Genomic DNA, 55,902 nt, shown 5'->3' with positions numbered 1-55,902 from the left:
GAGATAGCATGCCCCCATGGTGAAACGTGACGACGGCCAAGACCTTGCGCCGATCTCCGAGCTGCTGTCCTACCGGCTCACGCGGACCTCGTCGGCCCTGTCACGCAGCGCGGCACTCCGATACCGTCGCGAGTTCGACGTGAGCCTCGGCGAGTGGCGGTCCCTCGCGCTCATCGCGGCCGATCCGACGCTGACGCTCAACCGGCTGGCCCGACGGGCCGGCCTGGACAAGGCCCAGATGAGCCGTGTCGTGCGGGGCCTCGTGGAACGCGGCCTGGTGACTCGCACCGAGAGCACGGGCCGCAGTCGCCAGCTGGCCCTGACCGACTCCGGGATCGAGGTGTACCGGGGACTCATCCGTGCCGCGAACGAACGGGACGCGGCCTTCGCCGCGGCCCTCTCCGAGGACGAGGCCCTCGCCCTGGGCCGCGCCCTGGAGAAGCTGGCCGAGCTGGCGCTGTCCCTGGAGCGACAGGAACGGGAGCACCTCGACGACAACTGACTGTTGACTTTATCAACAGCGGGCGGGTAAGTGTTGTCGAGTCATCCCAAGGAGGTGGCTCGATGACCGACACGGTCACCGTCTGCGAATGCTTTGCCCGGGACGGGCTGCAGCACGAACCCACGTTCGTGCCTACCGCTACCAAGATCGATCTGCTGGAGACCTTTGCCTCTGCTGGCTTCCGCCGCATCGAGGCGACCAGTTACAGCCATCCGAAGTGGGTGCCCGCCTTCGCCGATGCCAGTGAGGTGCTGGGCGGTGTCACCCGCAGACCCGGGGTGGCGTTCAAGGCGACGTGCCCCAACCCACGCGCTGTCGAGCGGGCCCTGGCGGACCTCGACCGCGGTGTGGGGGCCGAGGAGCTGAGCCTGCTGGTGTCGGCCAGTGAGAGCCACACGGAGAAGAACCTGCGCACCACCCGGGCTCGACAGTGGCAGCGCGTCGAGGAGATGGTCGCCTCGGCGAACGGCCGGTTCCGGCTGGTGGGCGTGGTGTCCGTGGCCTTCGGCTGTCCCTTCGAGGGGCACGTCGACCCGGGACGCGTCGCCGAGGACGTCGCCCGGTTCGTCGACCTGGGCGCGGACGCCGTCACGCTAGGAGACACCACGGGCGTCGCCACTCCCCCGACCGTCACCGCCCTCTTCAGGCGTCTGGAGCGGGCGCACCCCGGCCTCGCGCTCATCTCGCACTTCCACAACACGCGTGGGACAGCTGTCGCGAACGCGGTAGCCGCTCTGGAGGCCGGCTGCCGCCACTTCGACAGTGCCATCGGAGGTGTCGGTGGCCACCCTTCGAAGATCGGCTACGGGGCGGGCCTGACCGGAAACGTCTGCACCGAGGACCTGGTGAGCCTGTTCGGCGCGATGGGGGTGGAGACCGGCATCGACCTGGACGCGCTCGCCTCCGCCTCCCGGGCCTGCGAGGAGGCTCTGGGCCGTCCGTTGCACAGCATGGTGGCCCGCGCCGGATTCCACCGCTCCGCCGCCGTCGTACGCCCCCTCCCCCACCGTTCGAGCGAGGAGAACCTTCCGTGACCGTCACGACCAGTGGGCAGCCGGCCGATGCGGGCGCCACCGCCACCGACGTACTGCTCGTCGAGGACCGCGGCCCCGTCCGCGTCCTCACGCTCCACCGCCCCGACAGACTGAACGCCCTGGACACGGCCCTCACCCGGGCGCTGAGCACCGCGCTGACCGCGGCCGAGGACGACGGCGGGGTGCGTGCGGTCGTCCTCACCGGCGCCGGCCGCGCCTTCTGCTCGGGCGCCGACCTGTCGGAGTTCTCAGCTCTCACCCCCGACCAGCCGGACGCCGTGCTGGAGCGGGCGGCGCTCACCGCACGTGTACAGACCCAGATGCAGCAGATGGGCACGCCCGTCGTCTCCGCCGTGCGGGGCGCCGCCGTGGGCGGAGGCGCCGGTCTCGCCGTCGGAGCCGATATGACGGTCGTGGCCACGGACCTGAAGTTCGGCTATCCCGAGCTGCGGCACTCCATCGTTCCGGCTCTGGTGGTGACCGGGCTCCAGCGGCACCTGAACCGCAAACTCGCTTTCGAGCTGATCAGCACGGGACGGCTGCTGACCGCCGCCGAGGCTCTGGAACACGGCTTGGCCAACCGCGTCGTGGAGCCGGACCAGGTGCTCGACTCCGCGCTGGAGACGGCGGAGCGGTGGGCCGCCGTGGAACCCCGTGCCCTCCGTGCGGCGAAGGACCTGTTCTACCGTGTGGCGGATCTGCCGACCGAAGCGGCGATGCGGGCGGGCCAGGACGTGAACGCGCTCATGCGGGGGTTCCGCCGGTGACGGACACGACCACGCCCGGCCCGCTCGACGGGGTCACCGTCCTCGACTTCTCCCGGGTCCTCGCGGCCCCCATGGCCACGCAGATCCTCGCCGAACAGGGGGCCACCGTCATCAAGGTGGAGCGGCCCGGTGGCGGCGACGAGACCCGCGGCTTCGAACCCCGCCTGCCGCACGGCGAGAGCGCCTACTTCTTCGCCTTCAACCGCGGCAAGCGCTCGATCACCCTGGATCTGAAGGACCCACGCGGCCAGGAGGTCGCCCGCCGGCTGGCCGCCCGGGCCGACGTACTCGTGGAGAACTTCCTGCCCGGTGCCATGGAGCGGCTGGGGCTGGGATACGAAGAGCTCTCCGCCGACAACCCCGCACTGGTGTACATCTCCGCCACCGGTTTCGGACAGAGCGGTCCCGACCGTCGGCGCAAGGGCTACGACACCGTCTTCCAGGCCCTGTCCGGGGTCATGGCGATGACCGGAGAACCCGAGGGCCCGCCCAGCAAGACGGGAATCCCGGTGGCGGACATGACCTCCGGTCTCTGGGTCGCCATCGCCGCCCTCACCGGCCTGGCCGGCCGGGGTGTCACCGGCCGCGGCCGGCACTTCGACGTCTCCATGATGGACGTCCAGCTGAGTCTGCACGCCCTCAACGCCGCCCGGCTGTTCGCCCTGGACGAGGACCCGGTCCGCACCGGCACCCAGCACCCCGGACGGGTCCCGTCCGCCGCCTTCCGGGCCGCCGACGGCGAGTGGCTGCACATCAGCGGAAGCGACCAGCACTGGGTGCCACTGTGTCGCGTGCTCGGTCTGTCCGGCCTCGGAGCGGACCCGGACCTGCAGCACAACGCCGGACGCGTCGCCCAGCGCGATCGCGTCATGACCGACCTGCGAGCGGCCGTCGCCGGACGGGAACGCGAGCCGCTCCTGAAGGAACTGCGGGCGGCCGACGTCCCGGCCGGGGAGGTCCGCGGGGTCCGTGAGGCGCTGAGCGACCCGCATGCCCGGGCGCGGGGCGTGGTCACCGATTTCCAGCACCCCACGGAGGGCACCTTCAAGGCCCTGCGTACGCCGCTGCGGGAGACCGGTGGCGAGCCGGCGCCGGCCGGGACCCCACCGCTGCTGGGCGCCGACACCGAGTCCGTACTCACCCAGTTCGCCGGGCTCGACGACCACGCGATCGAGGGCCTGCGGGCCGCAGGAGTGATCTAGATGACCGTGTCCACCGAGCCGCCCCTCCCCGACGCGCCCCGGGTGACCTGCGCGGTCACCGACGGCATCGCCCATGTCGAACTGGCCCGCCCGCACGCCCGTAACGCCGTCGACCTGCCGATGTGCGGGGAACTGCGGACCGTCTTCGAGGAGCTCGATGCCGCCGACGACGTCCGCGTGGTGCTCCTGTCCGCCCAGGGACCCGCCTTCTGCGCCGGAGCCGACCTCAAGGAGCGGGACGGCCGGGACAGCGGATGGGTCCGCCGGCGGCGCCTCGCCTCGTTCGCCGCCTACGAGGCGATCGAACAGTGCCGCCATCCGGTGATCGCCCTCGTCCACGGCGCGGTCGTGGGGTCCGGTGGTGAGATCGCCCTGGCCGCCGACTTCGCCGTCGCCGCCGAGAGCACCACTTTCCGCTTCCCCGAGCCGCACTGGGGCACGGTCGGCGCCACCCAGCGCCTGCAACGGGCCATCGGCAAGCGCCGCGCGAAGGAGCTCCTCTTCACGAACCGGCCCATGCCCGCTGCCGAGGCCCTCGATCTGGGTGTCGTCTCCCAGGTCGTACCGGACGACCTGCTGGCACAGACCGGCACGGAGGTGGCGGCCACCATCGCGAAGGCGCCGGCGCTGGCCATCGCGCTGACCAAGCGAGCCGTCGACCTCGGCAGCGAGACCGACCTCGACCGCGGCATCAGGATCGAGATGGCCGCCATCGAGCAGTGCCTGGCGGACGGCGGCTGGCGCGACGGCGTCGACCGGTTCGCCCGCCGCGGCACCGACCACTCCGTGACCACCGATGTGGAGCAGCGATGAATCTCAGGCATGTATGCCCGCTGACGGCCCACGAGGCGCTGGAGCGCGCCGCTCTGCTCGCTCCCGACGTCGAGGCCGTGGTCACCGCCGAGGAGCGGATCACCTATGCCGCGCTCGCTGCGGAGGTCGCCCGGATCCGGGCCGCGCTCTCCGCCGCCGGCATCGGCCGGGGCGACCGTGTCGGGCTGTGCCTGGGCAACGGGCCCCGCTGGGTCGCCCTGTTCGTGGCCCTGGGCTCGGTCGGCGCGGTCACGGTGCCCGTCAACACCCGGTACACCGCCGACGAGGTGGAGCACACCCTCGCACACGCGAAGGTCTCCACCCTGTTCGTCGCCGACCGGGTGCTGCGCGTCGACTTCCTGGCCGTCCTGGACGAACTCGGCCTCGGCAGGGACGGCAGCGCCACCAGTGCCCGTCTGCCGGACCTGCGGCGCGTCGTGGTGTGCGCGGAGGAAGCGCCCGGCTGGGCGATGTCCTGGTCGCAGTTCCTGTCCGAGGCCTCCCCCGGGGAGATCCCTGCCACCGGCGTTCCGGACGACATCCTGCTCGTCCAGTACACCTCCGGCACCACGTCCCGGCCCAAGGGCGTGCTGCTCACCCAGCGCAGCATGTGCGCCGACGCGTTCTTCTCCGGTGCGCGTCTCGGTCTGCGCCCCGGGGACCGCTTCCACAGTGCCCGGCCCTTCTTCCACGTAGCCGGCAGTACGCTCTCCGTCCTGGCGTCCATCCAGCAGGCCGCCACCCTCGTGACGATGCCGAAATTCGAACCGGCCGAGGCGCTGCGTCTCCTGGAGAGCGAGCGGTGCACGCACTTCTCCGGCAACGACACCATCGCCCTGATGCTGCTCAATCACCCCGACAGGGCGCTGCGCACGCTCCATCTGCGCGGCGCGTGGGTCGCGGCCTCGCCCACCGTCATCCGAAGGGTGATCGACGAGTTGGGCGCGGTCGAGTGCGTGGCCGGTTACGGACTGTCCGAAGCCTCACCGAACGTCGCCCAGTCCTGTTGGTGGGAGGAGGACACGGTCCGGGCGTCCGGCGCGATGCTGGTCGAACCCGGCGTCGAGGTCCGCATCCGCGCCGCGGACGGAACGAGGGACTGCGCACCGGACGAGCCCGGCTCCATTCTCGTGCGCGGCTGGAACGTCATGCAGGGCTACCTCGACGCACCCGAGGCGACCGCGGCCGCGATCGACTCCGAGGGCTGGCTGGCCACCGGTGACGTCGGCGTCCTCGACGCCGCCGGACGGCTGCACTTCATGGGCCGTACCAAGGACATCATCCGGGTCGGCGGCGAAAACGTCGCGCCGGCCGACGTGGAGGACACCCTCCACCGTCATCCGTACGTCCGCCAGGCCGTCGTGGTCGGGGTCCCGGACGAACGACTGGTGGAGGTGCCGTTCGCCTTCGTCGTCCTCACCGAAGCGGGCACCAGCGAGGACGATCTGATCGCCTGGGCACGCACCCGGATGGCGGGCTTCAAGGTGCCCCGTCATCTACGCATCGTCGACGGCTTCGAAGGCATCGGTATGACCGCCAGCTCCAAGGTGCAGAAGAACCGGCTCGCCGCCCACGCCCGTACTCTCCTCAGCCGGCAGGACGAGGAGGCCTCGGCGTGACCAGCATCCCCACTCCGGTGACCCGCCTGCTCGGGGTCCGCCTCCCGGTGATCCAGGCGGGCATGTCCTGGGCCTCGTCCAGTTCCGCGCTGCCCGTCGCGGTCAGCCGGGCCGGCGGGCTCGGAGTCGTCGCCGCGGGGCCCATGCGGCTGCGGGACCTCGCCCGGGTGCTCGACGAGACCGCTGACGGCACCGACCATCCCTGGGCGGTCAACCTGCCGCTGTACCGGGCGGGCGCCGACGACGTCATCGACCTGCTCCTCTCCAGGCGCCCACCGGTGCTGATCGCGTCCCAGGGGGGTCCGCGCCGTTACCTGGAGCGTTTCCACGACGTCGGCACCGTCTGCCTCCATGTGGTGGCCGGTGTCGAACACGCCCGGAAGGCGGCCGACGCGGGAGTCGACGGCCTGGTCGTCGTCGGTGCGGAGGCCGGCGGGCACCCGCCGCCCGCCATGGTGACCACACAAGTGCTCGTACGGGCCGTGGTGTCCGCTGTTCCGGAGCTCCCGGTGATCGCCTCCGGCGGCGTGGCGGACGGGGCCGGGCTGGCCGCGATGCTGGCCCTGGGCGCGGGCGCCGCCCAGTTCGGCACCCGCTTCCTCGCCAGCGAGGAGGCCACCGTGCACCCCGATTACAAGACTGCGGTCCTCGCCGCCGGTGTGGAGGACACGCGCACCGTCGGGCGTGGCCTCGGGCTCATCCGCGCCGTCGAAAACGACTTCACCAGGCGCATGCAGGACCTGGAGGAATTGGCCGCCGGACTCGACGTACGACGTGAGGAGTTCCAGGCCGCGAGTCTCAAGGACGCCGCGCTGCACGGCCGGGTGCGCGACGGCAAGGTGGAGGCGGGCCAGTCGGCGGGGCTCGTGGACGCGGTCCTCCCCGCCGCGGACATCGTCACGCGCATCGTCACCGAGTACCGGGCCGCGCTCACCCGCCTGCCCCTGCCCGTCGAGGTATCGCCGGCGGCAGCCTCAGGGGCCGGGCGGTGACCGACGAGCTGCCGCACGGTCCTCGAGGCTGTGGCCGTGTGCCGGACGACGCGTCGTTCCGGGGCGGGTGAGGATTGTTGCGACGGTCGACACCGTTGCACAGCAGTGCTGCTTCAATGCCCGGCCGGCAGCCGATGAGCACCGCCCATGCCTGCGTCGTCCGAACGGGAGCCGCCGGGGACCGAGGGCCTGCCGTCCAGATGAGCGTCGATACGCCTGAACGTCCGGGCGTTGTCCTCGAACAGGTGCGCCCGCATTCCCGCCGCCCGAGCCGCCTCGACGTTGACCGGGGCATCGTCGATGAACAGGCAGCTTTCCGGCCGTACGTCCAAGGCGGCGCATGCGGCCTCGAAGGCGCGCAGGTCAGGCTTCTCGATGCCGAGCTCATGTGAGTAGACGATCTGCTCCACCAGTTCGTCGAAGTGATACAGCGACGCCTCCCGCTCCCGGGCGCCGACGAAGCTGTTGCTCAGGATGCCCAGCCCGCAGGTCCCGTGCAGCCCTCGCACATAGGTGATGAGCTCCTCGTTCGGAGTTCCCAGATACTCCTCCCAGAGATCGCCCATGAAGGCTTCGACCTGCGGCGCGTCGAGACCCAAGCGGGCCGCCACCTGTGCGTTGACCTCGCGCTCGCTGATGCTTCCCACGCTTCCGGCCTGCCATACGTCGCGCATTCGCTCATGGACAGTGCCCGGTGGCAGTCCGAGCCGGTCCTCCCAGCGCCGCACCCATCCCGTTTGCGGCGTGAGCTCCAGCACGCCGCCGATATCGAGCATGACGCAGGTCGCCGTCATCCGAACTCCGTCTCCTCGTGGTGCCTTTGGCGAGCCGGCACAGACCGCCCGCTCATGTGATCGAGAGACAGCGTCTTCTCTCCCTCCCGGGCGAGGTCAAGGGCTCTCCGGAGCTTGTGACAGCTCTGTCGCACCCGCCGTCCCGGCTCGCCGCCGAGCCGCGCGGTCACCGTGGGCGGGGGCTGCGACACGCCGGGCCGCGTCCGGCGCGCAGGGCCTTGGGTCGCTCAAGGCTGTCGAAGGCAGCCGGGGGCCGCTCGTCATGGTTTACGAGCGGCCCCCGGCCGGTCCTGCTACGGATGTGCTCAGTTGGTGTTGAGCGTCAGCCCGTAGTAGCTGAGGGCGTCGTCGAGCGGCTGGAAGTACGAGGAGCCGCGGGAGTTGACGCCGCCGCACTGCTGGTCGATCGGGCCGCCGGAGGTCATTCCCTGGGCCTGGTTGCCGGAGATGTACGCGCCGCCGCTGTCGCCGCCCTCGACGCAGACGGTGGAGGTGGCCAGGCCGGTGATGACCGTGTCGGGGCCGCCGTTGCGGTCGACGTAGGTGACGGTGTTGTTGTAGGAGCCGACCGTGCCGCAGGTCCACCCCGTGGTGGCGCCGGACTTGCAGATCGCGGCGCCGGAAGCGGCGCGACTGCCGCCCTTGACCGCGACCGGGTTGCTGTTGCCCCAGGTGCCGACGCTGGTGGTGATCGTGTGGCCCGAGTTGATGGTCAGGATGCCCATGTCGACGCTGCGGGTGCCGAGCGCGTAGCGGGTCTTGTAGCCCTTGGCGAAGGCCGTCCCGTCGTAGCGCAGGGTGTTCGTGACGCAGTGTCCGGCGGTCACCAGGTACTGGTTGCCCGAGCGGTCACGGGCCCCGTACCCGACGGAACACCACTGGCTGGTGTCGTTGAACGTCATCTTGCTGCCGGGGTAGATCGCGGCCTTGGCCTCGAGCTTCTCCTCGCCCCGCACGATGCGGACGGCTGAGCCGTGCTCGGCGGCCTTGGCGAGGAACGCCTTGCCCGCTGCTCCGCGGTCGTTGTTGACCTTGACGGTCACCTTGTCGGCGGCCAGGTCCACGGACCAGGCGACCACTCCGGAGGGGGCCTTCTTCGCGGCGAGGGCGTCCAGTTCGGCCTTGACCTTGTCGAGTGCGGCCTGGCCGCGGGCGGGCACCCGGGCGTCGAGGCCGGCCTTCTCGATCCTGGCGGCCTCGGTGCTGTCGGCGGCGTTGACGGTCAGCTTGCCGGAGGTGTCGAAGAAGGCCCCGTCGCCGGATATCCCTCTCCTCACGAGCTCGGCGAGCTTGGCCTGCTGGGCGTCCTGCCGGTCCAGACGGTCGACCGCGGCGTCCTCGCTCACACCGAGCGAAGCGGCCAGCGCCCGGACCATTTCGGGCTGGTAGCGGGGGGTGGCGTCCGCGCCCTGTGCCTGTGCCACGGTCTGGGTTCCCAGCGCCGTGGATGCCGACAGCGTGACGGCTACCGCGGCCAGGCGGTACTTACGAGAGTTGCGCACGTTGATTCCTTCCGGGTGACAGACAGGAACCCGATGGGGGGTGGCGCCGGAGTGCAACTGCACCCCGGCCAGGGGTAGTTCCTGTCAGACGGAGGGTCAGCGACCCGCCGTGGACCCGAACTATTGCGCAGTGATTTCTCGAATTTCAAGATGTCGGCCGCAGGAAATTCATTCAACAGAAGTTGTGGCCCTTCCGTTGAACAGAAGGGAGCCCTCGGAGCGTTTCGGAACCCTAGAGGATTCAGGTTCGCCGGTGTATCAGGCGGGTGTTTTTACGGATACGCAGAAAACCGGGACCAGGTGCGGAGTCGCCCGATTTCGTTGCCCGCAGAGGCTTGGATACGTATAGGTAATCGACCGTCCACGGATATTCAGGACCCGAGCCCGTTCCTACATTGATGCGATCCGATGGAAATCGTGCGCAAAGCAGAGAAGAGGAGTCGGCGTGGTGCCCGAAATGTATTTCCAGGTCCATGTCCCGATCCGGAATTCCGTACGGCCCGGGCAGTGCGGACCGCACGTCTTCACCGGCGCTGCCGATACCCGGTGGGCGGCCCTCCGCATCGCGCGCGAGACCTGTGACATGGCGGCGGCAGCGCAGAAGGCAGGCCTTCCGGCACCCGGCCGGCGTCCGGACGGCTGGTCGGCTCGCGGTCTGCGCCCCGGCTGGGTCCTCGACTGGACAGCCGCCACCGTGGACGCCTGGGGGCAGGGCGGAAGGGTCCGGCTCAGCCGCTCTCACTTGACCTGATGCGTCGGCTGCTGCCGGGGGGCGAGAGGGTGCTCCCCGTTTCCGGGCCGCCACCGAGGCGACGGGCGAGATCGCGGCGGGAGAGCGCGCCGGTCTTGCGCATGGCGCGGGCGATGTGCTGCTCCACCGTCCGGGGAGACAGGTGCAGGGTCGCGGCGATCTCCCGGTTGGTCAGGCCGGAGACCGCGAGCTGCGCAACCTCCTCCTCCCGGGGAGACAACTCGTCGGCGTGCGAGGGGCGTCCGGGCGGGCGGTTCTTCCTGGCCGGCTGGCGCGTGCGAAGCAGGGCCCTGGTCCGGGCGGCGTCCCAGACGGCGCCCAGATCGGTGAAGCGCTGAGCGCAGGACTCCAGTTCGGCCACCGCTGCCAGGGCCGGGGCACAGTCGGCCGCCGATTCCTCCGACGCGGTGGGCCCGCCCTCCACGACCGCGCCGGGACCGGTTTCGGCGTACGCCGCGAGTACGCAGCGCCCGGCGCCCTCAGCCGTCACCGCCTGCGTATAGGGGCGGGGCAGCGCCCCGTAGGCGACAGCAGCTTCCCGGTACAGCGCCGCGGCCCGCAGCAGTCCGTCCCGCCCGTCCCCGGCGGGCGCTTCCGCTTCGGCGAGCACGGCCCGGCTCCAGATGAGCGCGGCCCGGGCGGCGGGCGCGTCACCCGGGCCGAGTCCCTGGGCGAAGTCCCGGACCATGGCCCGTGCCGTGACACCGTCGCCTGTGCGCGCCAGAGCTTCCACGGCCCACGGCGCGAGTTCCGCGGCCCACGGCCACACACCCTTCTCGGCCACGATCGACCAGGCGGCACGCGCCTGTCGCGCCGCGGTCTGCGGCTCCTGGCGGGCCAGCGCGAGACGGACCAGGGCACCGGCCGCCGTCGCGGCCAGGGCCACGGGAAGGTCTTCGCTGCCGAACGTCCCCCGCTGGGACAGCCAGGACACCGCCTCCCCCCAGTCGCCCTGGGCCAGGGCGAGCAGGCCGCGGACGATGTAGGCGTCGGAGGCGATGAGCGGCATGTCGGCGGTCGCGGCGACGAAGTCCTCGCACCGCTTGGCCAGGCCCGGCCACTTTCCGGTCCACCATTCCTGGAGCAGTTGTGCCCCCAGCGCGTTGTGCTCGAAGTACGGTGCACCGCTTCGTGCGGACAGCTCCCGCCCCTCTGCGAGCAGGTCGGCCGCCCGCTCGTGCAGGCCGAGCCACACGGCGGCGTCCGCCGCGTTGCACAGGCCGCGTGCCGCCTGCCCGGCGCGGGCGGGGTCGGCGGTGTCCTGGGGCAGCTCGCACACCAGCTCCCACGCGTCAGGTTCGGCGCAGGACGTCGCGAGGGCGATGCGGTTGGCCAGGACCGCCGTCCGCATCGCGTCGTCCCCGCTCGCGTCCGCGGCGGCCAAGGCCTTGATCAACCAACCCCGGTGGACGTCGATGGAGTTGCCCGGCCAGAACGGGCTGGAGAGGGCTCCCATGGCGCGTGCGGCCAGACCCGGACGGACCTCGCGCAGTTCGGCCGCGGCGGTCTCCAGGGCCCGCCAGCCCTCGGGGTACCGGCCCATCTGGTTGCACAGCATCAGGCCCAGATCGAGCCGCAGTTCTCCGCGTACAGCCGCGGGGAGGGACGCGTCCTGCACGATCTGTGCGAGGACCTCGACGGTCTGGTCGGAGCGCAGCCCGGTCACCGCGCTGCGGGCCAACAATGGGGCCAGCCTGGCGCGGACCTGGGGTGGGAGGCCCGGGGTGGCCAGCGTCCGTTCCAGGAGGTTGATGGCTTCCTGGTGCCGGCTGGCGGCCGCCGCCGACTCGGCGGCCTTCTCCACCGCGTTGATCCATCTGCGGCTGTCGCCGGCCGCCCTGTGGTGGTCGGCGACAGCGGCCCAGGGCACGGGCTGCCTGCGGGCCAGCGCCTTCGCCGCCCGACCGTGCAGGTCCTGGCGGACGGGTCCCGGCAGGGAAGCACGCACGGCCGGCGCCGACAGCTGGACGGCGAAGCCGTAGCGGTCTTCACCGAGCTCCGCGAGCGCCGCGCTCTCCAGTGCACGCAGCAGCGCGGTGTTCCCCGGCGCCACTCCGAGCCCCGACACCGCGATCAGTTCGTCGCGGCCCACGGGTCCGTCGAGGACGGCGGCCGCCCAGACAACCGGCCGGTCCTGGGGAGGCAGCGTGTGCGTACGGCCCAGCACCAGCTCCGTCAGCCGGGCCGGAGCGCCGACCGCTTCGACCTCGGCGGCCGTGCCGGCGAACGCCGGCCGCTGCTCGCGCAGTACGGCGAGGACGTCGACGACGACCCGGGGCACGCCACCGGTCCGCTCGTGCAGCCTGCGTACCGCCTCGGCCGAACAGCCTTCACCCAGCGCCTGTACGGCGGCCCGGCGGACGCGTTCCTCGCCCCAGGGCGCCAGCCGGTGCCGGAGCACGGTCATCCCGGACGGGTAAGTCATCGGCGGGGCGCCCAGAGGCAGCCCGGGTACGGGGAGTTCCTCGGGACGGTAGGTCACCGCGGCCCCCGAGCCCGGCGGCAGACCCTCCAGCATCCCGCGCAGCCGCCGGAGTTCGTCCCCGTCCGCCCGGTGGACGTCGTCCACGAGCCACAGGGCCGGTATGTGTTCGTCCTCGTCCTCGTGCTGCGGCCCGCCGTCGGTGCCGCACCGCCACCAGAGCCGGGCCGCGTCCGCCGCCTCGGGCAAGCCGGCCAGTTCCTGGAGCAGGTGGCTCTTTCCCTCGCCGGCGGCGCCTTCGACGAACAGCAGCGCCGGTCCTGCATGCTCGTCGGCGAGGACGCGGGCCAGGGGCCACCCGGCGGAACCACGCGTAGCGATCACGCCGTCATCCTCGCTCATCGCCGCACCGTACCAAGACGATCACATCATCGGACACACACCGGATCGGGCTGTCCACCGCCTCTCCTCGCACGGACCGCCGCATTACCCCTGGCTCGAATCGCCGATGGCGGGCAGCCCGCCTTTGCGAACGGCACGCGCGTACACCCCGGCCATGCGTACACCCCGGCCATTCGACGGGCGTGCGTGCCCGGGCGTGCGTGCCCCGGTGTGCGTGCCCCGATGCGTGCGTGCCCGGGCGTGTGGAAGAGCTCCCGGCGTCGAGGCGTGCCGCGGAGCACGCCCGGCCGACCGCTGGGAACGGCGCGCCGTGCCGTCCGGCTCGGGACAGCCGGGATCGGCGGCGCGGCTCGTTCCACACGCCCGTGCACGTGCGGCCGACCGAGGCTGAGCAGATTCCCCGCAGGTGCTGCGCGGTCCTGCGAGCCCGGTGGGCCGACACCTGAAACTACGCACCGCTCCGCGTCCCTGAACATCCGGAAGCCCGGATCCACGGATACTCAATCAACCTCCGGACAGCGGCCTGTGGGGCCCCGGGCCGCCCGTGCCGTCCAGTAACGAGGGGCAAGAATGCCCGTTTCTTCCTCAGGAAACATCCTTTCCACCACTTCGACCGTCACAACAGCTCGGGTGCCCTCTCCTGCGCGGGTCCCTCGGATGCCGGGTGGTCCGGCCCACCGGTCGGGACGGCGGCACGCAGCGCCGCCTCGACCCGCCGGTTGCTGGTCATGGACGCCGTGACGGCAGTCATCGCCAGGAGGAGGAAGGCGGCGGCGTAGAGCGGGGTGCGGATGTCGTAGGTGGTGGCCAGCCAGCCGCCGAGGAAGGCCCCGACGGGGGCGGCGCACATGGCCAGCATGCGGGAGGTGGAGGCGACCCGGCCCATGAGGGAGGCCGGAACGATCGCCTGCCGGAGGGAGGGCCCGAGCACCATCGTGGCGCCCATGCCGGCCCCGCAGGCGGCGAGCGCGCACCCGGCCACGTACGGGTTCGGGGCGGCGGCAAGGCCCAGGATGGCCAGCCCTTCGACGGCGGCGGTGCAGGTCAGTGCGGCGCCGGTTCCGAGTCGCCGACCGAGGGAGGAGGCGATGCCCGCACCGAGCAGGCCGCCGGTGGCCTCCGCCGTGAGGAGCAGGCCGAAGCCGTAGGTGTCGATGCCGAGGCGGTCGTGCGCGAAGAGGGCGAGGACGGTCTCCACAGCGAGGAAGGCGACGTTCCCGACCGCTGGGCGGAGTGCGAGCCCGAGCAGCAATCGGTCCCGGAAGACGTACGAAGCCCCGGCCCGCGCCTGGCGGAGCAGCGACTCGCGGCCCTCCGGCACGGGCCGGGGCATGGCAGGAAGGGACCGTACGAGCAGTGCGGAGAGCATGAACGACACCGCGTCGGTGAGCAGCGGAACCGCCCGCCCGAGGGCGAGCAGCGCACTGCCCGCGGGCGGCCCGGCGAAGCCGGACATGGCGGTCTGGGCTCCGCGTAAGCGGGAGTTGGCCCGCTCCAGGAGTGCGGGTTCGCGGCCGAGCAGATCGGGCAGGTAGGCCGTGGCGGCGGTGTCGAAGAAGAGTCCGCCGAGGCCGAGCAGGAAGGCGACGGCCGCGAGCAGCGGAATACTCAGCTCGTTGAGCGCGGCCGCTGCCGCCGGTATCGCGAGTAGCACCGCGCGCGCCGTGTCCGTCACCCACATCGTGCGCCGGCGGTCCCAGCGGTCCACCAGGGCGCCGCCGAGCACGCCGAAGAGCAGCCACGGCAGCGTTCCGGCGGCCGTGACGACGGCGAGCGCCATCGGATCCCGCGTCAACGTCAGCGCGAGCAGCGGCAGCGCGGCGTGCGACACCCCGTCACCGAGTGAGGACACCGTCTGCGCGGTCCACAGCCGTCCGAACCCGGTCGGCAACTTCCGAACATCTGGGTTCACTTGGCGCTCCTCTCCGTCTGCTCGTGCGGTGCCGGGTGGAACAGTGCGAAGACGAGTGACGCGTCCGGCAACGACGGATCGGACAGTTCCCGGTACTCGTCGGCCAGTGCCTGCAGCCGCTCCCCCAGCTCCGCGAACTGCTCCTCGGTGAGCCGCAGGTGCGCCATCCGTACGTGCCGATCGTCCACCGGTGACGACTCCAGGTCCGCCACCGCATGGCGCATCAGCACATCCGGCCCTCCCTTGCCCGGATCCGGCAGCTCGATCGATCGTGCGGCCATCGCGTAGTACCGCTCGGTGACACCCCGCACCTTTCGCGTCCGTACCACATTCACCAGGCCGGCCCGCTCCAGCAGCCGCACGTGATAGCTGGAACTCCCCTTCGCGAGGCCCATGCGCTCGGCGATCTGCGTGATCGTCGCGGGTTCGAAGCGGAGCACGGCCATGATCCGGTGGCGCGTGAGATTGGAGACGGCCCGCAGCTGCTCGTCCGTGGTGACGTGAAACGTCTCGGGAAGATCGTCGGTAGGCATACGCGCAATGGTCAACGATTCTTGACCATTGGGCAAGGGGGTTTCACGCGCGGACCTTCGGAATCTGCCGTCCGTCGCGCGAGATCTTCTACCGAAGCGCGCACACGCCCGCTGCCGACGGATCGCCCGGCCTCTTCGGGGCCTTTGGGCATCCAGCGGGTCGCGGTCAGCGGCAAGCAGGGCGAGAGCGAGGCTGTCCCGCGGCGGTACGGTGCGTGTTCATCAGCCGGGCCCAACACCCGTGCTCCGCGCGGCTCCTGGTCCAGCAACCTCATGGCCCAGCGGCACCAGCGCTACCGCGACCCGGGGTGATGATCCACTGGCACGTCGAGAAGAAGTCGCCGTGCGTCCACAGCCGGCTCAAGTCCTGCTCGGCCTCCGAGATCGCCGCAATGATCGAAGGCACGCTGGGCACTGCACGGACCCGACGCCACACCGGCTGTCCTCGGTTTCACCATGGCCGGTCACTCCCTTGGACGCGCGGTGTTGACCGCCACCGCCGAAACACCCGCCTGACAGCGCCACCCGACTCCGCAAACACCACCTCGACGCCCTTCCCGACTCCGCCCGTACAGGCGACGGCCCGATGGACCTGAACGCCGTCCGTGACGTCAGCCGCGCCATCAGCGATGCTCACCTGTTCATATATCTCGTCCCCGAGACCGCAGAGGAGGCCGCCGAGCTCGGCGTGACCGACCGCGGGCCGGCCCATCTGGCCTTCCGGTCGGCCGCGATGGGCGCGGTTCCGTGGCAGGTGGCCCTCGGGGCCTTCTACAACTTCAGCCCGCGGGCGCTGCGGACCATGGCGGGCGTATGGGACGCCGCCCCGCCCGAGCGATGGCAGGCCGCCCGCTTCCTGGCCGCCGGGCGGGCGATGCGGCGCGTCGACGTACATCTCGTCGACGACCACCTTGCCGAGGCACGCTCGTTGATCGACCCCGTCGTCGCCGGTGCCGACCACGCCGGCAAGGTACTGGCCGCCGCGAATGCCTCGGTCGCGCTTCCCCCCGATCCTCTCGTCGCGCTCTGGCAGCAGATCACGGTGGCGCGCGAGTGGCGCGGCGACGCCCCTCTCGTCGTACTCGCCGACAACGGCCTCGGGCCGTGCGACTGTCTCGTCCTGCACACCGCGACGGGCCGCCTCCCCACAGCTCTGGTGCGAGCGACCCGCCGTTGGGACGACGAGGAGTGGAGCGCGGCGACGGCACGCCTCGTCGCGCGCGGCTGGCTCGACCCCAACGGCGTGGTCACCGAGGCCGGCAGTCCGGCACGCGAGCGCATCGAAGTGGAGACGGACGAGCACTGCGCCGCGCTGTGGGCACCGATCGGCAACGTGGGCGCCCGCCGCTTCGCGCCGATCACCAAGGCGTTCACCGCAACAGGGACGTTCCGGACCACTCGCGAAGTGTGACGCCCGGGCCTCCCGGACTCGCGGAACCGGGCTCGGTCCAGCGGCGCCTCTACGGGGAGTTCGTCGCTCGGAATTCGGAATCCGGCCATCTTCGCGCGCACCGAGCAGTGCGTGGCCGCCTCAACTCACCAACTCCCCTCGTCCGTGGGCAGATCACCTGGAGGATGCGGTTCAGCCTCCGAGGCGGTGTGCAAGGTGGAGCAGGTCTGCCAGACGCAGGACCCGTCCGTCGAATCCGGGCAGGGGGACATGAAGGGGCTGGGTCCAGTGGGCGGGGATCGCGTCCAGCCCGTAGTACGCGCCCGCGAGGCCTCCGGTCACTGCGGCCACGGTGTCCGTGTCACCACCGAGGTCGATCGCCGTGCGTATCGCACCCTCGAAGTCAGCGGTGGTCCGTAGGGCCCAGACGGCGGAACCCAGGCAGGGCCAAACGGCGCCGTTGAACTCGGTCGCCTGATCGGGATGCCAGTCCGGCGCCAGGACGGTGGCATAGCGGGCGCGGTGGTCGGGATGGACGAGAGCCAGGATGTCCGGGAGCGCGGCGAGAGGGTCGATGTCCTCGAACGTGACACGGATGAGCTCGTGAAAGATCGCGGTTCCTTCCCAGGCCGCGCGGTCGCCGTGGGTGAGGGCTGCGATGCGGCGGGCCGCGTCCATGGTGGCTTCCTGGCCGGCAGGTGCGAAGTGGACCGCGGAGGTCGATGCCCGCATCAAGGAGCCGTTTCCCGCTGCTCGCTGGTTGACTTGAAAATGGATCGCGGCGGCGAGGTTCCAGGGCATGCCGTTGGTCAGGACATCTTCGGTCTGCAAGCCGATGTCCTTGGGGTCTGATGCCGCCCACCGCTGGAATCGGGCGAAGATGTCCGGCAGATCCAACCGGCCCCGTTCAAGGAGGGACTCCGCGACCAGGACGGCCATCTGGGTGTCGTCGGTCGCCTCGCCGGGGTCCCAGCCACCGCCTCCGCACATCTCGCCTCCGGAGCCGGGGGCGGGGAACCGTGCGGAGAAAACCCCCTGGGGGCCGAACTCGAAGGGGCCGCCCAGGGCGTCTCCCACCGCTGAGCCGACGATCACGCCGGCGGCCCGCTCCATCCGCGTCATTCGCGCAGGTTAGTTGAAGGCTCGTCCATGCGGTCCACGGGCCGAGGCCTCGGCCCCAGCCCGTTGGATGTGAGACTGAGGGCATGTTCCTACAGTTCCTCACCGCCGCCGGGGTACTCGCCGTGCTGACCGTGGTGCCCGGGCCGGACATGGCCGTCGTAACGAAGCGGGCCGTCTCCGCCGGGTGGCGGGACGGCCTGCGGACGGTCGGCGGGATCACAACAGGACTGCTGGTCTGGGGTGTCCTCACGGTGGTGGGTCTTGCCGCAGTTCTGGCCGCCTCCACCACCGTGTACACCCTGGTCAAGCTGGCCGGCGCCATCTATCTGATCTTCCTCGGTGTGCAGGCGCTGGTGCACAGCCGGCGCGGCCAGGCGCAGTCCGCGGACGCCCTGCCAACCGCCCCTGTCGGGAATCCCTGGCGGACCGGCCTGATCAGCAACGTCTTCAACCCCAAGATCGCCGTCTTCTACACCGGCCTGCTTCCTGCGCTGGCTCCGTCCGGGCTGTCGTGGCATGCCGGTATGGCGCTGCTGGTCCTCATCCACGCGATGCTGACCGCTGTCTGGCTCGGCAGCTACGTGATGCTCCTGGCCAAAGCCCGTGCCTTCTTCCAGAAGCCCCGCGTGCGCCGGGCCATGGACCGCACCACGGGTGTCGTACTGATTGGTTTCGGCATCAAGGTCGCCACGGCACAACCCTGACCGTCAGTGCTGCCGAACTCCGGACGCAAGCAGGCCGGCCATTGCGGCAGTTGACTGCCCGCCACGCCTGGAGGCGTCGTCCCGGGGTTCAGGCACCGATGAGGTGCTGGGGGCGGGTGCGTTCGATGTGGAGGTTCCAGTAGTCGAGGGCGATCTCGTCGGGTGCGCGGAACGGAACGCCTTCCGGCACTCGGGCCTGAGTGCCAATCATGAGGTTGATGGTCACATTCGAAAGCCGGGACAACGTGCTTCCCGCATGGTGGGCGACCTCGCTCATCCGCAAGGTGCGCTCGGGCGCCATCGACAGCGCCGACAGCACCACCCTGTGCCGGCCGCACGCAGACCGAGTGCGCGAAGAGCGCCTCCGACTTCCTCTCGCCTCAGGGCGTTGTCGCCGTGTCGAGGATGGTGTCCAGGATTGTCCTCGAACTCTCGAGTTGGGAGATCGCCTCGGTGACGCGGGCCCGTTCGCGCCGAATCACCCCGACGAACGTCGGGCAGTCGGCCGGCATCGTGAGCTCGCCCTTGCCGTGGACACAGTGCACAACCTTGGCGATGACCATGGTGGAGAGCCCGGCGGCGAGCAGCGCTCGGACGTGGTTGACCCTGGCGACATCCGTCTCGGCATAGTCGCGGTAACCGTTGTCGAGCCGGACCGGCTGGAGCAGACCCTGCTCCTCGTAGTAGCGCAACAGCCTCCTGCTCACGCCGGTTTCGCGAGCCAGATCGCCGATGCGCATCCGCTTCTCCTTGACCTTCACACCGATGGGACGCCTTACGGTCCCCAGTATCGCCGGTCGTGAAGCGGAGAGGTGCAGCCATGTCAGGTGCGGTAGTTGTCGGGGTGGGGCCGGGGATCGGTCAGGCAGTCGCCCATCGATTCGCACGGGAGGGCCTGCCGATCACGCTGGTCTCCCGGCGCAAGGAGAATCTGAGCGAGGTGGCGCGCTCGGTGGCTTCCCACGGCGCTCCCGTCCTGACGTTGCAGGCCGACAGTGCCGACCGGGCCGAGCTGGACGCGGCTCTCGACCAGGCTGTCGACAGGCATGGCGTTCCGCAGGTCGCCGTGTACAACGCCGCTCTCGTACGAGCCGACGAACTGGGCGAGTTGTCGGTGCGCGAGCACCTGGACGCATGGGCGGTCAACGTCATCGGGGCGGTCAACACGGCAGCGCGCCTCGCGCCGGCCATGGCAGCCCGCGGGAGTGGCACGTTTCTCGTCACGGGCGGCATGCCCGAACCCAAGCCGCAGTACGTGAGCCTCTCGCTGGGCAAGTCGGGTCTCCGGACGCTGGTCACGCTGCTCGACCAGCAGTACGGGGCGGCCGGGCTGCATGTGTCTGCTGTCACCGTGGACGGCCCGGTGTCCCCCGGCACCGAATTCGACCCCGACAGCATCGCGGAGCACTACTGGCGACTGCACACGCAGCCGCGCCATCTGTGGACCCGGGAGGTGCTGTACTCCGGGGCTTCGTCGCAACGTTGACACACCGCCGGCGGTACGCCGTGGGGGCGATGCCCTACTGGGGGTCCGTACAGAGCTGCGTGGTCAAGGCCGCGCAGACCCACCCCTCCCACGCCTCGGGGGACCAGCCCCGGTCGCGGACAAAGATCAGGTAGAGCTCCGGACTGAGCAGCCCGTACAGCAGGTCGGCGGCGCGGGCGGTGTCGACGTCGGGGCGGGCGTCGGGCTTGGAGGTCAGCGCCTCCGCCGCGGCGTACTGGACGGTGTAGCGGGGGTCGGGGCCGGTGGGCCACTGCGCGGCGATCTCCGGGTCCGTGGCCGACGCGGCCGCGATCAGCGGAATGATCGGGGCGACCCGGCCGAGGATGTCGCGCACGCCCCGTACGTGGGCCCGCAGTTGCCCGGCAGCGGTGGGCTCGGCGCACGCGGTGCGGAACCAGTCGCGGTCCATCGTGGCGACCGGTTCGGCACCGCCCGCGATGGCCGTGTCGACGACGTCCTTGAACAGTGTGCGCTTGTTGCGGAACACGAAGTACACGGTCTGGACGGCCACGCCCGCACGGTCCGCGACCTCCTGAAGGCTTGTCGCGCCGTACCCCTGCGCGGCGAACAGGTCCCGCGCCGCCACGACGATGCTCTCGCGGGTGCGCCGCGAGCGCTCGGCCCGCTTGTCGGGACGCTTCGCGTTCCGTCCGCCGGATCCCTTGACCGCATCCATGCCCGGAGTCTATCTCTAGAGTCAGTCACTAGAGTTCGACTCTAGAAACTCGGAGGGGCAGCGATGAGTGAAACTCGCACAGCTGAGGAGCTCGGCCAGGAGGCGGCGGTGCGCCGCGCGCTGGAGGACTTCTACCGGGACGGCAAGCCGCCGTGGGACAGCGGCGTCACGCCGCCCGAGCTCGTGGCCCTCGTGGAGGGGCCCGGCGCGCTGACGCCGGGCAAGGTCCTCGAACTCGGCTGCGGTACCGGGACCAACGCGGTCTACCTGGCCCGGCACGGATGGCGGGTGGCCGCCGTCGACCTGGTCGACCGCGCGGTCCGGCAGGCGAGGGAGAAGGCCACCGCGGCCGGAGCGGACGTCACGGTGCTGTGCGGGGACGCCACCCGGCTCGACGAGGTGGGCGCGCCCGGCCCGTACGACTTGTTCTTCGACCTGAGCTGCTACTGCGGGATTCCACCGCATCGCCGCGATGCCTACGCCGCCGGCGTCACCGAGCGTGCGGCTCCCGGTGCACGGCTGCTGATGTTCGGGTACGGACCCGGAGCGTTCGACGACTCGTGGTCCGGCGTCACCGCGGACGAACTCGGCGCCAGGTTCTCCGGGTGGCGCCTGACCGATGTGACGCCCGGCACGAACCCGGTCCCGACGTTCTGGTTCACGCTGCAGCGCACCGCCGCCGGTTGAGCCCGGTCGCACCGGACCGATGTTCCCCGAGGCGGACCGGGACTCCGAAGGCTCCGCATGACCGGCGGGCGGTGCGGGAGCATGGGAAAGCCCCGACTGGTCGGGGGAGGCCAGCCGGGGCCGCTGGGGTGTGGGTGCGGAGGGCGGTCGCCTCTCGGCGGAGGGCTCCATGAGGCTTCAGCCGAACGATCTTCCTCATGGGCTATAGGTGAGGCCCGGGGACACAGTCCCCTCCGTACCCACACCCAAAGGAACGCAGCACCACACGGAGATGTTCCGGACCCGTTCATCTGGGGGCCGTGAGGTGAACCACACGACGGCGCAGCGGGGCGGGTGGGCCTGGCCGGTGCGGCGGAGCATGCGGAGACCCGCCACCGGCCGGCCCTGGTGAACCCGACCGGCTCCGGTGGACAGGGCAGCTGTCTCCGAGAGGCGACCGGCGCCTGGGGAAGATCAGGCCCGGTAGTCTCTGGCCATGTCTGAGACATCGGTGGCGCGCTTCTACGATGAACTGGCCGATGACTATCACCTGATCTACTCGGACTGGGGCGCCGGCATCCGTCGGCAGGGGGACGCCCTCGACGCCCTGATCAGTCAGGACCACGTCGAGGTGCTCGACTGTTCCTGCGGGATCGGTACACAGGCCATCGGCTTGGCGCTGCGTGGGCATCGCGTCACCGGCACCGATCTCAGCCCTCGCGCCGCCGCCCGCGCCGGCCGTGAGGCCGCCCGCCGGAGCCTCAGCCTGCGCACGGCAGCCGCCGACATGCGGCATCTCCCTTTTCCCGACAGCCGGTTCGACGTCGTCGTCTGCGCCGACAACTCGCTGCCCCACCTCCTGACCGAGCAGGATGTGCGCGCCGCCCTGACCTCGATGCGCCGCGTGCTGCGCCCCGATGGCCTGCTGCTGCTCAGCACCCGCAACTACGACGATCTGCTGCGCGACCACCCCGTCTCGACGCCTCCACAAGTCCACCGGAGCGCCGACTCCGTCGTCGGCACCGACGACGGAGAACGGTCCGTCACCTTCCAGCTCTGGCACTGGCATGACGACGGTGAGCACTACGACCTGGAGCACTTCCAACTCCTTCCGGCAGGCGGAGAATGGCGCGTCCAGGTGCGCCGGACCACCTACTGGGCCCTCAGCCAGGACCGGTTGGCCGGCTTCGCGGCCGAGGCCGGCTTCGTCGACGCCCGCTGGCGGATGCCGCAGGAGACAGGCTTCTTCCAGCCGCTGCTTGTCGCCCGCGCCGGTTGACGATCAGACGGACCGGCACCGGGTAGCGGTGGATGCGGCGGGTGATCCGTTCGCTGAACGTCGCTTCGAGCGATGGTTAGGGCAGGTGAATCCTTGACGGACAGTGCGGGCTTGCTCCTGCAGCCAGTGCACCTCGGCGGGAGTCAGAAGCTCGGCGACCACGACGCCACCCCGAGCGACTGCCGTACGTCCGCCCACTCGACGGCGAAAGAGCGTGAACGCGCCGAATTCCTCAGGGTGGGCCAGTTCGGGCTTCGCTGCCTCAGCCCGAGCACCCGCTCCATCTCGTCGTTGACCGGGTAGCTCACCACCGCGCCCATCTGAATCCCCATGGTGCCCGAGGCTACTGTCCGCGTCCGACAGGGCGGGCCGATCGGCGCTTCCCGGAGGCCGGCCACGCCCTGTGGTCCCATCGTGATCAAGGACCGTCGCGTTTCTCGCCCGCAAGTTCGGGGCGCCTGGTTGTACTCCCCAGGCGCCCCTGAGCCCTTCCCCCTCTTTTACAAGCCGAGCAACATGCAGAGAGCCTTGGTGAGCACAGCCGCCGCCACACTGCTCCCGACCTGAGCGACCCCACGCAGGACGTGGGCACGCATCTTCTTGGTGTTCTTCAAGGGAAACCCTTCTCCAAGGCGTCCCGCCCTCCCCGAACCGGAGGCGACCCCGCCGCGGCGGACCGCGGCGCGCTGCGCCCCAGGAGCAAGGAGGAACGGATGAAGCTTGGAGGAAGAGCTCGCGGAAACAATACCGGCCCCGGCATCGGCAGGACAGCAGATCGTCCTCAATTGCCGCTGCCCGACGGCATCATACGGCCGCAGGACACTCGGGCCGCCGCAGCCCCGCGTCCGTCGGTCGGAACCGTGTGGGCCGGTCGGCATGGTTCGCCGGGTACCGAAAGGTTCGGCTCCTAGCCTGGTGGCATGACCAGTCTCCACGCACTCCATCACACCGGGTCACCGCTCCTGCTGCCCAACGCCTGGGACCACGCGTCAGCGGTCGCCCTGGCCGCGCAAGGCTTTTCTGCCATCGGCACCAGCAGTCTCGCCGTGGCCGCGGGAGCCGGGCTGCCCGACGGCATGGGGGTGACGCGGGAGGAAACCCTTCGGCTGACGCGGCAGTTGGGCAACCAGGGGTTCCTGCTGTCCGTCGACGCCGAGAACGGCTTCAGCGACGACCCGGCGGAGGTCGCCGAATTCGCCCGCCGGCTGGCCGCCGCCGGTGCGGCAGGCATCAATCTGGAGGACGGCAGAGGCGACGGGACGCTCACCCCCCTATCTGTTCACGCGGCGAAGATCGCGGCGGTCAAGGCCGCCGTACCGCATCTCTTCGTCAATGCCCGCACGGACACCCACTGGCTGCACATCCGGCAGGACGAGACCGAGGCCCGGCTCGCCGCCTACAGCCGGGCGGGCGCTGACGGTGTGTTCGTGCCCGGGTTGTCCGACCCCGTGCGCATCACCGCCCTGGTGAACGTCCTGGACGTACCGTTGAACATCCTCCACTCCCCCTCCGGGCCCGGCGTCACGGAACTCGGTGCGCTGGGCGTCCGGCGGGTGAGTCTGGGCTCTCTGCTGTACCGGGTCGCGCTCGGCGCGGCGCTGGACGCGGCTGTCGGCATCCGTTCCGGCCGGCCGGTGACCGGCAGCGTGCCTGCCTATGGCGACGTACAGGTTCTCAGCGACGAGGGGCACCGGCGCTGATCACACCGCTGCACGCCACGGCGTCGGGCCTCGCCGGTCCCAGGGCGGGGCCCGGCGCCGCGTCAGCCGGAGCGCTTCCCGGTTGCCGAGAGGAGCTGAGGGTCGTAGCAGTCGCACGCCAGGACCGTGGCGGCCCGGGACTTCTGCGCCGGCACCTCGATCAGTGCGGTCATGCTGCTCGTCTGGACCACGCTGCGCCACTGCCTGCCGCCTCCGCCGAGGAGCAGATCGGCCTCCGACCCCTTGTCGTACTGAACGGTGCCGTCGGGGTGAGCGCCCGTGGTGCGGTGTTCGCGTACGAAGGTGCAGGCGACCAGGGAGCTGCCGGTCGAGAGGCGGAAGACGGGGAGGGCGGCCCCCGTCACCTTGTAGGAGAAGGTGTGCCCGAGGCCGCTGTCCGCCCAGCCGTTGTAGAAGCGGACGAGATCGCTGGTGAACCCTCCGTCCGCGAAGCGGTCGTCGGTGGGGCTGCCGAGCGGGGACGTGAAGCTGAGGTAGTCGGCGAACCCGTCGCAGATCTCGCGGTCGGCGTCTGCGGTGTCCGACAGCTGGGCCGTTCCGGACGGGCCGCGGCGGATGTCCGGGAGCACCTTCGGCTGTACACGTACCGCGCCGTCGTCCTTCTCGGACGGTGTCGGCGAAGGCGTCGGTGACGCGCTCGCCGATGTCTTGGCGGCTTCTGTCACCGCCCATCCGGCGGCGTCCGCCTTCCAGGCTCCCCCTGCCTCGGTCTGGGTGAAGTAGAGGAGTTGCGAGGAGCGGTCCTTCTCGCTGCCCTTCCACTTGCTCAGTACGGCGAAGGAGCGGGGGTACGGGTCGCCTGCCTTCTCGGCGGGGATCAGGAAGCGAGGCTGGGTGAGGTGGGTGGCTTCGTCCTCGGTCCCGCCTTTGCGGTGGATCTCGTACGCGGCGAGTGACTCCTTCAGCAGGACGCCCGTCTGGATCTTCTTCGCGGCTACGTCGTCGAGCGCCGCGTCCGCAGCGGCGTTCTCACGGTCGTAGCGCTCGAAGACCTGTTGCGCGTCGTCCGGCGTGATGACGGGCGACGTCCCGGACGACGCCTTCGGCGGTGCGCCGTCCGGGGACCGGGTCCCGCCGTCGGTGCAACCCGTCAGCAGGGCGAGCGAGATGACCAGACCGACCGAGCCGAGCCGTGTGGTCGTGTGATGCACAGCTTTCAGCCTCCCCCGTGCTCCGTGATCTTGTCAGCGTAGATGACGTGATCCCGGAATTCGCCGCTTCATGGGGAACTGGCTGTCGGGCGTTCGGTGGTGACCGGTGCGGGGGTGGTGGGAGGTGCGGTGGGGGCCGGCGTCACTGTGCGAGGTCGAGCACGAGCTTGCCCCGGGTGCGGTTGGTCTCGCCCAGCCGGTGGGCCTCGGCGGCCTGTTCGAGGGGGAAGGCGCGTTCGACCTCGACCTGGAGCGTGCCGGAGTCGACCAGGCCGGCGATGGCCGTCAGGGCGGCGGCGTCCGGCTCGACCAGGAGCGGGCTGGTGCGCACACCCTCCTGCCGGGCGGCGGCGGCCAGGGCGTCAGAGACGCCGCTGGGGATGGAGATGACCAGGCCGCCCCGGCGGGTGACCGACACCGATCGCACATCGGTGTCGTCCGTGGCGCCGATCAGGTCGATGACGACATCCACGTCGCCGGTGACCTCCTCGAACCGCTGCCTGGTGTAGTCGATCGTCTCGTCCGCGCCCAGTTCCTCGAGCCAGGTGTGCCGGGGCTCCCTGGCGGTCGCGATCACCTCGGCGCCGAGGTGCTTGGCGATCTGCACCGCCAGGTGCCCCACTCCCCCGGCCGCGGCGTGCACGAGGACCCTCTGCCCTGCGGTCACGCGCGCCGTGTCGACGAGTGCCTGCCAGGCGGTGAGCGCCGCGAGCGGCAGGGCGGCGGCCTCGACGTGCGAGAGCGACGACGGCTTACGGGCGAACTGCCGGGAGGGTGCTGTGACGAACTCGGCGTACGCGCCGGCGGGGCGCGGGAACCACGGCATGGCGTAGACCTCGTCGCCGGGTGCGAGCGTGGTGACCCCGAAGCCGACCTCCTCGACGACGCCTGAGACGTCCCAGCCGAGGATCAGCGGCAGCGTCTGGAGGCCGGCCATGCCGTGGCCCGCACGCGTCTTCCAGTCCACCGGGTTGATCCCGGCGGCGTGGACGCGCACCAGGACCTCGGTCGGCAGTGGTTCGGGGCGTGCGATCCGTCCGGGGGTCAGTACGTCCGGTCCGCCGAACTCGCTGATGGTCACGGCGCGCATCGTCCGGTCGTTCATGTCGTCCTCGCTCATTTCTGCTTCGTACGTTCTTCGGCCCGGGTCCGCGGGCCGGTACGTGTCAGCCTCGCCGCTGCCCGGACAGGCGGTGAGTGGCTGGGCAGCCACCTGTCGTACCATTCCGGCCATGCCTCATCGTGTCGCTGTTCTCGCCCTGGACGGGGTCATCCCGATGGACCTCGGGATCGCGGCCCGGGTCTTCAACGAAGCCGTCGGCCCGACCGGCGCACGGCTCTACTCAGTGACGACCTGCTCGCTCGGCGGAGAGCAGGTGCGTACGAACGAGGGCTTCCGGATCGTCGTGGACGACGACGAGTCGCTGCTGGAACGTGCGGATACGGTGGTGATCGCCACCCAGGAGCCCGGGGACCATCTGCTCACCACGGGAGAGCTGCCCGCCCGGCTCGCCGCCGCGTTCGACCGGATCGGGCCGCGGACCCGCATCGTCAGCCTGTGCACCTCGGCGTTCCTGCTCGCGGCGGCCGGGCTGCTGGACGGGCTGCGGGCGACGACGCACTGGGCGCTCTGCGACGAGTTCACCCGGCTGTTCCCCGAGGTCGAGATCGATCCGGACGTTCTCTTCGTCGACAACGGGCGCATCCTGACGGCTGCCGGCGGGGCGGCGGGTCTCGACCTGTTCCTTCACCTGGTCCGCAGGGATCACGGCGCGTCCGTGGCCGGAGCGGCCGCACGGCGGTGTGTGGTGGCGCCGTGGCGGGAGGGCGGGCAGGCGCAGTTCATCGAGCACCCGGTGCCGGAGGACGCCGACCGTTCCACCTCGGCCACCCGGCAGTGGGCGCTGGACCGGCTGGCCGAGCCGGTCACGCTGCAGGACATGGCTCGTCACGCCCATATGAGTGAGCGCACGTTCACCCGGCGGTTCCGGGCCGAGGTGGGGACGAGCCCTCTCCGGTGGCTGGTGCAGAGCCGGCTCGCCGAGGCACGCCGCCTGCTGGAGTCCAGCGACCTGACCGTGGCGCGGATCGCCACGGCCTGCGGCTTCGGGGACCCGGTCGTGCTGCGCAAGCACTTCCACACCCATCTCGGCCTGTCGCCTCTCGCCTACCGGCGGGCCCACTGCGCGCCTGAGCCGGGTGGGACGCAGCGGCCCCGTCCGGCCGGAGCGTATGCGGTACGGGCGTGAGCGCCGGCCGCGCGGTACGGGCGTGAGGGCATGTGCGGTACGGGGGTGAGCGTCGGCCGGCGTTCCGGGCGTGAGGGCGGGTGCGCCTTGGAGTCGGTGCGGAGTCCCGGTCGCGGGAGCTGACGCCCGTCGCGGCCCGTTCCGTACCCTGGGGGCATGCGTATGCGCCCCACCCTGAGCTGGACGCCCACGGAGGACCTGCCGCCGGCCACCATGGATCTTGAGCCGGTGGCCGAGGCCCTGAGCGCCGGTGGCGTGCTGGTGCTCAGCGGGGCCGGCATCTCCACTGAGTCGGGCATTCCGGATTACCGGGGCGAGGGCGGCAGCCTGAGCCGGCACACTCCGATGACCTACCAGGATTTCACCGCCGGCGCGCAGGCCCGGCGTCGTTACTGGGCGCGCAGCCACCTCGGCTGGCGTACCTTCGGCCGCGCCCGCCCCAACGCCGGGCATCGTGCGGTGGCCGCGTTCGGGCGGCACGGCCGGCTCTCGGGTGTGATCACGCAGAACGTCGACAGCCTGCACCGGACGGCCGGCAGCGAGGGCGTCGTGGAACTCCACGGAAGCCTGGACCGGGTGGTCTGTCTCTCGTGCGGTGACTTCAGCCCGCGCCGTGAGCTCGCCCGCCGCCTGGAGGAGGCCAATGCGGGGTTCAGTCCGGTGGCCGCCGGGATCAACCCGGACGGTGACGCCGATCTCACCGACGAGCAGGTCGGGGACTTCCATGTGGTGCCCTGCACGGTCTGCGGCGGGATCCTCAAACCGGACGTGGTGTTCTTCGGCGAGTCCGTGCCCCCGCAGCGGGTCGAGCACTGCCGTGCCCTGGTCCGCGAGGCGTCCTCGCTGCTCGTCCTCGGCTCCTCGCTGACCGTGATGTCGGGGCTCCGGTTCGTACGGCAGGCGGCCCAGGCCGGAAAGCCGGTGCTGATCGTCAACCAGGACCCGACCCGGGGCGACCGTCACGCCGTCACCCGTGTCGCACTGCCGCTGGGGGCGGCTCTCACCGCCGTGGCGGGCCGTCTGGGCATCCCCGTCGACGAGGGGACCGCTGGGTCGGTGTGAGGTGGCGCACTTACTTTACTGCGCCGAAACCTCTGGAATACCTCAGATTTGTTTTCGTGAGGCCTGGCGCGCTGCCAGAATCACAGGGTTCCTGATCATGCGCCTTCGAGCCATCGCCGGGTGCCTCCCCCACAGGCCCGGCCGGGACCGGTCATTTTCCCCTCACAAAGGCGAACCCCCTCCATGAGTGACGGCAGCATCACGGCAGCCGATCAGCTCGCCGACGCACCGGCGAGCTCCCCCCACGTGGACGCCGGCGACGCCGGTTACAGCAAGGACCTCAAGTCCCGCCACATCAACATGATCGCCATCGGCGGCGCGATCGGCACCGGGCTCTTCCTGGGTGCGGGCGGCCGTCTCGCCGATGCCGGACCCTCGCTCGCCATCGCGTACGCCGTCTGCGGTGTCTTCGCGTTCTTCGTCGTACGGGCGCTGGGCGAGCTGATCCTCTACCGTCCGTCGTCCGGCGCCTTCGTCTCGTACGCCCGTGAGTTCATGGGCGAGAAGGGCGCGTTCGCGGCCGGCTGGCTGTACTTCCTCAACTGGTCGACCACGGCCGTCGCGGACATCACGGCGGCGGCGACGTACGCCCACTTCTGGGGGATGTTCAGCGATGTCCCGCAGTGGATCCTCGCGTTGATCGCCCTCTCGGTGGTCCTCACGGCGAATCTGATCTCGGTGAAGTACTTCGGCGAGATGGAGTTCTGGTTCGCGATCATCAAGGTGGCGGCCCTGGTCGCCTTCATGCTGATCGGGATCTTCCTCATCGTCACGCAGCATCCGGTGGACGGCCACACCCCGGGCCTGTCCACCGTCTCGGACACCGGCGTGTTCCCCACGGGCGCCCTTCCGATGCTGCTCGTGATCCAGGGCGTCGTCTTCGCCTATGCCTCCGTCGAGCTGTGCGGTGTCGCCGCCGGCGAGACCGAGCACCCGGAGAAGATCATGCCGCGTGCGATCAACTCCATCATGTGGCGGGTCGGGCTGTTCTACGTCGGCTCGGTGGTGCTGCTCGCGATGCTGCTGCCCTACACGGCCTACTCCGGCGACCAGAGCCCGTTCGTCACCGTCATGGACAAGATCGGCGTACCGGGTGCGGCCGGCGTGATGAACCTGGTCGTGCTGACCGCCGCCCTGTCCAGCCTGAACTCCGGCCTGTACTCCACCGGCCGCATCCTGCGGTCCATGGCGCTGTCCGGTTCGGCGCCCCGCTTCACCGGCCTGATGAACAAGGGGCAGGTCCCCTACGGCGGCATTCTGCTGACGGCGGGCTTCGGGGTGCTGGGGGTCGGGCTGAACTACGTCGTGCCCGGCCAGGCGTTCGAGATCGTGCTGAACTTCGCGTCGATCGGGATCCTCGGCACCTGGGGCATGATCATGCTGTGTTCCCTGGTGTTCTGGCACCGCTCGCAGAGCGGCCGGGTCACCCGGCCCGCCTACCGCCTGCCCTGGGCCCCGTACACCCAGATCGTCACGCTGGCGTTCCTCGTGGGTGTGGCGTTCCTGATGTGGTGGGGCGGCGGTGTGGGGCGGACGACCGTGACGCTCCTGCCGCTGATCGCTGCGGCACTGGTCGGTGGCTGGTTCCTCGTACGCGGCCGGGTGCGCGAGATGGCGCGGGCCAAGCAGGACGTCTGACCTGCACCCTCCGCATGCGCGCCTCGCAGGATTGCGAGGCGCGCATTCATGCCGCCGGGAGAGGCCGGGGAAGGCCTCTCCCGGCGGGACGGAGAAGGCCCCCTCGGCGGGCCGGAGGATGCCTCGTCGGGCCCCGTGCCGGGCTCGACGGCGGGCTGTCGGCGGCTCGGGCCCCTGGTACCTATTCGCCCTCGTCGAGGACGGCGTCCCCGCCCTTGATGTGACGGGCGGGGTTGAAGCCCCTCTCCATCAGGTCCACCGCCCAGGCCATCTCCTGGACGCCTTCCAGCTTGGCCATGCCCGGGGACAGCCCGAGACGGAACCCCCCTGGCTGCGGCTTCCCGGAGGCGCTGTAGGGCAGGAAGTCCAGCGGTGAGGCTCCCCCGCTCGGGTAGACGACGCAGTCGGACAGCACCGCGAGCGGGTAGAGGCCCGTCATCCTGGCCATGTTGGCGAGCTTGCGGTGCATGTTGACCCGGGCCTTGCTGATGACGGCGGCCCGGATGTCGGGGCGCCACGTCGGGCGCTCCAGGGCCGGCCATCGTTCACCGTCGCGGTAGTGCTTGCCCTGCGGTCCCTCGCGGAGTTTGCCGACGCCGCCCTTGACCGTCGCCTTGATGGCGGCGAGTACGGCGGCCAGGGCCGGGTCGTTCTGCTTGTGGTGTTCCATCGCCGTGAGGAACTCGGTGTCGGTGAGGTCCTTGGTGACGCCGAGGTCGGCGAGCGTGTCGATGTAGGCGGTCCTGAGCCGGTCGTGCCACGGGTCCAGGTAGGCGCCGGTCTCCCGGCGCAGGAACGCCTCGACCGGGGTGACGTTGTGGCCGAGCTCCTGGGCGTAGGCGACGGTGTGCGTCTGGTACCAGGCCGGGCCGTCGGGGCGTTCGCCGGTCGGGGTGAACGGTGAGGGCAGTCGCGGGTCCAGGTCGATGTGGGAGAGGTCGACGAACCAGCAGCCGGGGATCTTCGGGTTGAACCGCGGCTGGTGGAAGTGGTCGGGGGCGGACAGCCCGACCGTGAGCCGGGCCGCCGCCGCGAGGAACGCGGTGTTCAGGTCGAGGCCGACGGCGTACGGCAGGAGGCACTCGTCGTCCGACAGCAGCGGGACGTCCCGGACCCATTGGTAGGCCTCCTCGTCGAGGAAGCCTCCCTTCCAGCCCTGGGCGACGGGGTGTTCGGGCCTGGCTTCCGGTGGGGCGGGGTCCATCGGTTCCGTACCGAGCGAGCCGGGGTTGTGGCCGGGCACCCAGTTCCCGCTGTCCTTGTCCTGCACGGCCCGGGTGGGCGGGCGCAGGGCGGTCATCAGTTCCAGGCCGGATACGGCGGTGCTGCCGCGCGGGGTGATCACCCGCTGGGCGTAGACACCCAGGACCCGGGCGATGTCGGCGGGCTCCATGTCCTCGACGCCCGGCCAGGACCTCGCGTCGAGGGCGTCCCACGAGAGGACGGCGAGCTGTACGCACTGGCGCTGTCCGGTCGTGGCGGGGCGGTAGATCCGCGCCCAGGGGCCGAACCCGCGCCGGGTCAGTTTCCACTTCGCCTTGGTGACCTGCTTGACCACGGGGTGGTCCTCGGGCAGCCGCAGGGAGCGGCGCTGCTCGAAGCCCTCCAGGCGTTCGGGGAGGCCGAGCTTCACCGCTGCGGCGGCGGTGAGGGCGATCAGCGGGTCGGAGTCCTTGCCGTTGCGGTGCAGACGCGGGGCGCCGAGGCCGGACTCGGCGAGGGTCCACTGCACCAGCTCCGGCACCGTGGTCGCCGGGCAGTCCAGGACGATGCCGTCGACGCCGTACGCGGAACCGTCGCCGTCCAGGACCGCGAGCGGACCGTGGGGGAATCGCGGGTCCGCGGCGGGCGTGGCCGTACGGTCCGGGAGGCGGTGCGCGGCCGTGACACGACGGGCGGGGGATGCGGGGGCCGTCGGGGCGGGGGCCGGGGCGGTGGGTGTTTCGGGGGCGGGCTGCGGCGGAGGAACGGCGGCCGCGTAGGGGGGCGACGGGGGGTGGGGGTGGCCGGTGCCCATGGCGGTGTTGATGCCATGAGCGGTACCTGAACCGGTGCCGTGAGCCGTACCGGTGCTGATGCCGTGGGCGGTCCCGGAACCGTGGCCGTGGGCGGGGAACTTCTCCGCCCAGCCGTTCAGCAGGCGCTGGTAGGCCTCCAGGCGTGGCGGCTTGGGCTCCGAACGGCCGTTCTCCCAATTCTTGACCGTCTGCGTCGTCGACTTCAGGGCCTGCGCCAGTCGGGCCTGCGTGATTCCGGCGGCCTCTCGAAGCCGGGCGCGCTCCGACGGGGGCGGGAGCTGAGGCCCCTCCTCCAGCAGAGCGTCGACCGACGCGAACAGTTCTTCCTCGGATGCCATACCTGTCCACCTCCGCTCCGGACACTAACAGCCCGCACCCTCCGATTTAGCCCCCGCCTTTAACCCGTTCAGAGGTGTTCAGAGGTTTCGGCAAGGGGTGCCCGTCACCCGGGACCCCGCCGCGCGTTGTCCCATGTCCCGGTCGCATCCGGTCCCATGGCACCGAACCGCGACCGTGCCCACCCTCAGGAGGACAGAACAGTGACCACACATTCGGGCCGGGTGATCGCAGACCTCTCCGTCTCGGCCGACGGATACTCGGCAGGGCTCGGGCAGTCCGAGCAACGTCCGTTCGGCGACGACGCGGGCGACGGCTGGGGCAGCCGGCTCCACTCCTGGATGTTCGAGACCCCTGAGCTGCGGCAGGCCGAGCTCGACCGGCTGACCTCGGTCGGCGCCTTCGTCATGGGCCGCAACATGTTCGGTCCTGTGCGCGGCCCCTGGGACCGGCGGTGGAAGGGCTGGTGGGGCGAGGATCCTCCGTACCACGCACCCGTCTTCGTGCTGACCCACCATGCGCGCGACCCGCAGCCGATGGAGGGTGGCACCACGTTCCACTTCGTGACGGACGGCATCGGAAGCGCCCTGCGGCAGGCACGCGAGGCGGCCGGGGACCGTGACGTGTCGATCCACGGGGGCGCGACCACCGTCAACCAGTACCTCGCCGCAGGCCTGATCGACGTACTGCGCATGCACATCGTGCCGTTCACGCTCGGCGCGGGCACCCGGCTGTTCGACGGCGTGCCGCCGCTGGACCTGGAGCAGGTGGAGTCGCGGGCGGCGGACTCCGTCACCCATGTGACCTATCGCGTGCCGCGCTGAGACCCGGCCTCCGGGGTGATGCCGGGAGACAGCCGTGCGGTGCCGTCCCGTCTGCGGGGCCCGTGTTCGCCCTCGGGTTCCCTGCCGTGCGATGCTGAACGGCACGTGCATCAGGGCTGGTGGCGGAAGAAAGTGCAGGGTGAGGGCAGTGCGGCGGCGGGGCGGGGCCATGGTGTGGGATCGGTTCGCGGCCTCCGATCCGGGGCTGCTGCGTCTCACTGCGGGGCTGCGCACGGTCTCGGCGATCGCGCTCACGCTGGTGGTTCTGGCCCTGCTGGGCACCGATGTCTCCCATATGGTCACCGGCGCGATGACCGCGATGACCGCCACCTTCGCCGTCAAGGACAAGGTGGTACGTGACCAGGCGGTGACGCTCGCCCTGGGCCTGCCGGTCGCGCTGGCCGCGATGTCGCTGGCCGCTCTGCTGAACTCGCGGGTCGTCGCCGGGGATCTGTTCTTCGTGGTCCTCATCTTCGGTGCCGTCTATTTCCGGCGGTTCGGCGAGCGCGCCACCGCGCTCGGGCTCATCGGCTTCCAGATCTACTTCCTCGCCCTGTTCGTGGGCGCCGCGCCGTCCGCCCTGCCGGCGCTGTATCTGGCCCTGGCCGTCGGGTTCGGCTCCAGCGCGGTGGTGCGGTTCGGCATCGTCCCGGAGACACCCCAACGCGTTCTGACCCGGCTGCGTGACGCGTTCCGGACGCGTCTGGCCCAGCTGGTCTCCGTGCAGATCGAGCTGCTCGACGCCGGTCCCGGGCAGCTGGAGAAGGTCCTCGACGACATGCGGCTGCACACGGCGCGGCTGCACGAAGCCGCGCTGATGATCCAGGACCGCCTGGAGGAGGGCACCGACGACGCGGACAAGGCGGCGCTGGTCCAACGCCGCGTCGCGGACGCCGAGATCGCCACGGAGCGACTGGGCATGCTCCTGCTGAACGCGCGCAGCGTGGAGCGCGCGGACACCCTGACCCTCCATCTGCCGCATGCTCCGGTGCCGCTCACCGGGGACTGGAGGCCGGCCGAGGACGACGCGACCATAGCCCTGCGCCGTGACCTCAAGGCCCTGCACCTCCTGGTGAACCGGCCCGCGTCGCGCGACGGGGGCACGGCGGTGGCCCACATACGCAACAGGCTGCTCGGTTACCGGGACGAGGAGAGGCTTCCGGCGGCGCCCTCGGGCATCCAGGACGCGTTTCGCGGGATCGGTGAGGCCGCCCGGTCCGTCCTGGGTCTGCGGCTCGCGCTGGACGGTCCCCAGGACGAGTCCGACGACTCACCGGCCACCATCCGTTCCCGCGAGGAGTTCGACGCGGAGGACATCGCGCTCGCCTCCTCCGAGACGTCCAAAAACGAGGACCCCGCGGGGTTGCGGCGCCCCACCACGAGGGCGGCCTTCCAGGTCTCGGTGGGCTCGGTACTGGCCATGATCGGTGGCGAGCTCCTCTCCGACCAGCGCTGGTACTGGGCCGTTCTCACCTGCTGGGTCGTCTTCCTCAACACCGCCTCGACCGGCGAGATCCTGATCAAGGGGTACCGGCGGCTCCTCGGCACCCTCCTCGGCGCCGTCGCCGGAGTGGCGCTGGCGGGGCTGGTCGGTGACCACACGTGGGTCTCGTTCGCGTTGGTCCTCGTCTTCATCTTCGCGATGTTCTTCACCGCTCCGCTGTCGTACGCGGTCATGTCCTTCTTCGTGACGGCCATGCTGGGTCTGCTGTACACCCTGCTGAACTCGTACAGCTTCGACGTGTTGGTGCTGCGCATCGAGGAGACCGCGATCGGCGCCGCGTGCGGTGTCATCGCGGCCGTGCTGGTGCTGCCGGTGCGCACCGACCGCCGTACCGACGAGCTGCTGGGAACGGTCCTGGAGCGGCTGGGTGACGTCGCGTCGGCGGCGGTGGAGCAGCTCAGCGGTGGGCCCGCGTCCGATCTGCTCAGCAAGGCACGCGGTCTGGACACGGCGCTGGACGAGCTGCGGGACTCCACCAATCCGTTGACCTATCCGATCACCCCGCTGCGCGGCCGGCGCCGGACCGTCCGCTATCTGGTGGCGCTCCTGGAGACGTGCGCCTACCACGCCCGTTCGCTCGCGGCGACGGCCGAGCTCGTGCCGCACAGCAAGACCATCGCGGCTGACCCCCGGCTCCACCGGGCCGGGCAGCGGATCGCGCACAACATCGGGGTGCTCGCCGCGCATGTCGAGGAGGAGGGGGCGCCGGGCGAGGTCGAGTCGAGTGCCAGCATCGCCTCGACGCTGCGGGACGACGGCTCCGGCACCGAGCCTTCCGGCACGGTGACCTTCCGCGTGCTGCGTCATCTGCAGCGCCTCGACGAAGGAGTGGTCGGGCTCGCCCGCCCCCTGGACGTGCCGGTCGCCGAGCGTACCGATGCGAAGGCCGTACGCGACTGAGTCCCTGAGCTGGTCCAGGCCATGCAGCGCGGTCGCCGTGCGCGGACCCGCGACTGCGCTCCGACAACGCGGTCGCGCGCCGGCGCCCGGTCTCGCGATCTTGTCTCCATGTCCTTGGACGAGGAACTGATCGAGCTGCGCCGGGAGATCCACAGCGGACCCGAACTCGCGGGCGAGGAGCGGGAGACGGCCGGGCTGGTCGCGGAGTAGTTGCGCGCGGCTGGGCTGGAGGTGACCACCGGAGTCGGCGGGCACCGGGTCGTCGCGGTGCTGGACGGGCTTCACCTCACGCGTCCCCGGTGTCGCGCACCTGTGCGGGCACGACCTGCACACCGCGATCGGTGTCGGCGTGGCCAGGACGCCGGCCCGGCGCTCCGAGCAGGTGCGGGGGCGGCTGGTGTTCCTGTTCCGGCCGGCCGAGGAGCCCCTGCAGGGCGCACGCGCGATGCTGGACACGGGGCTGGTGCAGGAGCTCGCGCCGCGCGAGTTCTACCCACTGCACTGCAGCCCGTACCCCACCGGCACGAGCTCGGCGGAGCTCAGCACGGCCGCCGGCACGTACCTGAGCACGACGCTGGGGCCGGAGTCCGTCCTGTGGGCCCGGGCATCGTGGCCGTACAACTGCGAGGACTTCGTACTGTTCGTGAACGAGGCTCCCGGCGCGCAGCTCTAACTCGGCGTGGCGAACACCGATGCGGGGATCGACGAGGGGCCGCACTCGCCCGAGTTCGCGGGGGACGAGCGCGCGATCGGCCAAGGGGTGCGCGCCATGACCGGGCTCCTGACGCATCGGCTGGCGGCCCTGCCCACCGGTCACCGGAGCACGCTCCAGCAGGCCACCGGTCACCGGAGGATGCTCTAGCAGGCGCGGGTCCTGTCCTCGGTGTACTCGGTGACCGTCCACCGCTCTCCGTGTTGCAGCGTCGCCGTGGCCACGTACCTCGCCGGACGGCCGGACGGCGGTGGGAGGCGCCAGCCCGTCGTCGTGTCGAGGGTCCGCCACGTCGAGGCGTCCACGCAGTCCTTCACGGTCGCCGTCGGGGGCCGCGCGTCGACGGTGAGCGTGGTGATCTCCGGCTCGTGCCGCAGGTCACCTCGCATCTGGGTCCGTTCCCTGTTCATACGGTCCAGGTCCGCCTCGACGGTGTCCCAGGCGCCGGGCGCCAGGTACAGCTTCAGGTCCGTCCCCTCCGCCGAAGCGGCCCGGTACGCCTTCGTCCGCTCCGCCCACATCGAGCCGTACGCCTTCAGTGCCTGGGCCTCGGCCTCAGGGGGCGCCGGGAGATCCTGAGCGGCCGAAGCGGCGGTCGCGGCAGCCGCGTACGTGCCCGCCGGCGACTTCGCGTCACCCCTGTCGGCTGCGGCGCCGCAGCCGGTGAGCACCAGCGCGCATGTCGCGGCACCGCACCGGAGCACGACGCCCGCCCGGGAGCGCTTCTGCCGAGCCGTCACCATCAGTACCCCAACCAGCCGTCCGATATCGGTCACCGGATCAACGACGCCCGACCTCGTCGGGTCACCGCCTGTACGGCGTAACTCCCCGTTCCCCGCGCCGCCTTCGGATCGTTCTCATCCTTGAACGGCAGTTGAGCTGCGGATCCCCCGCGAGGTCTTGACGGCCTCATGGTCTGTACCTATGGTCACCGATCAGCGCGATCGTTCAACACTCCGAGCATCGTTCACATACACGAACGGATGGCCCCCCACATGCCTCGCATCTCCGCATCGCACCGCGCCGGACGGCGTCCCGCGCTCATGGTCACCGCCGCCACCGCGACCGCCGCCCTGGTGGCCGGCATCCTCTCCCTGCCCGGCACCCAGCAGGCCGAGGCCGCCCCCGCCGCATTCGCGCACCCCGGAGTCACCGTCTCCAAGGGGCAGCTGGACTTCACCCGCGGCAAGGTCAACGCCGGCGCCCAGCCCTGGAAGGGCGCGTACGACCAGATGATGGCGAGCAAGTACGCCGATCAGAACCGCGCCGCCAAGCCCCGCGCGACCGTCGAGTGCGGCTCCTACTCCAACCCCAACTACGGCTGCACGGACGAGCGTGAGGACGCGATAGCCGCGTACACCAACGCGCTCGCCTGGTACATCACGCGCGACGAGCGGTACGCGAAGAAGTCGATCGAGCTGATGGACGCCTGGTCGGCGGTGATCAAGAGCCACACCAACAGCAACGCCCCGCTGCAGACCGGCTGGGCCGGCTCCTCCTGGCCGAAGGCGGCCGAGATCATCAAGCACACCTACACGGGGACGTGGTCCAACTCCGGGCGTTTCGCGACCATGCTGCGCGACGTCTATCTGCCCAAGATCATCAACGGCTCCAACTCCAACGGCAACTGGGAGCTGTCGATGATGGAGGCCGCCGTCGGCATCTCCGTCTTCCTCGACGACAAGACGTCCTACGACAAGGCCATGGCGAAGTTCCGGACGCGTACGGCCGCGTACGTCTACCTCGCCTCCGACGGAGCCGTGCCCAGGACCGTCCCGAGCCAGAACCTCGACACCACCGCGAAGATCGTCAACTACTGGCAGGGGCAGTCCACCTTCGTCACCGGACTGACCCAGGAGACCTGCCGCGACTTCACACACACCGGTTACGGCATCTCGGCCATCGCCCATGTCGCCGAGACCAGCCGGATCCAGGGCCAGGACCTCTACGGCACCGACGTGGGCGAGCGGCTGCGACAGGCGCTCGGCTTCCAGTCCAAGTACGAGCTCGGCGAGGCCGCGCCGAGCTGGCTGTGCGGCGGGTCGCTGAACACCGGCCTCGGCCCCGTCACCGAGGTCGGCTACAACGCCCTGCACAACCGCCTCGGCATCGCGATGACCAACACCCAGCGGCTGACCGAGCGGAACCGTCCGGCGGGCAGCAACAACCTCTTCGTGGCCTGGGAGACGCTGACCCACGGCGACAACCCGAACTGATCCAGCCCCGACAGCCGGCTCGGGTGCCGTGGGGAGTCCCCACGGCACCCGGCCCGGCGCGGGGTCACCGGCATGCTGTACGAAGTGCTGTGTGAACGAACAGACTCAGCCCGCGACCGTTCGCGTGTTCATCGCGCTCGCCCCGCCCGACCACGCGAAGGACGAACTGGCCCGGGAACTGCGCCCCGCTCAGGACGCGTACCCTCGGATGCGCTGGAACCGCATCGAGGACTGGCACATCACCCTGGCGTTCCTCGGGGAGCTTCCGGTCGGGACCGTTCCGCTCCTGCACCGGCCGCTCGCCGCCCTCGCGGCGGACCACCGACCGCCCTGCCTGGCCCTGCGCGGCAGCGGTGTCTTCGACGACCGGGTCCTGTGGAGCGGGATCGAGGGAGACCTCGACGAGCTGCACATGCTCGCCGCGGATGTGCGTTCCGCGGTCAAGGCCTGCGGTGTCGCCTTCGAGGAACGCCCCTTGCGCCCCCATCTGACCCTGGCGCGTGCCCGCCGTGGGGACCTCACCTCGGCGGCGGAGATCGCCGAGGGGTTCGCGGGGTTCAGCGGACTGCGGTGGCCGGCCGGACGTCTGCATCTGGTCGGCAGCAACGTCGGCAGGAGCCGTGGGCCGATCCACTACCGCGACATCGAGGCCTGGCCGCTGGGTTGAGCGGCGTGCGTGCCGCGCCCGTGAGCCGCCGTCACCGGACGGGGCGGCGGGGACGCGCCGAACGGCCCGGGCATAAACTGCACCCGGCACCGACGGGGGGCGGAAAGCATGACGGCCGAGACGGTTCACAGGTGGGAGTCCACGCTCGACTCCGTGGTGGTGTACGAACAGGGTGCGCTCTGCCGCCGCCTTGCCCGGGGCATCGTGCCACCGGACGGCGGGGTGCGGGTGACGGGGCTGCCCCGCTCGCTGGACCCTGGTTCGCTTCGGGCCCGTGTCCAGGGCGCCCCTGGGGTGCGCGTCGGCGAGGCCCGGATGGAGGTCGAGGCCGAACCGCTCGCCGCGCCGGCGCCCGACGGCCTGCGGAGCAGGGTCGAGCGGCTGCGCGAGGAGTGCGCCGCGGCGCGAGGGCGCCGGGACCACCAGCTGAGCCTGATCGAGGAGATCAGGGGGCTGCGCCCCGTCCCGCCGGCCCGCAGACGTGAGGACGGGCACCGTCGCACCCCTGTCGACGCGTGGCTGGAGCTGGGTGGCTTCGTGGACGACCGGCTGACGGGGCTTCACACCCGCCTCGTCGAGCTGGAGGAGGCGCTGCGGAGTGCCGGGCACGAGCTCGAAGTCGCCGAGGACGAACTCGCCCGCGCCTCCACCGACGTACCGCAGGCGCACGTCGAAACCACGGTGTCGGCCCTCCTGACGATCGATGTGTCCGGCGCCGGGGCCCCGGGTGCCGAGGTGGGGATCGAGCTCGAATACGGGGTGCCGGGCGCCCTCTGGGTGCCGGCCTACCGGCTCGCCTGCCGTCAGGGCGAGGACGGTGGCCGGCTGGTGCTGCGCGCCTCGGTGGCCCAGCGCACCGGCGAGGACTGGAGCGGTGTGGCCGTCGGCCTGGCCACGGCCGACCTGCGGCGAGGGACGGGCCTGCCGAGGCTCCGTTCGATCCGGATCGGGCGCAGTCAGCCGGCGTCCGCGCCTTCCGGCTGGCGCGAGCCCCCGGCAGGTCTCGCCGACCTGTTCACCGGGTACGACGCGGCGCGTCCCCGCCCCGCCGCGGCCGCCGCGCCGGTGGCCCACGCCGCGGGGCCCCTGCCGCCGCCTCCCCCGCCGCCGGTGGCGTACGGCGCGCCGCCCGTCGGCGGGCTTCCGGTGCCGGGGGGTGCCTCGTCCGAGGCCTTCGCCGGCGGGATGCCCGCCGCGCCGCCGGCCCGGGCCCGCAGAGGCGCTGGTGCCGTGCCCTCCCCCGCTCCCGCCGCCGCGGCGCCCTCGGCGCCCGGAGGCGCCCCGCCGCCGGCTCAGCCGTCAGGTCCTCCGCAGCCGAGCGGCGCCGAGCTCGACTACGCCGCTCTCGTCCTGTGCGGCGCCGACGAGCAGGGTGACCGTAGAGGAAGGCTGTTCCCCGGAGCCCCCTTCGACCCGGTGGCGGCCGAGTACCGGCGCCGCGCCGAGTCGGTGGCCGGGCTCCCGCTGCCGGGACACGCCGTACGGCCCCGGGAGTCGGCGGGGTCCTTCGACCACCGCTTCGACACGGCCGCCCGCGTGGACATTCCGTCGGACGGCACCTGGCACACCGTCACCGTCGGTGAGATCGCCGTCGGCACGCACACCGAGTACCTGTGCGTGCCGTCCGTGGAACAGACGGTGTACGCCACCCTGGTGCTCTCCAATTCCACGGATCAGGCGCTTCTCGCCGGTCCGGTGGAAGTCACCGTCGACGACGACTTCCTGCTGACCGCCGCCCTGCCCACGCTCGCCCCCGGGGGCGTCCGCAGGGTGGGGCTCGGGCCGGCGGAAGGCATCCAGGTCATCCGTCGTACGAACGTGCACGAGTCGACGTCGGGGCTGCGCAACAGCACCACGGTGCTCGACCACCGAATCCATGTGGAACTGGCGAACCGACTCACCGGCCCCGCCACGGTCGAGGTCCGCGAGAGGGTGCCGGTCACCTCCGAACCCGATGTACGGATCGAGGAGCGGGCCGACTGGACGGCACCCGGGGAGGGCCCGGGGCCCGATCGCCACGCCCCGGGCACCCGTGTCTGGCGGGTGGACCTGCCCGCCGGTGGCACCGCCGTGCTCGACGGCGGCTACGAGATCAGAATGCCGGCCGGCAAGGCCATCGTCGGCGGCAACCGCAGGAGCTGACAGACGCCATGACCACGACTCAGAAGCCGATCGCTCTTCCCGTCACCGCGGTGACCTGCCTGGAGGACCGCGCACACGTCGAGCGTGCCGTCGTGCTCGACCTGGAGGCAGGGGTCCAGCGGCTGCGCCTCGGCCCGGTCAGCGCACTGGCCGTCGACCGGACGCTCCACGCCGAGCTGACCGCCGATCACCCGGCGACCGTGCTCGACGTACGGATCACCCGCAGCTGGAAACCGCGCGGTCCGGTGCCTGACGCGGAGGACGACTCCGCTCTGCGGCTGCGGGTGCACACCCTGCGGGGCGAGCAACTCGCCCTGGAGCGGCGGCGCGACCGGCTGGAGGCCCGACGGGATCTCCTCGGCCGGCTCGCGGCGGATCTGCTGCGGGACATCGGCGAGGGTGCGGGCGCGGGTGAGACGGACAGCGCCCGCTGGTCGGGTGAGCTGGACCGGGTCGACGGGGAACGTGCCTCGTGCGGGGAGCAGTCGCGTGTCGTCGAGGCCGAGCTGGCGGCTCTGGCCGATGAGCTCGGGCAGACCGAGCGGGCCCTCCACGCGTCGGAGGAGCAGCCGGCGGAGCTCGTCGGTCATGTCGAGCTGACCGTGGAGACCGCGGCCGCAGGGCCGGTCGGGCTGCGGCTGAGTCACCTCACCTCGTGTGCGCTGTGGCGGCCCGCCTACCGGGCGGTGCTCGACGGGGGCTCCCTGACGCTGGAGACCGACGCGATGGTCTGGCAGCGCACCGGCGAGGACTGGTCGGACGTACGGCTGACGCTGTCGACGGCCCGTTCGGCGCTGGCCACCGATCCGCCGCGTCTGGGTGAGGACCGGCTGACGCTCATGGACCGCTCCGCCGCGGACCGCCGCACGGTCGGCGTCGAGCTGCGCGAGGAGGAGATCGGGAGTCTCGGTCCTGCCCCGGTCGTGGGCCTTCCGGGGGTGGACGACGGAGGGGAGGTACGGGTGTTGCGGGCCCCGGCGCCCGTCTCCGTACCCGGCGACGGGCGTGCGCACCGTGTGCCGCTTTCCGTTTTCAGCACCGACGCCCGGAGTGAGTACGCCTGCTCACCCGAGTTGTCCCCTCTGGTCACCCGGGTCGTGCGGTTCGACAACCTGGCCGGTCACGCGCTGCTCGCCGGGCCCGTGGACCTGGTGCGCGGCAGTGGATTCGCCGGCCGTGGCACGGTGGAGTTCTCCGCCCCCGGTGCCCCGGTCGAACTGGCCTTCGGCAGTTGCGACGACCACCGGGTGGTCCGGCACACCGAGGAGACGCGGGAGACGGCCGGTATCACCCAGCGGAGCGTCATCACGCGCACGGTCCGGCTGCACCTGTCGCGGTTCTCCGCTCCCGGTGAGCAGGGGGACCGGGTGGTCGTCCTGCGGGAGCGGCTCCCGGTCTCCGAGGTCTCGGCCGTGGAGGTCGGTCTGCGTCGGGAGTCCTGCTCCCCCGAGCCCGGCACGGTCGACGCCGAGGGGATCGTCCGCTGGGACGTCACGCTCCCGCCGGACGGCCACCGCACGGTCACCCTGGTCTACGAGATCTCGGCGAGCGCCAAGGTCACCGGGCTCTGAGCCGCTGTTCTACGGGGCCGGAGGGGAGCGCCTCGGGAGCGGCGTGCCGTCGACGTGGAGGTCGACGTGCTCGTTGTAGAACGCGACCATGCCGGCGATGCGGTTGACCTGGACCGTCGGGAAGTCGTACGCCCAGGCGATGTCGTCGTGGCGGGCGGTGGCGCCGTCGAACGACCAGTAGCCGGTCGTCGTGCCCTTGTACGGGCAGCGGGTCACCGTGTCGGAGGGACGCAGCCGGGCCCAGTCGACGTGCGTGCGGTCGAGGTAGTAGCGGGTGGGCAGGCCGGTCTCGAACAGCGTGACGCAGCTGGGCGCTTCCGCCAGCACGACGCCTTCGAGTTCGACGCGGACGCTGCTGGACGAGCGCAGCGCGTCCACCCGGGCGTACGGGCTCCTGGGGTGGACGAAGACGGGCTCGTCCTCCTCGAACCAGGAGTCGAGCGCCGCCCACTCGAACCGTACGGTGCCCCGGACGGGCTCCGGGGCGGTGTCGTCCCACACCCAGGCCGCGCCTTCCCGGACCTCGGATCCGGCCCGGAGCGTCTGGCGCCGGGCGGGCCAGGCGCCGAGCGTCTCGACGTGCTGCTCGTCGGTGAGCACTCCGTCGACCAGGTCGTCGGCCGGGACGCTGAATTGGGGGTAGGGGGGCCATTCCCATACGTACAGGGCGCGGCGGGTGTCGAAGACGAGGTGTCCGCCGATGGTTCCCCTGACGCGTCGGGGCACCGGTTCCACATGGCCGACCGGGGTGAGGAGGCCCGGGTACCGCTTACGGTCGTCCGCCATCGGTCGCCACCTCGGTCCGCTGGTTCGGTGTGCGGTCCCGGTCCGGTCGTGGAGGTTCTCACGCCCTGGCCCGAGGCTCCCCCTTCTCATCCGAAATGCTACTCATCGCGCGGGGCGCGGCACCTTGAGCGGGCGCTCCGGTTACCGCTCGGCAGGCCTTTTCGGGGATCCGGACCGCCGTGTGCCCGGGCGGTGGAGGCCTCGAGCCGGGTGAGCTGGAGGGCGAGGCTCGTCATCCACATCTCCAGGTCGACGGAGAGGGTGGCCGGCGAGCAGCGCTCCGGTGGGGGCACGGGGGGCGTGCCGGGGGCCGGGGTGTCTCCGGTGAGCAGGGAGGCGATCCGGCCGGTCTCCCGTTCGAGGTGGGTCGCCGCGGCCCGGGCCCAGTCGGCGCAGGGGTACGAGGGGCCGGTTGCGGGCCGGAGCCCGAAGCGGGGCAGTCGATAGGCGCCCATCAGGATGTGGTCGGCGACGAGGAGCACCGCGTGCCAGTCGGGGCCGGTGTCCTCGGCCGCCGTTCCGGACTCGCTGCGGTACTGGGCGTACGCCGCCTCGGCGAGGCGCAGCCGGTGCACGCTCGGCAGGGTCCGCGGCGGGGCCGGCGTCACGGGTGCCGGGGTGAGCAGGTCCTCCGCGGTGGGCGGGACCAGCGTGCCGCAGGTGCGCAGCAGTGCGGCCATGGCGCGGACGGCCTCGCGCCGGGCCCCGGCCGGCCAGGCCAGGAGTCCGCACAGGAGGCCGATCACGCTTCCGGTGGCGACGTCGATCATCCGTGCCTCGGACAGCTGCCAGGTGACGGGCGCCATCTGGGCGAAGGCGGTGGCCACGACCAGGGTGAACAGCCCTTGCGCGTACGCGATTCCGAGTAGTGGGCCCAGGGAGAACCCCACCAGCATGGCGGGGGCGAGCAGGGCGGCGTACGCGTCGGTGTGGGTGCCGAGCCCGATCAGGAGCGCTCCCGCCGCCAGCGCCCCGACGGCGTTGCCGGCGAGGGCCTCGCGTACCGCCTTCCAGGCGGCGCCCACCGTCGTACGTCCGAGGGTCAGCACGGCGAGCAGCACCCAGAACCCGTGGGCCAGGTCGAGGGAGCCGGCGACCAGCCGGGCGGCCGCGAGGCCGAGCGCGATCCGGACGGCGTTCTGGAAGAGCACCGACCGCAGCGTGATGTTGCCGAGGACGCGCCGTGCCCACAGCCTCGGCGTGGAGAGTCCGGCGTACCAGAAGAGGTCGTGCGGGGCGGGTTGGTCGGCCGGTCTGCCGTTGGCCGCGATGTCGACGGCGACTTCCATGATCCGTGCCGATTCGGCGAGGGCCAGTACCCGTGACTGGCGTCGCAGTACGTCGGTCCGGGGTGGCGGATCTGGCGTGGGCGCCCCGGAAGCCGGGCCGGCGCGTGCCGACTGGAATTCGCGCATGGCCTGCTCCAGTGCTCCGGGTGCCGGTGGGGGGCGCCCGGTGCGCAGGGACCGCGCACAGGTGTCGCACACGGTCGCGACCTCGTCGAGGAGGGCGGCCGATGCCGGGTCGGCTGCCGGTGGGAGCTCGGCGAGGGCCGCGAGCTGGTCGAGGAGCCGGCGTACCGCGCGGCCCGTCTGGTCCAGTGCGCGGTCCGTCCGGCTCGCACCGGCGGGGCGTTCCGACGGCGGGAGCCGTGAGAGGCGCATCCTCGCACCGGCCTCGCGCAGGTCCCGTGGTGGCACCCCGGCGTCGGCGGCTCCGCGGGCAGCCGTGTCGATGGCGTCCGCGAGCCGGTGGCGGTAGGCCCGCACGGGCGGGTCGGGCAGCAGGATCTCGGTGGCCGCGAGAAGCAGGATTCCCACGGCCAGCCCGGTCAGCCGCTCCCCGAGCGACTCCGGGTCGTACGGCGGGAAGCAGGCCAGGATGTAGAAGAGCTGGAGGCCCGGGGCGGCGCCGGCCGCGCGCGGGCCGGCCACTGCGGCGAACGCCAGCAGGAAGCCGACGGCGAGCATGCCGCCGGTCGCCGCCCAGGTGTTGACCGCGAGAGCCGTCCCCAGTGCGGCGAGAGCCAGTGCCGGGGGCAGTACCCGCAGGATCACGAGGGCCTGTCCGCGGCCGGATCCGGGGATGGCGGAGAGCAGGCCGACGGCGATGGGGGCGAAGAGCGCGTAGAGCGCCGCGGTCGGCCGTTCGGCGGCGTACAGGAGCGGGTAGAAGCCGGCGGTCGCCGCGAGCGTGATGCGGAGGGCTCTGCGCAGGATCGCCGGCCGCCCCGCCTGGGGGGTCATGCTCGGGCCCTCTTCCCGCGTACGGCTTCCACGCGTGGGGCGCCGCGCCGGCGCGCCGGGCAGGCGTGGTGGGACGGCCGTGGCCGTGTTCTCATGCCGCACGCCTCCCGCCGGTGAACGTCCGGCCGCGCTCTCGGGCTCCGGCCGCCTGCCGCCATTGTCGATCCGCACGGAACCGCGCGCTCGCGGTGCCGGTGCGCGGCGGTCACGGGCCGTCAGCCGGGTCGTCAGGCCGGGGACGAATCCGGTTCCACCGAGCCTTGTCAGTATCCAGAATCCTGTTTACTGTTTGATTTGTGAACGACCTGGACGCCCGCTTCCTCACGCGCAACGGCCTCGCCGCCCGGCAGCTGGCCGCCGTGCTCCTGCACCACGAGCCGGAGACCCGCCTGCCCCGCGTGCGGGACTTCGCGGAGCAGCTGGGCTGCGGGAACGGCACGGTGCAGGCGGCCCTTCAGCTGCTGGAGCAGTCCGGGGCGATCGTCACGACGGCCCGGGGCCACCTCGGGACGTTCCTCGTCAGCTCGGACCGCACGATCCTGTGGCGGCTGTCCGGGCTGGGCACTCTCCTCGCCGCCATGCCGCTCCCCTACTCCCGTCGTTACGAGGGTCTGGCGACCGGGCTGCGCGGTGCCTTCGAGGCGGCGGGCGCGCCGTTCGCGGTCACGTTCATGCGGGGTGCGGGTGCCCGTACGGCCGCGCTGCTGGAAGGCAAGGCCGACCTGGTCGTCCTGTCACGTCTCGCCGCCGACCAGCTGATCGCGGAGCATCCGGTGGAGCTGGTGGCGGACCTCGGGCCCGCCACGTACGTGGGTGCTCACGGCATGCTCGTACGCCATGGGGTCGATCTCCGGGCGCCGGGGCTGCGGGTGGCCATCGACCACACCTCGGAGGATCTGCGGATGCTCGTCGAGCGGGTCTTCGCCGGCCGGGAGGACATCGAGTGGCGGGAGGCCTCGTACATGCAGCTGCCCGATCTGTTCTCCCGTGACGAGGTGGACGCGACGGTGTGGAATCTCGACGAGGCGCGGGGCCGGGTCGGGCTCGGTGTCGACGTGCTGCCGCTCGGTGACGAGGTGACCCGGGAGCTGGCGTTGCGCAACTCCAGCGCCGCGGTGATCTGCCGGTCCGACGGGGCGACGGCGCTGGCCGCGATCCGTGCCTCGCTCGATCTGTCCCTGGTGACGCGGTTGCAGGGTGAGGTCCTGAGGGGTGAGCGCATCCCCTCCTACTGACCGGTGGCGGGCCGGTGACCGGAGTCTCATATTTCCGGAGCGTCGCCCGTCCTGAAAATACAGAATCCTGGTTACTGTTGATTTTAGGAGGATCACCATGGACGACCAGCTCGCACTGCGGCTCCAGCTCTTCCGCGAGGGTGGTCAGGTCAGGCCCGAGGTGGCCGACTTCGTCACCGCCGAACTGACCTCGCTGGAGTCCGAGGGCCTGACCGTCACCGAGGCGACGGCCGGGATGCTCACCAGTCATCTGATGATGGCGCTCGGCCGCCTGCTGGACGGGGAGCCGATCGAGCAGTTCCTCACCGACGACCAGGTCGCCGCGGAGCTCGCCGGGCACCCCGGCGCCGTCGCCCGGGCCCGCGCCGTCTCGGTGCGTGCCGAGCGGCAGCTGGGGGCGGCGCTCCCCGAGTCGGAGGTCAACTTCCTCGGCATGCACCTGGCCGTGCTCGCTCAGCAGTCCCCTTCCCCGCCCACGCCCTGACCGGCGGCGTCCGGCTGTACGGACACCCCGCACCCCGCACACGAATCCCACTCCGCTCACGAACGAATACGACGAATACAGGGAGAAGAACAGCGATGACGAAGATCCTCACCGGTGGAGTCGGCAAGGTCGAGGTCACCCGGGCCATCGGCGGACTCGGGATCGACGCGCTCGACGTCGTCCCCTCCAGCGACATGGACGCCGCGATGAAGCTCCGGGCCGGCCAGGCCGACTACTACCTGGGCACCTGTCACACCGGCGCCGGCGCCTCCCTGGGCGTACTCGTCGGCCTCATGGGCAGTGCCGCCTGCCACACCTTCGGGCGGAGCGTGCCCACCGAGGACGAGATCTCCGCCCTGCTCGCCGAGGGCAAGAAGGTCTTCGGCTTCTCGATGGACCAGATCGACGCCATCGCCCCCATGATGGCGCGCGCCATCGCCGCCCGCGGCTGACCCGCGGCTCCTCGCATCGTCCCGGGCACCAAGGAGTGACTCGTGAGCACCACACTCGCCGCCGGTACCAGCCTGGACTTCACGCTGGCCCAGCAACTGACCGTGATCGCCCTCTGCGCGCTGACGGCCTACATCTCGCACATGGCCCTGGCCGTCTTCAATGACGGTGTACGTCCCTTCCTGCTGGACTTCATCCAGGGGCGCACCACCCGCAGCGCGACGACGGCTGTCTCCTTCGGTCTCTCCGCGGGGTTCATCTTCGGGCTCGGCGCCCCGATGGCGCTGTCCACCGGTGTGCTGAATCCGTGGCTCGTCTTCCTGCCCACCGACATCCTCGGGATGCTGTCGCCGAAGAAGTGGCTCGCCCCGGTCCTCGGTGCCGCCTGGGGCGCCGTCGTCGTGTTCGGGCTGAACGGCGCGAACAACGTGGCGCACGACCTCCCGGTCGACTTCCTGACCGCGATGCAGCAGATGTCGACACCGATCCTGTTCCTCTTCACGCTGTTCCCGGTGCTCGCCATCACCAAGCAGTTCGGCCGCAGGTGGGGCGGTGTCGCGGGCGCCCTCGAACTGGTCCTCGTCGTGATGACCATGAAGCTGTGGCCGAACATGTTCGCCGGGGCGCTCGCCATGGCGGCCGGTGTGCTGATGCTCATCGGGCTTGCGGTCTCCAAGGACGTCAGGCAGCGCCGGGCCGACCGGGCGGAGGGTGTCGTCGAGGAGGTCCCGCAGGACGATCCGATGGCGTCCCTCTTCAGCGCCAGCGCGGCCCGGCTGCGCAGGTATCTGCCGCTGTTCATGGTGCTGGGCGCGGGGGTCTGTGTGCTCGCCCAGATGCACATATTCGGCGGCGGCGAGGCGACGAGCTTCCTGATCGCGAAGGGGCAGTACTCCGAAGCGGCCCAGGTGGACTTCTACCGGGTGTTCGGCTTCATCCCGCTCATCGCGACGACCGCGCTGGCCTCCGGCGCGTACGGGATCGCCGGGTTCACGCTGGTGTACCCGATCGGTTACCTCATGCCGAACCCGTTCCTCGCGGCCGTGGTCGGCGCGGTCGTGTTCGCCGTCGAGGTCCTGGCGCTCTCCTGGATCGGCAGGATCCTCGGCAAGCTCCCCAGTGTGCGGGACTCGTCCGAGCATCTGCGCAGCGCCATCGGGGAGACCCTCCAGCTGGCGATCCTCTTCGGTTCGCTGATGGCCGCGAACGCGATGGGAGGCGGCCTCGGCATCCTCGTCGTCGGCGGTCTCTACCTGCTGAACGAGGCGATGGGCCGGCCGGTCGTGAGGATGGCCGCCGCTCCCGCCGCCGTGATCGTCGGCGGCATCCTCCTCAACATCCTGTACTGGCTCGACCTGTTCACCCCGGTCAAGGGCTGACCACACCGGGACAGGACCGGGCCGTACGAGAGAGAGACCCCCACGATGAACCGCTCCGCACCACGCACGCTGCGCACCGTCACCGGAGAGCTGCCCGCCGCCTCCGTACGCGGTCCCGTTCTCGCGCACGAGCACCTCGTCCTCGATCTGGACCGCCGGGGTGACGGCGCGGCCGTCCTCCACCCGGAGCACCACTCGGCCGCAGTGACCGCCGAACTGGCTTCGCTGCGTGAGGAGTTCGGGCTCTCACTCGTCGTCGAGCTGACCTGCCGGGGCATGGGCCGTGACATCGGGACCCTGGCCAGGATCTCCCGGGACGCCCGGGTCGCCGTCGTCGCGGCCACCGGCTGGTACTACGAGCCGTTCCACACGCCGGAGACCGAGCAGGGCGATGTGGAGCAGCTGGCCGGTCTCCTCGTCCGCGAGGTCGAGGAGGGCATCGGCGCCAGCGGTGTCCTGCCGGGTGTGCTCGGCGAGATCGGCAGCCACGGCGACGTCCCGACGGCCGCCGAGGCCAAGGTGCTCCGGGCGGGTGCGCGGGCCGCGGTGGCCACGGGTCTCTCCGTCGCCACTCACGCGCAGCTCGGCAGGGGCGGGCTCGCCCAGCTGGAGCTGCTCACCGGTGAGGGCCTGCCGGCGGACCGGATCAGCATCGGTCACCAGGACCTGCTCGACGACCCGGGTGTCCACCGGGAGCTCGCGGCGCGAGGGGCGTACGTCGCCTTCGACACCGTGGGCAAGTCGGCGTACCGGAGCGACCGGGACCGGCTTGAGCTGCTGCTCGCCCTTCTGGAGGCCGGCCACGCCGACCGCGTCCTGCTCAGCTGCGACATCTCCCGCCATGGCTACCTCCTGGACGAGGGGGGCCAGGGGTACGGCCACCTGTTCCGGGGCTTTCTTCCCGCGCTCCGGGCGGCGGGCGCCGACGACGGCGTGATCGATCTGCTGACCCGCCGCAATCCGCTGCGCTTCCTGACCGGCGCGAGCGAGGAGGACAACTGACATGAGTCCCGTACTGCCGACGACCTTCCCACTGGCGACGGTCTCCCTGAAGGACGCCGTCGCGCAGCAGTTCCGGCTGCTGGAGGCGACCGCCGCCCACTTCGAGGGGCCCCAGCTCTTCTCGGCCGACGCCGGCGTGGTCCCCGGCCTGGGCCGTCCGCACACCACCGCCCGCGTCGAGGCCGTCCTCGCGGACTTCTTCGGAGCCGAGGACGCCGCCTTCGTGCAGGGCGCAGGCACGGGTGCGATCCGGGCCGCCCTCAACGCCGCCGTCCGTGCCGGTGACCCGCTGCTCATCCACCGCGCCCCGGTGTACCGCACCACCGAGGTCACGCTGCGGGGCATCGGCGTGCGGACCGTCGAGGCGGACTTCAACGACCCACAGGCTCTTCAGGAGGCCCTCGCGTCCGGGCGGTTCCGGTGGGCGTACGTCCAGCACACCAGGCAACGGCTGGGCGACTCCTACGACCCCGCCGAGGTGCTCGCGGCCTGCCGCGCGGCCGGGGTCCGCACGATCGTCGACGACAACTACGCCGTCATGCGCACCCCGGCCGCCGGGGTGGAGCTGGGCGCCGACGCCTCCTGCTTCTCCCTGTTCAAGCTGCACGGGCCCGAGGGCGTCGGCATCGTCGTCGGTGCCCGTGACCTCGTCGCGCACGTCCGGGGGGACAACTACTCGGGCGGCGGACAGGTCCAGGGCCATCAGGCGCTGGACGCGCTGCGCGCCCTCACCCATGTCCCCGTGATGTGGTCCGTGCAGTCCCGCGTCGGCGCCGAGGTCGCGGAGCGGCTGGCGGCCGGAGAGGTGGAGGGGGTGGCGGAGGTACGCGTCGCCAACGCCCAGGACCGTTGTCTGCTCGTCCGTCTGGACCGTCCCGTCGCCCGCGAGCTGCCTGCCGTGGCCGCCCGTTTCGGAGCGGCGCCGTATCCCGTCGGTTCCAACTCCCGTTACGAGATCGCCCCGCTCTTCTACCGCATGTCCAGCTCCGCCCTGGACGACTCCCCCGAGCTGGCCGACTGGACGGTGCGCATCAATCCGATGCGGGCCGGTGCGGACCTCGTCATCGGCATCCTGCGCAGCTCGCTCGCCGCCCTGGACGACCAGAAGGACCACTGACCGTGTTTCTCGACACCCTGCTCACCCGTAACCCCGGGCTCGTCGACGCCGCGGCCGCCCTCCACCGAGCCGGCGCGATCCCGCCCGACACCTATGTCATGGACCTGGATGCCGTCGAGGAGAACGCCGCGCTGCTGGCGGCCGAGGCGGAACGGGTCGGCGTCGGGCTCTGGTTCGTCGTCAAGCAGCTCGGCCGCAACCCCGAGCTGATCCGGGCCATCGCCCGGCACATCCCTCGCTCCGCCGCCATCGACCTGGCCGAGGCCCGCACCCTTCAGGCCGCCGGAGCACGTCCCGGCAACGTGGGCCACCTCGTCCAGATCCCGCGCCGTGCGCTGCCCGAGGTGCTCGCCCACCGCCCGGAGACCGTCACCGTCTTCGATGCGGCCAACGCCCGTGCCGTCTCCGACGCGGCGCGCGAACTGGGCTTCGTCCAGGACGTCCTGATCCGGATGGAGGGCGCCGACGGCTCCGTCTACCCCGGCCAGGAGGGTGGCGTACCGCTGGCCCGGCTGGACGTCCTCGCCGAGGAGGCGGAGGCGCTGGAGGGGATCCGCATCGGGGGCGTCACCGCATTCCCCTGCGTCCTGTGCGATCCGTCCACGGGCCGGCCGGCCGCCACCCCCAACTTCGGTCTGGCGCTGAAGGCCCGCGAACTCCTGGAATCGCGTGGGCACCACGGCCTGAGGCTCAGCGCGCCCAGCGCCACCTCGATGGCGTCCCTCCCCCTGCTCGCGGAGCTGGGCGCCACCCACGGCGAACCGGGCCATGCCCTCACCGGCACCACCCCGCTGCACGCCGTCGATCCGACGCAGCCCGAGAAGCCCGCCTATGTGTACGTCAGCGAGGTCGCCCACTTCCTCGACGACGGGCGCCCGGCGGTGTACGGCGGCGGGTTCTACGCCCGCTCCCACATCCGCGGCGCCCTTCTGCCGCGTACCGGCGCCCGCCTGGGCGTGGTGGACGCCCCCGCCGAGAACATCGACTACTACAGGCTGCTCGACGCGCCCCCCGAAGGCGCGGACGTCCGCGTCGGCGACGCGGCGCTGTTCGCCTTCCGCACCCAGATCTTCGTCACCCGTTCGACCGTCGCCGTCGTCTCCGGAGCAGCCTCCGGCACTCCGCGGCTGCACGGCCTGTACGACGCCCAGGGCCGAGCCCTGTAAGGAGCACCTCATGGCCAAGACCGTCATCGTCGTCATCGACGGATTCGGCATCGGCGCCATGCCCGACGCGGGCGACCTTCGCCCCGGAGACCTGGCCGCCGACACCTGCGGGCACGTCCTCGACCATGCCCGCACCGCGTTCGGCCGGCCGTTGCGCCTGCCGATGCTGGGGGCGCTGGGGCTCGGGCTGGTCCATCCGCATCCGGACCTGGCCCGCCGGACGCATCTGCCGGTGGCCGCGGGCCGGGCCGCGCTCGGCTACCCGGGTGCGGACACCTTCGCCGGTCACCAGACGATGATGGGCGCGGACTTCAGCCGGGTGACGGTGGCACGGCTCGCCGATCATCTCGACGAGGTGACCGAAGCGCTCCGGGCCGCCGGCCACCGAACCGAACGGGCGGACGGGCAGCCGCTGCTGGTCGTCGACGGCGCCGTACTGGTCCACGACAACCTGGAGGCCGATCCGGGGATCAACTGGAACGCGTCCGGCCGCCTCGACGACCTGCCGTTCGACGGCCCGGGCGGGATCCTCGCCATCGCCCGGACCGTGCGCTCCGTCGCCCCGGTCGCCCGCGTCATCGCGGTCGGCGGGCACGCGGACGGCCCGCTGTCCTCCTTCGTCCGCCCCGGCGACGGCGGGACGGTCGGGCTGGACACCCCGGCCACGGGCTTCTACCGCAACGGCGGGCTCCAGGTGCAGCACCTGGGCGCGCCGCTGGATCACACCCGCCAGCTCCCCGGCCTGGCCGCCCGGGCCGGCATCCCGGTCACCCTGGTGGGCAAGGCGGCCGACATCCTGGTGTGCGAGGCGGCGGAGCGCCATCCGGCCGTGGACACGGGTGATGTCCTGTCGCACACCCTGGAGGCGGTACGCGCCGGGGGCGACGCCCTGGTGGTGGCGAACGTGCAGGAGACGGACCTGGCGGGGCATCAGCAGGACACCGAGCGGTACGGGCGCCTGCTGGAGCGGGTGGACGCCGGGCTCGCCGGGCTCGCGGCGCTGCTCGGGGAACCGGGCGATCGCCTGATCGTCACCGGTGACCACGGCAACGACCCCACGATCGGCCACGCGCATCACACCCGGGAGTACGTGCCGGTGCTGATCCACCGGCCCGGCACGCACGGGGCCGAACTCCTGCCGGACGCGCACAGTCTGGCCGACGTGGGGGCCACGGCCGCGCTCTCGCTGGCCCTGGACCCGGAGGAACTGGCCGGGGGCACGCCCCTGCACGCCGGTCGCCGCGCGGCCTGAACCCGGCGCACCATAGGACGCGGGCCCGGCAGACGTTCCTGCCGGGCCCGCGGCTGATCACGGCACGGGACAACTCCCCCACTGCGGCTCAGAGAGGGGCGCGATCGTACCGGTGTGAGAGAGAACGTACTGGCGACGGTGAGGGGGTCAGCGGATCTCGGTGGTGCGCTGCTCCTTCAGTGAGGCGCAGTTGGAGTTCTCCACCGACACGTACACGTTGGCGATGCTGCCGCCCCAGCTGACGCAGTAGCCCTTGCCGTAGACGTAGCCCGGGCCGGCGTACGAGGTGAAGTTGCCGTCGTCCCCGGCCCAGTCGTCGGTGGCGGGGACGTAGATGTACGTGGACATGGGCTTGGCCGAGCCCGGGTTGGTGCGGATGGTCGCGACGCAGTTCTTGCCGTTGGCGGCGTTGTACGTCAGGTACACGGTGCCCAGCGAGCCGACGGCTACCGAGTTCACGGTCTTGTAGGCCTTGCCGCAGACGCCCTGCGGCGTGACGTTCGGTGCGGCGGAGGCGGTCGCGCCGAACGCGACCGTGCCGCCCACCGCGAGCGCGGTGGCTGCCCCGACAGCCGCGACACTACGGATGATTCGCATATTTCCCCCTTGTGTCCCCGAGAGCTGTTTGCTCCCACTTGATGTGACCGTCGAACGGCACGGATGGTTGCACCGCATCCACGCAGAGGTACGGAACGGCCCCACGGACCGGACCGAGCCCTCACTGCCGGCACCTTCTCCTTCCTGGCCACTTTGCGGAACCTTTACCCGGGGCGGCCCGTTGACCGGATGAGCGCTCAGGCTCGTGAACGACCACTCAGACGAAGACCGAGGTGACGTCGATGGCAGTGTGGGACCGACTCAAGGATCAGGCCAGGACGCTCCAGCAGTCCCAGGGAGCGCGCGGGTCGACGGCCGGACGGAGCGGGCGGCAGGGATCCGGCGGTGGTGCGCGCGCCCAGCTGGTGAGCACGCTCAAGTCGCAGCTCACGTCGCTCAGGACGGAGCTGAAGAGCGGCGCCTACCGCGACGGCAGTATGGCGATGTGCGCTCTCGTCGCCGCGGCGGACGGGCATGTGGACCCTGCCGAGCGGGCGCACGTGGAATCGATGATCCTCGGCAACGACGTCCTGCAGAACTTCCCGCCGGAGGAGCTGCGCCGGCGTTTCGACAAGCACGTGGACCAGCTCGCCCTCAACTTCCAGCAGGGCAAGGCCGATGCCCTGCAGGAGATCGCCAAGACGTCCAAGAAGCCGACCGAGGCGAGGGCGGTCCTGCAGACCGGCATCGTCGTCGCCGGCGCCGACGGCGACTTCTCCCAGGCCGAGCACCTGATCCTTCGGGAGGCGTGCACGGCGCTGGGACTGTCCCCGGCGGAATTCCAGCTCTGAGCGAAGGGGGGAGCCTATGCCTGCGGCCGGCGGTCCGCGGGGAGTGCGCAGGCGGGCGTGCCGCCCGGCATCCGCTCACGGTTGTTCGCGACGAGCC

At 71.4% G+C, this 55,902-nt stretch carries 51 protein-coding genes and 2 pseudogenes (1 of these 53 running past the window's edge); 35 read left to right on the top strand and 18 right to left on the bottom strand.

The genetic code is table 11. The features are described from left to right. The first annotated feature begins 16 nt into the window (after positions 1–16). The 7 genes from ACZ607_RS20810 (at position 17) to ACZ607_RS20780 (ending at position 6,929) form a co-directional block, all read left to right on the top strand. The gene (locus ACZ607_RS20810; protein WP_469736568.1) at positions 17–502 is read left to right on the top strand and encodes a MarR family winged helix-turn-helix transcriptional regulator; all 486 of its coding nucleotides are present in this window, start codon (positions 17–19) and stop codon (positions 500–502) included. A 62-nt stretch (positions 503–564) separates the two neighbouring features. Beyond that, a complete protein-coding gene (locus ACZ607_RS20805; RefSeq protein ID WP_469736566.1) occupies positions 565–1,536 on the top strand; it encodes a hydroxymethylglutaryl-CoA lyase in 972 nt (323 codons plus the stop codon). After that, positions 1,533–2,303, top strand: coding sequence for an enoyl-CoA hydratase/isomerase family protein (locus tag ACZ607_RS20800; protein WP_469736564.1), 771 nt, complete (start codon positions 1,533–1,535; stop codon positions 2,301–2,303). Before ACZ607_RS20805 ends, ACZ607_RS20800 begins: the two co-directional genes overlap by 4 nt. After that, on the top strand, positions 2,300–3,505 hold the full coding sequence (locus ACZ607_RS20795) for a CaiB/BaiF CoA transferase family protein (protein WP_469736562.1): 1,206 nt from the start codon (positions 2,300–2,302) through the stop codon (positions 3,503–3,505). The genes ACZ607_RS20800 and ACZ607_RS20795 overlap by 4 nt, the downstream gene beginning before the upstream one ends. Beyond that, positions 3,506–4,318, top strand: a complete 813-nt coding sequence (locus ACZ607_RS20790; protein ID WP_469736560.1) for an enoyl-CoA hydratase/isomerase family protein — start codon at positions 3,506–3,508, stop codon at positions 4,316–4,318. Continuing rightward, on the top strand, positions 4,315–5,937 hold the full coding sequence (locus ACZ607_RS20785) for an AMP-binding protein (RefSeq protein ID WP_469736558.1): 1,623 nt from the start codon (positions 4,315–4,317) through the stop codon (positions 5,935–5,937). Before ACZ607_RS20790 ends, ACZ607_RS20785 begins: the two co-directional genes overlap by 4 nt. After that, positions 5,934–6,929, top strand: coding sequence for an NAD(P)H-dependent flavin oxidoreductase (locus ACZ607_RS20780; RefSeq protein WP_469736556.1), 996 nt, complete (start codon positions 5,934–5,936; stop codon positions 6,927–6,929). Before ACZ607_RS20785 ends, ACZ607_RS20780 begins: the two co-directional genes overlap by 4 nt. A gap of 113 nt (positions 6,930–7,042) precedes the next feature. On the opposite strand, the gene ACZ607_RS20775 is transcribed toward ACZ607_RS20780, so the two are convergent. The 5 genes from ACZ607_RS20775 to ACZ607_RS20755 form a co-directional block, all read right to left on the bottom strand. Further along, positions 7,043–7,723, bottom strand: coding sequence for an HAD family hydrolase (locus ACZ607_RS20775; RefSeq protein ID WP_469736554.1), 681 nt, complete (start codon positions 7,721–7,723; stop codon positions 7,043–7,045). A gap of 305 nt (positions 7,724–8,028) precedes the next feature. Beyond that, positions 8,029–9,225 (bottom strand): alpha-lytic protease prodomain-containing protein, encoded by a 1,197-nt coding sequence (locus ACZ607_RS20770; protein WP_469736552.1) that lies wholly within the window; start codon positions 9,223–9,225, stop codon positions 8,029–8,031. Positions 9,226–9,953: 728 nt separating this feature from the next. Further along, positions 9,954–12,800: a helix-turn-helix transcriptional regulator gene (locus ACZ607_RS20765; RefSeq protein WP_469736550.1), complete on the bottom strand. Its 2,847-nt coding sequence runs from the start codon at positions 12,798–12,800 to the stop codon at positions 9,954–9,956. Positions 12,801–13,416: 616 nt separating this feature from the next. Beyond that, positions 13,417–14,712 (bottom strand): MFS transporter, encoded by a 1,296-nt coding sequence (locus tag ACZ607_RS20760; RefSeq protein WP_469736549.1) that lies wholly within the window; start codon positions 14,710–14,712, stop codon positions 13,417–13,419. Then, positions 14,709–15,245, bottom strand: coding sequence for an ArsR/SmtB family transcription factor (locus tag ACZ607_RS20755; protein WP_469736548.1), 537 nt, complete (start codon positions 15,243–15,245; stop codon positions 14,709–14,711). The genes ACZ607_RS20760 and ACZ607_RS20755 overlap by 4 nt, the downstream gene beginning before the upstream one ends. Before the next feature lie 252 nt (positions 15,246–15,497). Between ACZ607_RS20755 and ACZ607_RS20750 the strand changes: the two are divergent. The 3 genes and pseudogenes from ACZ607_RS20750 to ACZ607_RS20740 form a co-directional block, all read left to right on the top strand. After that, positions 15,498–15,669, top strand: a pseudogene (locus tag ACZ607_RS20750) (Tn3 family transposase); the annotation flags it as partial. A 2-nt stretch (positions 15,670–15,671) separates the two neighbouring features. Continuing rightward, positions 15,672–15,761: pseudogene (locus ACZ607_RS20745) on the top strand (YbhB/YbcL family Raf kinase inhibitor-like protein); the annotation flags it as partial. 70 nt (positions 15,762–15,831) lie between these two features. Further along, positions 15,832–16,656 carry an SCO6745 family protein gene (locus tag ACZ607_RS20740; protein WP_469736547.1) on the top strand — a complete coding sequence of 275 codons (825 nt, stop codon included), beginning with the start codon at positions 15,832–15,834 and terminating at the stop codon, positions 16,654–16,656. 171 nt (positions 16,657–16,827) lie between these two features. Here ACZ607_RS20740 and ACZ607_RS20735 read toward each other — a convergent pair whose 3' ends face one another. Continuing rightward, positions 16,828–17,757, bottom strand: a complete 930-nt coding sequence (locus tag ACZ607_RS20735) for an ADP-ribosylglycohydrolase family protein (RefSeq protein ID WP_469736546.1) — start codon at positions 17,755–17,757, stop codon at positions 16,828–16,830. Between the two features lie 83 nt (positions 17,758–17,840). Between ACZ607_RS20735 and ACZ607_RS20730 the strand changes: the two genes are divergently transcribed. Further along, positions 17,841–18,461 carry a LysE family translocator gene (locus tag ACZ607_RS20730; protein ID WP_469736545.1) on the top strand — a complete coding sequence of 207 codons (621 nt, stop codon included), beginning with the start codon at positions 17,841–17,843 and terminating at the stop codon, positions 18,459–18,461. Positions 18,462–18,549: 88 nt separating this feature from the next. Here the strand turns inward: ACZ607_RS20730 and ACZ607_RS20725 are convergent, their stop codons facing one another. After that, positions 18,550–18,672: a hypothetical protein gene (locus ACZ607_RS20725; protein ID WP_469736543.1), complete on the bottom strand. Its 123-nt coding sequence runs from the start codon at positions 18,670–18,672 to the stop codon at positions 18,550–18,552. 169 nt (positions 18,673–18,841) lie between these two features. Beyond that, a complete protein-coding gene (locus ACZ607_RS20720) occupies positions 18,842–19,201 on the bottom strand; it encodes a MerR family transcriptional regulator (RefSeq protein ID WP_469736649.1) in 360 nt (119 codons plus the stop codon). An 80-nt stretch (positions 19,202–19,281) separates the two neighbouring features. Here ACZ607_RS20720 and ACZ607_RS20715 point away from each other — a divergent pair, with 80 nt between their 5' ends. Further along, the gene (locus tag ACZ607_RS20715) at positions 19,282–19,947 is read left to right on the top strand and encodes an SDR family NAD(P)-dependent oxidoreductase (protein WP_469736541.1); all 666 of its coding nucleotides are present in this window, start codon (positions 19,282–19,284) and stop codon (positions 19,945–19,947) included. A 34-nt stretch (positions 19,948–19,981) separates the two neighbouring features. On the opposite strand, the gene ACZ607_RS20710 is transcribed toward ACZ607_RS20715, so the two are convergent. Further along, positions 19,982–20,644: a TetR/AcrR family transcriptional regulator gene (locus ACZ607_RS20710; protein WP_469736540.1), complete on the bottom strand. Its 663-nt coding sequence runs from the start codon at positions 20,642–20,644 to the stop codon at positions 19,982–19,984. A gap of 63 nt (positions 20,645–20,707) precedes the next feature. Here ACZ607_RS20710 and ACZ607_RS20705 point away from each other — a divergent pair, with 63 nt between their 5' ends. Then, a complete protein-coding gene (locus ACZ607_RS20705) occupies positions 20,708–21,331 on the top strand; it encodes a class I SAM-dependent methyltransferase (protein ID WP_469736538.1) in 624 nt (207 codons plus the stop codon). A gap of 475 nt (positions 21,332–21,806) precedes the next feature. Next, positions 21,807–22,589, top strand: a complete 783-nt coding sequence (locus tag ACZ607_RS20700; protein ID WP_469736536.1) for a class I SAM-dependent methyltransferase — start codon at positions 21,807–21,809, stop codon at positions 22,587–22,589. A gap of 143 nt (positions 22,590–22,732) precedes the next feature. On the opposite strand, the gene ACZ607_RS20695 is transcribed toward ACZ607_RS20700, so the two are convergent. Next, complete coding sequence (locus ACZ607_RS20695; protein WP_469736534.1) at positions 22,733–22,921, bottom strand: hypothetical protein; 189 nt, start codon at positions 22,919–22,921, stop codon at positions 22,733–22,735. Positions 22,922–23,509: 588 nt separating this feature from the next. Between ACZ607_RS20695 and ACZ607_RS20690 the strand changes: the two genes are divergently transcribed. After that, positions 23,510–24,289: an isocitrate lyase/PEP mutase family protein gene (locus ACZ607_RS20690; RefSeq protein WP_469736532.1), complete on the top strand. Its 780-nt coding sequence runs from the start codon at positions 23,510–23,512 to the stop codon at positions 24,287–24,289. Between the two features lie 62 nt (positions 24,290–24,351). Here ACZ607_RS20690 and ACZ607_RS20685 read toward each other — a convergent pair whose 3' ends face one another. Next, complete coding sequence (locus tag ACZ607_RS20685; protein WP_469736530.1) at positions 24,352–25,461, bottom strand: DUF8094 domain-containing protein; 1,110 nt, start codon at positions 25,459–25,461, stop codon at positions 24,352–24,354. Between the two features lie 142 nt (positions 25,462–25,603). Continuing rightward, positions 25,604–26,581, bottom strand: a complete 978-nt coding sequence (locus tag ACZ607_RS20680) for an NADP-dependent oxidoreductase (RefSeq protein WP_469736528.1) — start codon at positions 26,579–26,581, stop codon at positions 25,604–25,606. Between the two features lie 112 nt (positions 26,582–26,693). Between ACZ607_RS20680 and ACZ607_RS20675 the strand changes: the two genes are divergently transcribed. The 3 genes from ACZ607_RS20675 (at position 26,694) to ACZ607_RS20665 (ending at position 30,410) form a co-directional block, all read left to right on the top strand. Beyond that, a complete protein-coding gene (locus ACZ607_RS20675) occupies positions 26,694–27,710 on the top strand; it encodes a GlxA family transcriptional regulator (protein ID WP_469736526.1) in 1,017 nt (338 codons plus the stop codon). A gap of 156 nt (positions 27,711–27,866) precedes the next feature. Beyond that, on the top strand, positions 27,867–28,772 hold the full coding sequence (locus ACZ607_RS20670; RefSeq protein WP_469736524.1) for an NAD-dependent protein deacetylase: 906 nt from the start codon (positions 27,867–27,869) through the stop codon (positions 28,770–28,772). 183 nt (positions 28,773–28,955) lie between these two features. After that, positions 28,956–30,410: an amino acid permease gene (locus ACZ607_RS20665; protein ID WP_469736522.1), complete on the top strand. Its 1,455-nt coding sequence runs from the start codon at positions 28,956–28,958 to the stop codon at positions 30,408–30,410. 181 nt (positions 30,411–30,591) lie between these two features. On the opposite strand, the gene tap is transcribed toward ACZ607_RS20665, so the two are convergent. Then, entirely contained in the window at positions 30,592–32,766 is a 2,175-nt protein-coding gene (gene tap, locus ACZ607_RS20660; protein ID WP_469736520.1) for a telomere-associated protein Tap, read from the bottom strand. 201 nt (positions 32,767–32,967) lie between these two features. Here tap and ACZ607_RS20655 point away from each other — a divergent pair, with 201 nt between their 5' ends. From ACZ607_RS20655 to ACZ607_RS20640, 4 genes are all read left to right on the top strand, one after another. Continuing rightward, a complete protein-coding gene (locus ACZ607_RS20655; protein ID WP_469736518.1) occupies positions 32,968–33,588 on the top strand; it encodes a dihydrofolate reductase family protein in 621 nt (206 codons plus the stop codon). Between the two features lie 169 nt (positions 33,589–33,757). Then, entirely contained in the window at positions 33,758–35,992 is a 2,235-nt protein-coding gene (locus ACZ607_RS20650; RefSeq protein WP_469736516.1) for an FUSC family protein, read from the top strand. Between the two features lie 310 nt (positions 35,993–36,302). Next, positions 36,303–36,665, top strand: a complete 363-nt coding sequence (locus tag ACZ607_RS20645) for a M20/M25/M40 family metallo-hydrolase (protein ID WP_469736647.1) — start codon at positions 36,303–36,305, stop codon at positions 36,663–36,665. 6 nt (positions 36,666–36,671) lie between these two features. After that, on the top strand, positions 36,672–36,854 hold the full coding sequence (locus ACZ607_RS20640; protein ID WP_469736514.1) for a hypothetical protein: 183 nt from the start codon (positions 36,672–36,674) through the stop codon (positions 36,852–36,854). Here ACZ607_RS20640 and ACZ607_RS20635 read toward each other — a convergent pair. Then, positions 36,851–37,447 (bottom strand): secreted protein/lipoprotein, encoded by a 597-nt coding sequence (locus ACZ607_RS20635; protein ID WP_469736512.1) that lies wholly within the window; start codon positions 37,445–37,447, stop codon positions 36,851–36,853. The two genes, ACZ607_RS20640 and ACZ607_RS20635, sit on opposite strands and share 4 nt — an antisense overlap. Before the next feature lie 300 nt (positions 37,448–37,747). On the opposite strand from ACZ607_RS20635, the gene ACZ607_RS20630 reads away from it, so the two are divergent. The 4 genes from ACZ607_RS20630 (at position 37,748) to ACZ607_RS20615 (ending at position 43,300) form a co-directional block, all read left to right on the top strand. After that, entirely contained in the window at positions 37,748–38,920 is a 1,173-nt protein-coding gene (locus tag ACZ607_RS20630) for an alginate lyase family protein (RefSeq protein WP_469736645.1), read from the top strand. Positions 38,921–39,011: 91 nt separating this feature from the next. Continuing rightward, positions 39,012–39,587, top strand: coding sequence for an RNA 2',3'-cyclic phosphodiesterase (gene thpR / locus ACZ607_RS20625; protein ID WP_469736510.1), 576 nt, complete (start codon positions 39,012–39,014; stop codon positions 39,585–39,587). A gap of 108 nt (positions 39,588–39,695) precedes the next feature. Beyond that, on the top strand, positions 39,696–41,729 hold the full coding sequence (locus ACZ607_RS20620) for a DUF4139 domain-containing protein (RefSeq protein ID WP_469736508.1): 2,034 nt from the start codon (positions 39,696–39,698) through the stop codon (positions 41,727–41,729). An 8-nt stretch (positions 41,730–41,737) separates the two neighbouring features. Further along, positions 41,738–43,300 carry a mucoidy inhibitor MuiA family protein gene (locus tag ACZ607_RS20615; RefSeq protein WP_469736506.1) on the top strand — a complete coding sequence of 521 codons (1,563 nt, stop codon included), beginning with the start codon at positions 41,738–41,740 and terminating at the stop codon, positions 43,298–43,300. Between the two features lie 9 nt (positions 43,301–43,309). On the opposite strand, the gene ACZ607_RS20610 is transcribed toward ACZ607_RS20615, so the two are convergent. Together ACZ607_RS20610 and ACZ607_RS20605 are read right to left on the bottom strand one after the other, a co-directional pair. Beyond that, positions 43,310–44,086: a DUF427 domain-containing protein gene (locus ACZ607_RS20610; protein WP_469736504.1), complete on the bottom strand. Its 777-nt coding sequence runs from the start codon at positions 44,084–44,086 to the stop codon at positions 43,310–43,312. A gap of 98 nt (positions 44,087–44,184) precedes the next feature. Beyond that, positions 44,185–46,332 (bottom strand): FUSC family protein, encoded by a 2,148-nt coding sequence (locus ACZ607_RS20605; RefSeq protein ID WP_469736502.1) that lies wholly within the window; start codon positions 46,330–46,332, stop codon positions 44,185–44,187. A gap of 296 nt (positions 46,333–46,628) precedes the next feature. On the opposite strand from ACZ607_RS20605, the gene yhfZ reads away from it, so the two are divergent. From yhfZ to ACZ607_RS20565, 8 genes are all read left to right on the top strand, one after another. Continuing rightward, complete coding sequence (gene yhfZ, locus ACZ607_RS20600) at positions 46,629–47,567, top strand: GntR family transcriptional regulator YhfZ (RefSeq protein WP_469736500.1); 939 nt, start codon at positions 46,629–46,631, stop codon at positions 47,565–47,567. 97 nt (positions 47,568–47,664) lie between these two features. Then, positions 47,665–48,051 (top strand): transcriptional antiterminator, encoded by a 387-nt coding sequence (locus ACZ607_RS20595; protein ID WP_469736498.1) that lies wholly within the window; start codon positions 47,665–47,667, stop codon positions 48,049–48,051. Positions 48,052–48,146: 95 nt separating this feature from the next. Beyond that, complete coding sequence (locus tag ACZ607_RS20590) at positions 48,147–48,503, top strand: DUF2620 domain-containing protein (RefSeq protein WP_469736496.1); 357 nt, start codon at positions 48,147–48,149, stop codon at positions 48,501–48,503. 42 nt (positions 48,504–48,545) lie between these two features. Beyond that, the gene (locus tag ACZ607_RS20585) at positions 48,546–49,880 is read left to right on the top strand and encodes a YhfT family protein (RefSeq protein WP_469736494.1); all 1,335 of its coding nucleotides are present in this window, start codon (positions 48,546–48,548) and stop codon (positions 49,878–49,880) included. Between the two features lie 45 nt (positions 49,881–49,925). After that, positions 49,926–50,882, top strand: a complete 957-nt coding sequence (locus ACZ607_RS20580; protein ID WP_469736493.1) for a phosphotriesterase family protein — start codon at positions 49,926–49,928, stop codon at positions 50,880–50,882. Between the two features lies 1 nt (position 50,883). Continuing rightward, the gene (locus tag ACZ607_RS20575; RefSeq protein WP_469736491.1) at positions 50,884–51,999 is read left to right on the top strand and encodes an aminotransferase class V-fold PLP-dependent enzyme; all 1,116 of its coding nucleotides are present in this window, start codon (positions 50,884–50,886) and stop codon (positions 51,997–51,999) included. A gap of 2 nt (positions 52,000–52,001) precedes the next feature. Further along, positions 52,002–53,165, top strand: coding sequence for an alanine racemase (locus ACZ607_RS20570; RefSeq protein WP_469736489.1), 1,164 nt, complete (start codon positions 52,002–52,004; stop codon positions 53,163–53,165). A gap of 10 nt (positions 53,166–53,175) precedes the next feature. Then, the gene (locus ACZ607_RS20565) at positions 53,176–54,417 is read left to right on the top strand and encodes a phosphopentomutase (protein ID WP_469736487.1); all 1,242 of its coding nucleotides are present in this window, start codon (positions 53,176–53,178) and stop codon (positions 54,415–54,417) included. A gap of 147 nt (positions 54,418–54,564) precedes the next feature. Here the strand turns inward: ACZ607_RS20565 and ACZ607_RS20560 are convergent, their stop codons facing one another. Then, positions 54,565–55,014: a spore-associated protein gene (locus ACZ607_RS20560; RefSeq protein ID WP_469736485.1), complete on the bottom strand. Its 450-nt coding sequence runs from the start codon at positions 55,012–55,014 to the stop codon at positions 54,565–54,567. Positions 55,015–55,256: 242 nt separating this feature from the next. Here ACZ607_RS20560 and ACZ607_RS20555 point away from each other — a divergent pair, with 242 nt between their 5' ends. Continuing rightward, a complete protein-coding gene (locus ACZ607_RS20555) occupies positions 55,257–55,805 on the top strand; it encodes a tellurite resistance TerB family protein (RefSeq protein ID WP_469736483.1) in 549 nt (182 codons plus the stop codon). A 14-nt stretch (positions 55,806–55,819) separates the two neighbouring features. On the opposite strand, the gene ACZ607_RS20550 is transcribed toward ACZ607_RS20555, so the two are convergent. Next, a protein-coding gene (locus ACZ607_RS20550; protein WP_469736481.1) for a thiol-disulfide oxidoreductase DCC family protein crosses the window boundary here: on the bottom strand, positions 55,820–55,902 show its end. Its footprint extends 307 nt past the window's final position; 83 of the gene's 390 nt are visible here — the last part of the coding sequence; the start codon falls outside the window, past its right edge; it ends in the stop codon at positions 55,820–55,822.

It is taken from the genome of Streptomyces sp. NPDC104381, assembly GCF_055583745.1.
This window is presented reverse-complemented; position numbering and strand designations above follow the sequence as displayed.

What these genes read in the sequence shown, in the direction of transcription:
- ACZ607_RS20740 (WP_469736547.1), top strand. Translation starts at nt 15,832, where the DNA reads ATGGACCTGAACGCCGTCCGTGACGTCAGCCGCGCCATCAGCGATGCT.
- ACZ607_RS20730 (WP_469736545.1), top strand. Translation starts at nt 17,841, where the DNA reads ATGTTCCTACAGTTCCTCACCGCCGCCGGGGTACTCGCCGTGCTGACC.
- ACZ607_RS20690 (WP_469736532.1), top strand. Translation starts at nt 23,510, where the DNA reads ATGACCAGTCTCCACGCACTCCATCACACCGGGTCACCGCTCCTGCTG.
- ACZ607_RS20575 (WP_469736491.1), top strand. Translation starts at nt 50,884, where the DNA reads ATGAGTCCCGTACTGCCGACGACCTTCCCACTGGCGACGGTCTCCCTG.
- ACZ607_RS20595 (WP_469736498.1), top strand. Translation starts at nt 47,665, where the DNA reads ATGGACGACCAGCTCGCACTGCGGCTCCAGCTCTTCCGCGAGGGTGGT.
- ACZ607_RS20610 (WP_469736504.1), bottom strand. Translation starts at nt 44,086, where the DNA reads ATGGCGGACGACCGTAAGCGGTACCCGGGCCTCCTCACCCCGGTCGGC.
- ACZ607_RS20805 (WP_469736566.1), top strand. Translation starts at nt 565, where the DNA reads ATGACCGACACGGTCACCGTCTGCGAATGCTTTGCCCGGGACGGGCTG.
- ACZ607_RS20710 (WP_469736540.1), bottom strand. Translation starts at nt 20,644, where the DNA reads ATGGATGCGGTCAAGGGATCCGGCGGACGGAACGCGAAGCGTCCCGAC.
- ACZ607_RS20580 (WP_469736493.1), top strand. Translation starts at nt 49,926, where the DNA reads ATGAACCGCTCCGCACCACGCACGCTGCGCACCGTCACCGGAGAGCTG.
- ACZ607_RS20620 (WP_469736508.1), top strand. Translation starts at nt 39,696, where the DNA reads ATGACGGCCGAGACGGTTCACAGGTGGGAGTCCACGCTCGACTCCGTG.
- ACZ607_RS20560 (WP_469736485.1), bottom strand. Translation starts at nt 55,014, where the DNA reads ATGCGAATCATCCGTAGTGTCGCGGCTGTCGGGGCAGCCACCGCGCTC.
- tap (WP_469736520.1), bottom strand. Translation starts at nt 32,766, where the DNA reads ATGGCATCCGAGGAAGAACTGTTCGCGTCGGTCGACGCTCTGCTGGAG.
- ACZ607_RS20755 (WP_469736548.1), bottom strand. Translation starts at nt 15,245, where the DNA reads ATGCCTACCGACGATCTTCCCGAGACGTTTCACGTCACCACGGACGAG.
- ACZ607_RS20765 (WP_469736550.1), bottom strand. Translation starts at nt 12,800, where the DNA reads ATGAGCGAGGATGACGGCGTGATCGCTACGCGTGGTTCCGCCGGGTGG.
- ACZ607_RS20705 (WP_469736538.1), top strand. Translation starts at nt 20,708, where the DNA reads ATGAGTGAAACTCGCACAGCTGAGGAGCTCGGCCAGGAGGCGGCGGTG.
- ACZ607_RS20565 (WP_469736487.1), top strand. Translation starts at nt 53,176, where the DNA reads ATGGCCAAGACCGTCATCGTCGTCATCGACGGATTCGGCATCGGCGCC.
- ACZ607_RS20650 (WP_469736516.1), top strand. Translation starts at nt 33,758, where the DNA reads ATGGTGTGGGATCGGTTCGCGGCCTCCGATCCGGGGCTGCTGCGTCTC.
- ACZ607_RS20590 (WP_469736496.1), top strand. Translation starts at nt 48,147, where the DNA reads ATGACGAAGATCCTCACCGGTGGAGTCGGCAAGGTCGAGGTCACCCGG.
- ACZ607_RS20675 (WP_469736526.1), top strand. Translation starts at nt 26,694, where the DNA reads ATGCCTCATCGTGTCGCTGTTCTCGCCCTGGACGGGGTCATCCCGATG.
- ACZ607_RS20735 (WP_469736546.1), bottom strand. Translation starts at nt 17,757, where the DNA reads ATGACGCGGATGGAGCGGGCCGCCGGCGTGATCGTCGGCTCAGCGGTG.
- ACZ607_RS20785 (WP_469736558.1), top strand. Translation starts at nt 4,315, where the DNA reads ATGAATCTCAGGCATGTATGCCCGCTGACGGCCCACGAGGCGCTGGAG.
- ACZ607_RS20790 (WP_469736560.1), top strand. Translation starts at nt 3,506, where the DNA reads ATGACCGTGTCCACCGAGCCGCCCCTCCCCGACGCGCCCCGGGTGACC.
- ACZ607_RS20680 (WP_469736528.1), bottom strand. Translation starts at nt 26,581, where the DNA reads ATGAGCGAGGACGACATGAACGACCGGACGATGCGCGCCGTGACCATC.
- ACZ607_RS20810 (WP_469736568.1), top strand. Translation starts at nt 17, where the DNA reads ATGGTGAAACGTGACGACGGCCAAGACCTTGCGCCGATCTCCGAGCTG.
- ACZ607_RS20555 (WP_469736483.1), top strand. Translation starts at nt 55,257, where the DNA reads ATGGCAGTGTGGGACCGACTCAAGGATCAGGCCAGGACGCTCCAGCAG.
- ACZ607_RS20695 (WP_469736534.1), bottom strand. Translation starts at nt 22,921, where the DNA reads ATGGGGATTCAGATGGGCGCGGTGGTGAGCTACCCGGTCAACGACGAG.
- ACZ607_RS20720 (WP_469736649.1), bottom strand. Translation starts at nt 19,201, where the DNA reads ATGCGCATCGGCGATCTGGCTCGCGAAACCGGCGTGAGCAGGAGGCTG.
- ACZ607_RS20715 (WP_469736541.1), top strand. Translation starts at nt 19,282, where the DNA reads ATGTCAGGTGCGGTAGTTGTCGGGGTGGGGCCGGGGATCGGTCAGGCA.
- ACZ607_RS20700 (WP_469736536.1), top strand. Translation starts at nt 21,807, where the DNA reads ATGTCTGAGACATCGGTGGCGCGCTTCTACGATGAACTGGCCGATGAC.
- ACZ607_RS20635 (WP_469736512.1), bottom strand. Translation starts at nt 37,447, where the DNA reads ATGGTGACGGCTCGGCAGAAGCGCTCCCGGGCGGGCGTCGTGCTCCGG.
- ACZ607_RS20725 (WP_469736543.1), bottom strand. Translation starts at nt 18,672, where the DNA reads ATGATTGGCACTCAGGCCCGAGTGCCGGAAGGCGTTCCGTTCCGCGCA.
- ACZ607_RS20630 (WP_469736645.1), top strand. Translation starts at nt 37,748, where the DNA reads ATGGTCACCGCCGCCACCGCGACCGCCGCCCTGGTGGCCGGCATCCTC.
- ACZ607_RS20615 (WP_469736506.1), top strand. Translation starts at nt 41,738, where the DNA reads ATGACCACGACTCAGAAGCCGATCGCTCTTCCCGTCACCGCGGTGACC.
- ACZ607_RS20775 (WP_469736554.1), bottom strand. Translation starts at nt 7,723, where the DNA reads ATGACGGCGACCTGCGTCATGCTCGATATCGGCGGCGTGCTGGAGCTC.
- ACZ607_RS20665 (WP_469736522.1), top strand. Translation starts at nt 28,956, where the DNA reads ATGAGTGACGGCAGCATCACGGCAGCCGATCAGCTCGCCGACGCACCG.
- ACZ607_RS20605 (WP_469736502.1), bottom strand. Translation starts at nt 46,332, where the DNA reads ATGACCCCCCAGGCGGGGCGGCCGGCGATCCTGCGCAGAGCCCTCCGC.
- ACZ607_RS20670 (WP_469736524.1), top strand. Translation starts at nt 27,867, where the DNA reads ATGCGTATGCGCCCCACCCTGAGCTGGACGCCCACGGAGGACCTGCCG.